This is a genomic window from Micrococcus sp. PSi08 (genome assembly GCF_054960655.1).
This window is the reverse complement of the sequence record NZ_JBHNYP010000010.1, coordinates 1-56,112: the sequence shown is the minus strand read 5'-3', so window position 1 is coordinate 56,112 and position 56,112 is coordinate 1. Positions and strand designations below refer to the sequence as shown.

The window sequence follows — 56,112 nt, the reverse complement described above, 5'->3', positions numbered from 1 at the left end:
GCAGGGGTCTCGGGCTCCGCCGGCGAGGTGGGAGTGTCGGGATCGGCCGGCTGGCCCGGAGCGTCGTCGAACGGGCCGGCCACGGGGAAGGTCACGAACCCCGGGATCCGCCCGTTCTCCCAGTCGTAGAGGTCCACGCGGGGATCGCCGAACCGCACGGTCACCGTCCGCGTCGTCGTCACGCCGTCCCTCGTGGCCCGCAGGGTGACGGTGTCGGATCCGGTGAAGCCCTCGGGCGCCTGGTACACGTAGCCGCGCGGCCCGCCGGTCTCCTCCTCCGTCACCTCGACGACCCGACCCTCGGCCGGGCCCGCGACGAGCGTCAGCGGCGCCGCCTCATCGCCCGTGTACGAGGAGATGAACACGTGTCGCTCCCCCGGCGCCGCGAGCAGGGTGGTGTCCCAGGCGGTGGGGAGCATGTGGAAGCCGAGCTCATGACGCTGGTCGGCGCGCAGCGGCTCGCCCGGGTCAGCGTCGGTGAGGTCGGCGTCCGGACCGTAGGTGAGGGCGGCCACCTCGCCGCCCAGGACGTAGAGGGTGTAGACGACGGGACCGGTCCCCGACTCGCCCAGGCTCCGCCGGGCCGCGGCGACGTCGAAGTCACCGCGCTCCAACTCGTCGTCGTACGTGAACGGGACCTCGGTCTCGGCGCCGCGGGCCTCCCCCTCCAGCACCGGAGCCACCGTCAGGCGGACGTCGGACTCGTCCACCTCGAACTCGGTGCCGAAGGAGGCACCGGTCTCACCCTCCGCGCTGGCCACGAGGAAGGATCCGCCGGGCAGGCCGTGCTCGGCGGTCCATCCAGCGGGGTGGGCGGGTGAGGCGAGGGCAGGGGTCGCCCCCAGGCCGGTGAGAAGGACGCCGGCGCCCAGGGCGGCGGCAAGGCGGGTCGGTCGGGCGGTGCGCATCGTGCTCCTCCAGGGGTGCGGTGCTGCGACGGGCTGAAGGGTTCTCCGGCTCGGACGCCCGAGGTCGACCGGATGCCGCACTCGCCGCGTCGGCACGAATCTACGCCGCACGGACGTGAGGCGGGTCACCATCCGGTGACGAAGCGCTATCGACTCGGTCACGGCGACGCGCGATGCGGATCGGGCCGGCCGGCGCCGCGCGTCAGCGGGATGCGCTGGGCGAGGGGCTTGCCCCGGAGGAGGGGCGCGGGGTGGCCTGCGCCGTGTCGGCCGGGCTGGGCGACGGGCTCGCCGATGCGGCGTCCCGCCCCCGCTGGTCCTCGGCGTCCCGGCCGGACGCGCTGGCGGAGCCCGACGCGCTGGAGGAACTGGGCGAGCTCGACGACGGCAGCACCGGCTTCTGGGTGGCGCGGAAGCTGCGCACCCGCTGCAGCGGCTCCGGGACGAAGTCCGAGGGGACGGAGCCGCCGTCCGCGCCGGTGCCCTCGATCTTGATGGGGCCGGTGAACCCGGACGGTTCCGCCGTGCGCGCCCCGCTCGACCCGATCACGCCCATCTCCCCGAGCGTCGCGGCCAAACTCTCCAGCTCCTTGCGATGGCCCTCGACCACGCTGGAGGCCAGCTCCTTCGCCGCGTCGTCCGAGCCGTCCTCCGCCTCCGTGGCGGAGATCGTCAGCGCGCCCTGATAGAGGCGGCGCATCTGGAGCAGGTAGATCCGTCCTGCCTCCTCCGGCTCGGCGGCGGCCAGCACGTTCTTCTCCCGGTCGGACAGGAGTCCGGCGCGCAGCTCGTCGCCCACGATCTGGGTCGGCTCCGCGTCCTCCGTGGACTCGGGCTGCGCAGACGGGGTCGACTCGGCACCCGCACCGCGCACGTCATCCGAGGGGACGCCCCAGCCCTCGAGCATCGACTCGAGCCGGCCCGCCCGCTCCTCGTGCTCGGACTTCATCCGTTCGGCGGTGGCCCGGATCTCCTGGTCCACGCCGTCCTTGCCCAGCACCTGATCGGACTGCTGGATCGCGTCGCGGTGGTTGCGCAGCAGCAGACCCGCGAACTGGATGTCCGCCGCGAGCGGGTCGGCGGACGTCTGGCTGGGGCTGGCCAGCACGCCCTCCAGGTAGGTGTTCCCCGCCTCCGTGCCACCGGTCTGTCCGGGCTCCTCGGCGACGCTGCAGCCGCCGGTGGCCAGGGTGATGCTCAGGAGCGCCCCTCCGACGGCCACGCTCCAGCGGCGGGGGCGCACGCGGGCGGGGGCGATGTCGGCTCGGCTCATGGGCGCAGGTCCTCTCGGCGGTCGTCACCCGGTCACGGGGTCAATGGCGGTCCGACGCGGTCGGCCGCCCCGGCCTCCCCAGGGTACCCCTCCGGCCTCCCTGCCCCGGGGTCACCGCGGCCTCAGGCGACGCGGGTGGCCTGCACCACCCAGTTGTTGAAGGCGTTCCCGGCCATCCCGGTGCCCGGCACGAGGTCGCACGTGATCAGCGTGACCTTCGCGTCGTCGCCCCCGGGCTCCCAGGCCCAGCGGTTCGCCGGATCCTGGGTGAGCGCCTCCTTCTCCACCGAGACCGCGTCCGAGTCCGCCTCGAAGGCGGCCTGCGTGCCGTCGTCGTACGTCACCACGACGACGGCGCCCGCCCGCACGTCGCCCAGGTTCCAGAACACGTCCCGCACGCCGTAGTAGACGACGTGCCCGGCCAGGACCCCCGCGTACCGGGACCGCTCCCCCGGCGTGGTGCCCCACTGCGGCGGGCCGTACCAGCCGACCGTCTGTGGCTCCGGGTCCAGTTCGCCGCCCTCGTCCAACTGCGTGAGGTCGATCCCCGCTCCGACGATCTGCTCGCCGTCCTGGTGGACGTCCACGTGCACGGGCGTCGCCGTGATCTCGTCCCACGGGGCGGCGGGGCCGGAGAGGTGGGCGGCCGCGGCGGGGGCTGGCTCCTCGGTGGGGGTCGGCTCCTCGGACGGCGTGGGTGCGCCGGCGGGTTCCTGGGTCTCGATGGGAACCGCCGCCTCCCGCGTGGTTGCCGCAGAGGACGGGCTCACGGACGCCGTGGCGCTGAGGGTGGGGGCAGCGCTGATCGGCACGGCGCCGACCGCCAGCACCCCGCGCAGCGCGAGGAACACGAGGCTCAGGCACAGCAGCAACAGGACCACCCACAGGGCGCGTCGGACGGTGGTGTTCATCCGGGTTCTCCCCTCGTGTGCATCGACGCGGCCCGCCCGGGGCCGCGTCCGACGACGGCATGGTCTCACGCGCTCCGGCCTCAGCGCGGCGCGTCATCCCCGGGCTCGGCATAGCGGTCCCGGACGAAGGCCTGCAGCCGACGGGCGATCTTCTCCAGCGTCGCGGTGGCGAAGTGGTCCTCCCGCCACGCCGCGTGCAGTCGCACCGCGAGCGCCCGCCCCTGCGCGATGACCCGCACCGGCGTCAACCCGAAGGCCGGGTCCTCGGTGACGACGGCGACGCCCGCCCCCGTCGCGACCAGGGCCTGGGCCACCCGCCCGGAGTTCGCCTCGACGAGGGCCGGCGGCGTGAGGCCCGCCACGGCCACGGCGCCGTCGAGGACGCGCCGCGCCATGAAGGTGCGGGCGGGTGCGACGACCGGCTGGGCCACGAGGTCGTCGAGGGACACCCGCGTCCGGCCCGCCCAGGGGTGGCCCGGGGCGACGTACGCCCAGACCGGCAGGTCCATCAGCGGCAGCGACGCGACGGAGGGCGGCGGCACCGTCGGCATCACCACGAGGTCGTGCCGCGCGACGGCGTCGAGCAGCGAGTCGTCCAGCTGGGTCTCCGCGACGCGCGGGCGCGGGTCCTCCTCCCCGAAGGTGGCCACGAACGGCAGCGCGACGTCGATGAGGGTGGTGCCCGGTGCGGCCACGGCCACGTCCGTGAGCCGACCGGAGGCGAGCGTGCGGGCCGCCTGCTCCGCCCGGCGATGGGCGACGAGGACCTCGCGCGCCACCGGGAGGAACGCCTCGCCGGCCGTCGTCAGCTCGAGCCGGCCGCCGACCCGGGCGAACAGTGGCAGGCGCAGCTCACGCTGAAGCCGCTGCAGCTGCCGACTGAGCGCGGACTGCACGAGATCCAGGCGGATCGCGGCCCCCGAGACCGTGCCGACCTCGGCCACCGTGACGAAGGCCCTGAGCAGTTTCTCCTCCATGCCGGATGAGCATAGCCGCCATGCCAGATCATCACTGGACGGCATGGACCCGACGCCCCACCATGGGAGGACGCGGCCCGACGCGTCGTCGTCGTGCCCACCCGTCGTCCCCGCTCCCCGTGAGCCGTTCCCAGGAGGCATCCCCATGACCGCCACCCCCGACCTCGAGCAGACCCGCCACCTGGCCACCGAGCTGCCCGGCCCTCGCTCCCGTGAGCTCGCCGAGCGCCAGAAGGGCGCCGTCCCAGCCGGCGTGGCCACCACGATGCCGGTGTACGCGGCCCGCGCCGCGGGCGGCATCCTTGAGGACGTGGACGGCAACCGCCTGATCGATCTGGCCTCCGGCATCGCCGTCACCTCCGTGGGCGCCTCCCACCCGCGCGTCGTGGCCGCCGTCCAGGAGCAGGTCGCGCAGTTCACCCACACCTCGTTCATGATCACCCCCTACGAGGGCTACGTGGCCGTGGCCGAGCAGCTGGACCGCACCTGCCCGATCCCCGGCGAGACCCGCACCGCCCTGTTCAACTCCGGCGCCGAGGCCGTGGAGAACGCCGTCAAGGTGGCCCGCGCCTACACCGGCAGGCAGGCCGTGGCCGCGTTCGACCACGCCTATCACGGCCGCACCACCCTGACGATGGCGCTGACCGCCAAGTCCATGCCCTACAAGCACAGCTTCGGACCGTTCGCCCCCGAGGTCTACCGCGTGCCCGGCTCCTACCCGCTGCGGGACGGCCTGTCCGGCGCCGAGGCCGCGCAGCGCGCCATCTCCGCGCTGGAGAAGCAGATCGGTGCCGACAACCTGGCCGCCGTGATCATGGAGCCGATCCAGGGCGAGGGCGGCTTCATCGTCCCGGCCGAGGGCTTCCTGCCGGCCGTGGTCGAGTGGTGCAAGGCCAACGACGTCCTGTTCATCGCGGACGAGGTCCAGTCCGGCATCGCCCGCACCGGCGCCTGGTTCGCCTCCGAGACCGAGGGCATCGAGCCGGACCTGATGGCGACCGCCAAGGGCATCGCCGGCGGCATGCCGCTCTCCGGCGTCACCGGCCGCGCCGAGGTGATGGACTCCGTGCACCCGGGCGGCCTCGGGGGCACCTACGGCGGCAACCCCGTCGCCACGGCGGCGGCGCTCGCCGTGTTCGAGGCCGTCGAGGAGGACGGTCTCCTGGAGAAGGCCCGCCGGATCGAGCAGGTCATCCGCGAGCACTTCGAGCAGAACGCCGACGACCGCATCGCCGAGGTCCGCGGCCGCGGCGCGATGATGGCGATCGAGTTCGTGGGCCCCGCCACCGGCGAGCCGGACGCGACGCTGACCGCCACCGTGGCCGCGGCCGTGCGCGCCACCGGCGTCATCCTGCTCACCTGCGGCACCTACGGCAACGTCGTACGCTTCCTGCCGCCGCTGACCATCGGTGAAGACCTCCTCAAGGAGGGCCTGAGCGAGGTCACGAAGGCGCTGCAGTCCGCCTGAGCCCCCGCCACCGGCGGACCGACGACGACGGCCCCGCATCCCTGCCCGGGATGCGGGGCCGTCCGCCTGTCGGCGGAGGACTCAGATGTCGTCCTCGTACGCGGGGCCGCCTTCGTTCTCCATGGCCTCGAGGCGCCGGGACTTCTCGGCGGTGAAGATCCGGCGGACCCCCGTGCCGCCGAACTCGTCCTCCGGGACCAGCCCGACGCCGTACTTCAGCAGGGCCTTCTCCAGACGCAGACGCTCGTCCACCCGCAGGTCGGCCAGCCCCTTCTCGAAGCGGCGCAGCTGCTCCTTCTCGAGACCGGCCGCGGTGGCCAGGGTGCGGACACTGACCTGGGCGAGAGCGCGGCCGGCGCGCGCCACGTCGAAGGTAATCGGGGTGGGGTACATCAGACATTCTCGATTCTGCAGTTCTCGACGGGGATCCGGTCCATGATGGCCACGCCCCGGATGAAGGGACAAGGGCGCGCCAGCCTAGAACCCGCTGTGTGACAGGCGCGTCACTGACGGAGACGGCCCCGGCCGACGATCGGGGAGAATATGGCGGTCATCACTTCCCCACCCCCCGAGAAAGGGGGCTCCATGAGCCACGTGACCTCCTCCCCGCCCGCGACAGGGCCGGGTCTCAAGAAGACCCTCTCGTCGCTCGACGCCTACGCCATGGGCTTCGGCGCCATGATCGGCTTCGGCTGGGTCGTCCTCGTGGGCGGCTGGCTCAAGGACGCCGGCACCATGGGCTCGATCATCGCGATCGTCTCCGGCGGCCTGATCATGACCGTCGTCGCGCTGGTGTACGCCGAGCTCGTCGCAGCGATCCCGAAGGCCGGCGGCGAGCATCACTACCTGCTGCGTGGCATGGGCGCGCGGTGGAGCTTCCTCGGTTCGTGGGGCATCACGGGCGGCTACATCTCGATCGTCGCGTTCGAGGCCGTCGCCCTCCCCCGCACCGCCGCGTACATCTGGCCCGAGATCGAGTCGATCCCGCTGTGGAACGCCTTCGGCTCGGACGTCTACCTCGTCTGGGCGCTGGTCGGCGCCGGGGCCGCCGTGGTCATCACCTGGATCAACTACATCGGCGTCAAACTGGCCGGCATCGTGCAGACGATCGTCGTCGCCACGCTGCTCGTCATCGGCGCTCTCCTGGTGTTCGGGGCCGGAACGGGTGGCTCCGTCGCGAACTTCGAGCCCCTCTTCACGGACGCCCGGGGCCTCTTCACGGTGATGGTCGTCGTGCCGTTCCTCTTCGTGGGCTTCGACGTCATCCCGCAGTCGGCCGAGGAGCTCAACATGCCCCCTCGCCGCATGGGCGTGATGATCATCGTCTCGGTGGCCGCCGCGACCCTCTGGTACATCATGGTGATCCTGACGAACGCGTCCTCGATGCCCCGTGAGCAGCTCGTGAACTCCGACCTCGTGACGGCTGACGCCATGGCGGCCCTGTTCCACAGCCCGGCCATGGCCAACGTGCTGCTCGTGGGCGGCATGGCCGGCATCCTCACCTCCTGGATCGCCCTGCTCATGGGCGCGGCTCGCCTGCTCTACGCGATGGGCGTCTCGGGCATGCTGCCCCGCTGGTTCGGACACATCCACCCGAAGTACCGGACCCCGTCGAACGCGGTGCTGTTCATCGGCGTGCTCTCCATCGCGGCGCCGTTCTTCGGCGCGGGCGCCCTGGGCTGGTTCGTCGACTCCGGATCCCCGTCCATCGTGTTCACCTACATGATGGTCTGCGTCGTGTTCCTGCTCCTGCGCCGCCGCGAGCCGGAGATGGACCGCCCCTTCCGCGCGGGCGGCGCGACCGCCGGGCGAGTGCTGGGCGTGACCGGTGTGATCCTCACTGCGGGGCTGCTCAGCCTCTACATTCCGGGGATGCCCGCCTCCATCGCCCCGATGGCCTATGCCTTCTTCGGCCTGTGGTGGCTGCTCGGCTTCGTTTTCCTGTTCCGCATCCCGCGCGGGATCACCCCGGGCGAGGACGCAGAGGAGCGTCTGCTGGAACGTCTGGCGCGTCGCTGACCCACTGCTCCCGCCTCGCCGGGGGACGCGGACGGGCCCGCCTCCGGTCACCGGAGGCGGGCCCGTCGTCGTCGTGGGGTGTCAGTCCTGGACGAAGTACGTCTGCTTGTTGACGAACTCGTCCATGCCGAGCGGGCCGAGCTCGCGGCCGAAGCCGGAGCGCTTGACGCCGCCGAAGGGGATCTCCGTCCCCTCGCCCGCCGGCGTGTTGACGTTGGCCATGCCGACCTCGAGCTGCCGGGCGATCCGCTCGGCCTGGGCCTCGTCCTGGGAGAACACGGCGCCGCCCAGGCCGTACTGGGAGTCGTTGGCGAGGGCGAGCGCCTCGTCCGCGGACTCCACCTTGTAGACGACTGCGACGGGGCCGAAGAGCTCCTCGCGGTAGGCGTCCATCTCGGAGGTGACGCCCGTGATCACGGCCGGGGCGAAGCGGGCGCCCGCCTCGTCCGTGACGGTCCCACCGACATGGACGGTCGCCCCCTGCTGCCGGGCCCGCTCCACCTGCTCGGCCAGGCGCTCGGCGGCACCGCGCGAGGACAGCGGGGTGAACACCGTCGGGTCCTCGTCGGCGGCCTCCCCGGGCTTCATGGCCTCGGCCAGGGACACCAGCTCGGCCACGAAGGCGTCGTGGATGTCCGCCGTGACGATCATGCGCTTGTTGGAGTTGCAGGCCTGGCCCATGTTGTACATGCGGGTCGCCCACGCGGTGCGGGCGGCCTCGGCCGGGTCCTCGGCGTCGAGCACGATGTACGGGTCCGACCCGCCGAGCTCGAGGACGGCCTTCTTGAGGTGCTGGCCCGCGAGCGCGCCGATCACGGAGCCGGCCCGCTCGGAGCCGGTCAGGGACACGCCGGCCACGCGCGGGTCGGCGATGAACTCGGCGATCTGGTCGTGCGTGGCGAAGACGTTGGTGTACACGCCGGCCGGCACGCCGGCGTCGTCCATGATCTGCTGCACGGCCAGGGCCGAGCGGGGGCAGATCTCGGCGTGCTTGAGCACGATCGCGTTGCCGAGCATGAGGTTCGGCGCGGCGAAACGGGCGATCTGGTAGTACGGGAAGTTCCAGGGCATGACCCCCAGCAGCACACCCAGGGGCAGGTGGCGGATCATGGCGCGGCCGCCCCCGTAGGTCTCGATGGGGCGGTCCGCGGCGAGGGTGGGGCCCTTGTCCGCGAAGTAGCCGAAGATGGCCGAGCTGAACTCCGCCTCCTCGACGCCCTCGGTCACGCGCTTGCCCATCTCGGTGGCGATGATCTGCGCGAGCTCGTCCTTGCGCTCCTCGAAGAGGTCCGCGACCTTCTGCACGATGGTGGCGCGCTCCTCGATGGGGCGGGCGGCCCACGCACGCTGGGCGGTCTCGGCGGCGGCCAGCAGCTGGTCGACCTCACCGTCGGCGAGGGTCGGGAAGGTCTCCACGACCTGGTCGGTGCTGGGGTCCTGCACGCGATAGCCGGTGGGGGTGCTCATGAGTGGGTCCTCTCGTTCGGGTCCCGGACCACGGCAGTGCCGTCGTCGTCCGGACGGATGATCGGGATGGGTCGGGTCGAGTCCGTCTGCGGCAGGGTCTCGCCACGGAAGTAGGCCGGGTGGCGCAGCCGCGTCCACATCATCAGTACCACGCCGATAGCCAGCACGCCCATGCCCAGGATGAACACGGTGCCGACACCGAACACGGACGAGCCGGAGCCGTAGTCGGGGTCGGTGGAGTCCAGCGCGGTCACGCAGAACATCACCAGCAGCACGAGGCCGCCGATCAGCGGGAACAGGAAGGTGGTGAGGGCGTTGCCCACCGAGGTGAACCACTCGCGGCGGAAGTACCAGACGCAGGCCAGGGCGGTGATGCCGTAGTAGAAGCAGATCATCAGGCCCAGGGCGGTGATGGTGTCCCACAGGGCGTTCTCGGAGAGCAGCCGCGTGACGACGTAGAAGAGGCCGGCGAAGCCCGCGCACACCCAGGTCGCGAAGGCCGGGCTGTTGAACCGGGGGCTCAGCTCGGCGAAGCGCGCGGGCACGGCCCGGTAGAAGCCCATCGCCAACAGGGTGCGGGCCGGGGAGACCATGGTGGACTGCAGGGAGGCCAGGGAGCTGACGAGGATCGCGCTGGACATGATCACGGCGAAGGGGCCCAGGATCGGACCGGCGAGGACCGCGAAGATCGACTCCTGGTTCTCCGGATTGCCCGCGCCCAGGCCCTCGGAGCCGATGCCCGCCCAGGAGATCACGGCCAGGGCGGACAGGATGTAGACGGCGATGATGACGAACACGGTGACGGCGGCGGCCCGGCCGGGGGTGCGCTCGGGGTCCTTGGTCTCCTCGTTCATCGTGAGGGTCACGTCCCAGCCCCAGAACAGGAAGATGGACAGGGAGACGCCGGCCGCGACCACACTGAAGTCGCCCGCGGTGAACGGGTTGAACCAGTCCAGCTGCACCGGGGTGGGGTCGAAGCCCGCGCCACGGGAGGACTGCGTCAGGGCGGCGACCGCGAACGCACCGAGGGCCAGGATCTGGAAGGCCACCAGGATGTACTGCAGGTGCTTGGTGGTCTCCATGCCGCGGTGCGAGATCCATCCGGCCAGGGCCAGGTACACCAGGGTCAGGGGGATGTTGACCCACAGGTTGCCGGCCAGGTCCGCGATGGCCTGGCTCCCGGTGATCTGGGCGAGCAGCAGGAACGTGAAGTCGACGGCGACGGCCGCCAGGTTGGACAGCACGATCACGGAGGCGGCGATGAGCCCCCAGCCGCCCATCCACCCGACATACGGCCCGAAGGCGTGCGTGGCCCAGGTGAACGACGTGCCGGAGTCCGGCACCCGCGTGTTCAGCGCCCGGTAGCCGAGGGCCACCAGGAGCATCGGGATGAAGCCGAGCAGCAGGATCGCGGGCACGTGGGTGCCGACGGTGCTGATGGTCGGCCCGAGGCCCGAGGTCAACGTGTAGGCGGGGGCGACGACGGAGACGCCGATCACCACCGCCCCGAGCAGGCCGACCTTGCCGGCCTGGAGCCCCTTGTTGCTCACCCCGCCCGGGTTGAGCAGGTTGACCTGCTCGATGGCGGAGGTGGTCGGGTACACGTGCTCGTGTCCCTCATTGTCGACGACGCGGCGTCGTGGGGTGGATGCGCTCATGAGGATGTCCTTGTCCGTCGGGCCGGTCAGCCGGTGGGCTGCCCCGCGTCGGTGGCTTCCCGCTCGGCGATGGCCAGGGCGGCGGCCTCGCCCATGCGGATCGCGCCGTCCACGTGCTGGTAGCCCTCGGCTGCGATGTCCGAGCACGCGTAGTGGATGGGACCGGTCGGGCGGTTCTGGAGGTGGCCCCAGCGGGAGAGCCCGCCGAGGTCGTAGCTGGTGGCGTAGGCGCCTCGGGTCCACTCCTCGGCGGCCATGTCCGAGAGGAAGAACGCGATCGGCTCGAGGGTCCGGGGGCCGAGGTACTCGGCCATGGCGCCGAGGATCGCGGCCTTGCGCTCCTCCTCCGGCAGGGCCCACATCTGCTCCGCGTACACGTCGGACACGAAGCCGACGAGGGTGCCGTGCGGGTCCTCCTTGCCCGGGGCGCCACCGGCCAGGTTCTCGCCGCGGTTGGTGTTGTCATAGATCTCCTGGACGAGACGGCCCCCACCGAAGCACGTGCCGGACAGGCCCTCCTCGCGCCAGAACGGGGTCTCGTACACGGCGTGCACCTTGATGACCAGGCCCATGGAGATGTGCTGGTGCGCGATCTGCTGCTCGCGCGGCATCGGCGGCTCGAAGGAGATGCGGCTGTAGAGGTTCGGCGGGACGGCCAGGACCGCGTAGCGGGCGTGCACCTCGTAGTCGTCAGTGAGCGCCACGACGTCGCCGGCGGCGCCGTCGTGCGCCACGCCGTTGCGCACGTCTGCGGCCACACCGTTCTTCTCGTCCGCGGTGGACGGGTCCGGCTCGGCCCAGCGCAGGGTGCGCACCGGCTGGCCGAGGACGACGTCGTCGCCCAGCTCGGCGGCCATGGCCAGGGACACGGACTGCATGCCGCCCTCGACGCGCTTGTCCAGGATGAAGTCCTCGTCCACCAGGTTGCGGAACGACCCCGCCGAGGCGGACATGAGCAGCGCCTGGAGCAGGGAGAAGGTGTGGGAGGGCTTGGTCAGCATGCCGGAGGCGATGTAGATGGAGACGTTGTCGATGGCCTCCGGGTCGTCGGACTGCTGCTCCAGCCAGTGCCGGAAGGAGATCTTGTCCAGCTCGGCGGCCCGCGGGTGCTCCCACGGGGCGGCGGCGTCGATCTCGGCGGTCAGTTCGTCGATCTTGGCGATCAGGCGATCCATCTCCCGGTCCGTCTTCTCGGCCACCGGGAAGTCGAGGCCGTCGTAGACGTGGCGTTCTCCGCGCGGGTCCACGTAGACGTTGCGACCGTCGCGGAAGCGGGAGAACGTCGGCAGGCCGAGCTCCTCCACCAGGGAGATGAGGCGGGTCTGGTCCGGGGAGATCCACTGGCCGCCGATCTCGATGAAGTGGTCCTTGCCGTCGGCGCCCTCGACCAGGCCGTTCCAGGTGCGGCCGCCGACGCGCCGGCGAGCCTCCAGGACGGTGACGGACAGGCCCTGGGCCTTCGCGGTGCGGGCGGCCATGAGGCCGGCCGGGCCGGCGCCGATCACGACGACGTCGCTCGTCCGGCGCTCGCGGCCGGCGGTGGCGGGGGCGGTGGTCATGGGGTGCTCCTCTGGCGGGGACGGGGCATCGGGCGGGGCCCGGGTGAATGCCGTTCATTTAGAGTGTCGGCGCTCACTGTACGGGCCGCGCGCCGGGAAGGGAAGGCTGGTCCGTAGCCGGCCTGACACCTCCTGCCCGTCCGACGGGTCAGAATGGCCGGATGGACGAGACCACTGAACCGCCCCGGGCGCGCCGCCGCCGCGGACGACCTCTCTCCCCCGCTCTGAGCCGCGAAGCGATCGCGGACGCGGCGCTCGCGGTCGCCCGCACCGAGGGATACGAAGGGCTCACCATGGCGGCGGTCGGCCGTCGCCTGGGCGTGGCGCCGAGCGCGCTCTACAACCACATCAGCGGCAAGCATGAGCTGCTCGTCCTGCTGCAGGACGCCGTGATGGGCGAGGTCTCGCTCGTCGAGCTGGAGGCCGCGATCCGGGGCGAGGTGCCCGTCGTCGCCGCCCTGCGGGCGTGGGCGCGCTCCTACCGCGACGTCTTCGCGGCCCATCCGCCGCTGATCCCGCTCATCGCGACCCTGCCGATCGAGGGAGCCCCGTCGACGCAGCGGGTCTACGAGACGGTGTGCGCGGTGCTGGCCCGGACCGGTCTGGCGCCGGAGCAGGTGCTGGCCCGGGTGATCGCGCTCGAGTCGTTCATCTACGGGTCTGCGTACGACGTCGACGCTCCGGCCGACATCTTCGAGGTGGCGGGGGCGCAGGAGCGCCTGCCCGCGCTTGGCGCGGCCGCCGAGGCCTTCCGGGCGGGCGGGGGCACGCGCGCGACGGGGGCGCGGAACCCCTATGCGGACGCACCCTTCGAGGAGGGACTGGACCTGCTGCTCGCGGGCCTCGGCGACTGACCCGCGGACTGCCGGCCGCGTGTCAGGCCGGCACGGACGCGCCGCCCCTGTGTGTGAGAGGGGCGGCGCGTCGACGGGGCCGTGTGCGGCGGGCCGTCAGCGGGTCAGGCCGAGACGACGGCGGGCCGCGACCAGCACCCCCGCGGCGGCGGCGCCGAGGCCGGCCAGCCACCAGCCGGTGGACTGCCCCGTCTCGACGGTGTCCGGGGTCGTGTGCTGCTCGTCGGCGTCGTCCTCGACCGGAGCGGGCTGCTCCTCCTCGTCCTCCGGAGCCGGGGCGGCCTCGTCGCCCCGGAACGCGGCGAGCGCCGCGGCGGTGTCCGGGTCGGTCAGGTCGAGCGGCTTCCCGTTGAGAACGCCCTCCTCGGCATCGAGGAAGCCGTCGTACGCGGCGGGGATCTCCTCGCCGACATGCACGGTGACGGTCTGGACATGGGCGACGTGCTCGCTGTGGAAGTCGACGGTGAAGGTGTCTGTGCCGACGAAGCCCTCCTCGGGGATGTACCAGGCACGGAGCTGGGAGTGCTCCGAGTCACGGAACGCGAAGACCTCACCGTGGGCCGGCTCGGCCACGACCGCCGCGTAGGTGTTCTCCATCGTCGGCGCGGCGACCAGGTGGACGATCTCGGCGCCCTCCACCCCGGGTGCCAACTGCATGGCCGAGTCCCAGGCCAGGGGCCGGTCCCCGAGGTGGGCCATCTGCGGGCCGTCGACGGAGTGCACGGCCGCCCCCTGATCGTCGGCGAGGTCGGCGTCCGCCTGGAGCGTGATGCCCATGTTCAGCATCTGCCCGTCCACCTCCACGTCGTACCGCACGAGGCCTTCACCGGCCGCGCCGAGCGCGCGGCGGGTCTCCAGGACGTCCACCGCGCCGCCGTCGATGACGTCCAGGGCGGTGAACTCCACCTCCTGGCCGCCCTCCAGGCGGGTGCCGTCCTCGGCCACCGGGGTGAGCGTGAGCGTGAGGTCCTCCGGGTCGTAGCCGTCGTAGGTCTGGAAGAAGGCGGCGGTGACGTTCTCGTGGTCGACGGCCTGCAAGTAGCCGGCCTGGGGGCCATGGGCGTCGTCCCAGGCCGCGGCGGGGCCGGCGAGGGCGACGGTGGTGATGAGGCCGGCGGCGGCGACGGCGGCGGGCAGGTGACGGAGGGAGGGACGACGGGTACGGATGACGGACATGGCAGATCCTCACTGAGTCGGCCGGACAGGGGTGGCGGTCCCCGCCTCTGCAGCACCGGTGGTCCGGGCTCCACGGGTGGAGACGCCTCGAGTCTGTCCGCCGAGAGCCTGCCGTGAAAGGGCTGTGCGACGTCGATGCGTGATCGACGCTGGACCGCAACCCGGTCGTGACCGGCAGGGGTGGCCGTGCGGGGGGTGCCGTGCGGGGGGTGCCGTGCGGGGGGCGGAGCGCAGAGGGGTCACGACGGGGCCGCCACAACGACGAAGGCCCGGTCCGTGCGGACCGGGCCTTCTGACGGGTGGAGGTAAGGGGATTCGAACCCCTGACCTTCTGCATGCCATGCAGACGCGCTACCAACTGCGCCATACCCCCAGGTGGGTGGTGACTCCGTTTCCGGCGGACCGGCTGGAGCACCTGGATAGGATACCCGGCCCGCGGCAACCGCGCAAACCGGCCGAGCGGCGTCGATGGACCGCCGCGGCCCCACGGCCTAGCGTGCAGGGGACGCCCCCATGCCCGCCGCCAGACCAGGAGGTCCTGCATGCCCCCCACCGACGCACCGATCCGCACCGCCCTGATCGGCTACGGGTTCGCCGGGAAGACGTTCCACGTCCCCCTGCTCCACGCCACGGAGGGACTCGCTCTCACCCATGTCGTCTCGAGCCGCCCGGACGCGGTGCACGCGGACCTGCCGGACGTCGTCGTGGTGCCTGACGTGGACAAGCTCCTGGCTCGCCACGACGTGGACCTCGTGGTGATCGCCGCCCCGAACGACCAACACGCGCCGCTCGCGCGCACGGCCCTGAGGGCGGGTAGGCACGTGGTGGTGGACAAGCCCTTCACGCTGAGTCTCGCCGAGGCGCGGGAGCTTCGCGACCTCGCGGTCGAGACCGGGCGGGTGCTGCGGGTGTTCCAGAACCGCCGCTTCGACAGCGACTTCCTGGGCATCGCCGAGCTGGTCCGCTCCGGCCGGCTCGGGGACGTCGTCCACCTCGAGTCCCGGATCGACCGCTTCCGCCCGACCGTCCGGGACCGCTGGCGGGAAGCCGCGGTGCCCGGGGGCGGCATCTGGTTCGACCTCGGACCGCACCTGGTCGACCAGGCGCTCCTGCTCTTCGGTGTCCCCGAACGCGTAGACGCCGACCTCGCGGCCCTGCGTCCGGGCGCCCCGGTCGAGGACTGGGCGCACTGCGTGCTGCAGTACCCGGGCCGGCGCGTGGTCCTGCAGGCGTCGATGCTCGTGGCCGGCGGCAGCCCGCGCTTCGCGGTCCACGGCACGCGTGGCTCCGCGGTGAAGGAACTGCCGGATCGGCAGGAGGTTCAGCTGCGCGCTGGTCTGCTCCCCGGCGCCGAGGGCTGGGGCGTCGATCCGGACCCGATCCTCCTGCACGACGGGGAGGGGAACACCGAGCGCGTCCCCGCGCCGATCGGAGCCCAGCAGCGGTCCTACGCGGGCGTGCGCGACGCGATCCTGGGCCGCGCGAGCAGCGACGCCGCCACCCCCGACCAGGCCGTCGCCGTGATGGCGGTGCTCGAGGCCGCCGTCGCCTCGGCGCGGGAGGGCCGTGCGGTGGAACCCGCACTCACGGCGGCGGAGCGCGCAGCGTACCCCGGCGTGTCCCCCGCACCGACCGCGGCGGAGCGACATCACCGCAGTGCAGAACCGCGGTGATGTCGCGGGGCGGCGGTCGCCTCCCGGCCCCGCACGGGAGTCCGACGACGACGAAGGCCCGGTCCGTACGGACCGGGCCTTCTGACTGGTGGAGGTAAGGGGATTCGAACCCCTGACCTTCTGCATGCCATGCAGACGCGCTACCAACTGCGCCATACCCCCAGATGTGGGCGCCACCCGCGATCTTCACGCGCCGTTTCCGGCCCGTTCGCCTCGCTGGCAACTCGACCAGCGTACACGGTCCCTGCGCGGGCGCCAAATCGGCGTCCGGGCCGGGGTGCCCTCAAATGCCGTAGCCCTCGAGGGTCCAGTCGCCCCAGCCCTCGGCCCCGGTGTCGGCAGTGAACGCGCCCTGCAGCACGGCGGCACGGGCGTTGCCGATCCGCTCCATCGCCGCGAAGGCCTCGCCCTCGTGACGGAGGAGCAGCCCCGTGGCCGCGCGGATCAGCGCACCGTGGGCCACGGCGAGCAGGGTCTGGGCGCCCCCGTCGCGCGGGGTGTCCGCCCAGTGCGGGGGCACGTGGCCGCGCAGTGCGCGCAGGGCCCGTTCGCCGCCCCTGCGCAGGGTCTCCCCGCCGACGGGGCCGGCGTCGAGCGCCGGCTCGGCCCGCCAAAGGCGGTGCTCGTCCGGCCAGCGTTCCGCGATGGCACTGAGCTCCAGGCCCTCCCACTCTCCCCCGGCCAGCTCCATCAGCTCCGGGTCGACGGCCACGGACGCCGCGCCCACCCGGGCCTGGAGGACGATCTCGGCCGTGCGCCGCGCCCGGGCCAGCGGGGAGCAGACGGCCACGAGCTCCTCCGCGACCTCGATCAGGTCGCCCACGGGGCCGCCGGCGGCGCGGCGCGCCTGGCGCTCCCCCTCGGCGTTCAGCTCGATGTCCGTGTGCCCCTGGTAGCGGTCCAGGGCGTTCCAGTCGGTCTCGCCGTGACGCAGCAGGATCAGGCGCATCTCGCGACCGCGCTCAGGAGGCGTGCGAGGCGGAGGCGCCGTCGTCCTGGGCGGCCGCGTCCGGTCGGGTGCTCTCCTCCGGCAGGCCGAGGTCGATCGCCGGGGTGTCCTTCCACAGGCGGTCCAGCGCGTAGAACTCGCGGTCCTCGCGATGCTGGACGTGCACCACGAAGTGCCCGTAGTCGAGCAGCACCCAGTGGCCGTCAGACCGGCCCTCGCGACGCAGCGGCTTGAGCTGCTCGTCCTTCAGCAGCGCCTCCTCGACACCGTCGACGATCGCGTTGACCTGACGCTCCGAGGCGCCGGAGGCGATCAGGAAGGCGTCGGTCAGGCCGAGCCGCTCGGCGACGTCGAACGCGACGATGTGCGTGCCGAGCTTGTCCGCGGCGGCGGCCGCGGCGGTGGTGAGGGCGTCCAGGGTGGTCTGGGGAACGGTCACGAGGTCTCCTCTTCCGAGACGTAGAGGTGGTGCTTGGCGATGTACTGGACGACGCCGTCCGGGACGAGATACCAGACGGGCCGGCCCCGGCGGACGCGCTCCCGGCAGTCCGTGGAGGAGATCGCCATGGCGGGGATCTCCATCAGGGACACGTCATCCCCCAGGCCCATGTCCGAGAGGTCGTGGCCGGGACGGGTGACACCGACGAAGTGCGCCAGGCCCCAGAGTTCGTCCACGTCCTTCCACGTGAGGATCTGGCCCATGGCGTCCGCGCCGGTGATGAAGAACAGCTCGGCGTCCGGGTGCAGGCGGCGCAGGTCCCGCAGCGTGTCCACGGTGTAGGTGGCGCCGGGGCGGTCGATGTCCACGCGGGAGACGGTGAACCGGGGGTTGGAGGCGGTGGCCACCACGGTCATGAGGTAGCGGTCCTCGGCCGGGGAGACCTGCCGGTCCGACTTCTGCCACGGCTGGCCCGTGGGGACGAAGACGACCTCGTCCAGCTCGAACTCGGCGGCCACCTCGGAGGCGGCCACGAGGTGCCCGTGGTGGATCGGGTCGAAGGTGCCGCCCATGATGCCGAGGCGACGACGGCGCGCGCCCCCGGCGGTGGGCGCGGGGACGGGGGTGCGGGAGGCGACGGTCATGCGCTCAGGAGACGAACGGACGGCCCGCCGCGTCGCCCCCGGCGGAGGCGGCGACGCGGCGGGCCGGTGAGACGTCAGTGACCGGAGGTGTGCGAGCCGCGGCCGGTGCCGTGGTGCTGGACGGCGGTGGTGGGCTCGGGCAGGCGCAGCGCGCGGGAGCGCATGGACATGGTGGCGGCCAGGGCGGCCATCAGCAGCGCGAAGACGAGCAGGTCGTACCAGATGGGGTCCATCGGCAGCTCGTTGACGACGTGGTGGCCCTCGGCGGCGGCCAGGATCAGGGAGGTGTTCAGCATGGATGCTCCTCGGTGCAGCGGGTCAGACGGCCGGGCCGGGGCCGGGCCGAAGGGGTCCTGGTGTCCATCGTAGCCCGGCTCAGCGGCGGATCTGCCCGTCGCCGCGCAGGATCCACTTGGTGGTCGTGAGCTCCTCCAGGCCCATGGGCCCGCGGGCGTGCATCTTCTGGGTGGAGATGCCCACTTCGGCGCCGAGGCCGAGCTCGCCGCCGTCGGTGAAGCGCGTGGACGCGTTCACGATGACGGCCGCGGCGTCCACCTCGGTGATGAACCGCTCGGCCGCGGCCAGGTCGTTCGTGACGATGGCCTCGGTGTGGCCCGTGGACCACCGGCCGATGTGCTCGATCGCCTGGTCGAGGGAGTCCACGACGCGCACGGCCATCTCCATGTCCAGGTACTCGGTGCCCCAGTCCTCCTCCGTGGCGTCCACGGCGTCCCGGGCGTGGTCGCCGCGGTCGGCGAGCGTGGGCAGCCAGGCCCGCGCGGCCTCGTCCACGTGCAGCAGCACGCCGGCACGGGTGAGGGCGCGCAGCACTTCTCGGCCCACCTCCTCCGCGTCCCGGTGGAGCAGCAGGGTCTCGGCCGCATTGCACACGGAGGTGCGGTGGGTCTTCGAGTTGAGCGCGATGTCCACCGCCATCTGCTTGGGTGCGGAGGCGTCCACGTACAGATGCACGTTGCCCTCACCCGTCTCGATCACGGGCACCCGGGCCTCGCGGACCACGCGCTGGATCAGCTCACGGCCGCCGCGCGGGACGAGGACGTCCACCGCGCCACGGGCGGCCATCAGGGCGGCGACGCCGGGACGTCCGAGATCGTCGATGCCCTGGATGATGTTGGCGTCGAAGCCCTGGTCCACGAGCGCCTCGCGCAGCACCTGGATCAGGACCGCGTTGGTGGACTCCGCGGCCGAGCCGCCGCGCAGGATCACGCCGTTGCCCGACTTCAGGGCGATGCCGGCGATGTCCACCGTGACGTTCGGACGGGCCTCGTACACGGCGCCCACGACGCCCAGGGGCACCCGCACCTGGCTCATCCGCACGCCGTTGGGCAGCGGGCCGCCGCGGACCACGGTGCCCACGGGGTCCGGCAGGCCGGCCAGGGTCTCCAGGGCGAGGGCCAGCGCCTCGACGCGCGCCTCGTCCAGCTTGAGGCGGTCCAGCATGGCCGCCGAGGTGCCGGTCTCGCGGCCGCGGCTGCGGTCCTCGCGGTTGGCCGTGATGATCGCGGCCGTGTTGGCGCGCAGCGCCTCGGCCATGTGGCGCAGGACGGCGTCCTTGCGGGCGCGGCCGGCGACGGCCAGCTCGGGCACGGCCTGACGCGCCCACTCGGCCCGCTGGCGGACGGCCTCCTCGACCTCGGGCGTCGGCGCCTCGGCGTCCTGGCGGCCGGACTGATCCTGGGGTGCGGTGCTCTCGGTGGTCTGCATGCCCCCAGCCTATCGAGCGCCCCGGACGAGGCACGAGGCCCCGGTCCGTCGCCGCGGCCGGAGCCCGTGCCGGTCAGCGCTGCGGCGGAGCCAGGCGCACCCAGTCGTCGGCGTGCACGACGACGCCGTCGTAGCCCGCGCCCAGGTCCTCGCGGAGGTCGGCGGTCGTCCGCCCGAGCATGGCGGGCAGCTGCGACGAGGAGTACTGCACGAGGCCGCGCGCCCGCACCCGGCCGTGCGCGTCCACGATCTCGACGACGTCGCCCGGCGTGAAGTCGCCCGTGCAGCCGGTGATGCCCGCGGCCAGCAGGGAGCGGCCGCGGTCGATCGCCCCGGCCACCGCGCCGTCGTCGATGACGAGCCGGCCCCGGACCTCCGCCGTGAGGCCGAGCCACGCCGCGCGCGCGGACCGGCGGCGGCCGGTGGCGGAGAACCACGTGCCCACGTCCTCCCCCGCGAACGCGGCGCCCGCGTTCGCGGCCGAGGTGAGCAGGGTCGGGATGCCGGTGGTGGCCGCGATGCCGGCCGCGTCCACCTTGGTCACCATGCCGCCCGTGCCCACGCCCGCGGAACCGGGCACGCGCACGTCGACGCCGGCCAGATCGTCGTCCGAGGTGACCTCCGGGATGCGCCGTGCGTCCGGGTTCGAGGGGTGGCCCGTGTAGAGGGCGTCCACGTCCGAGAGCAGGACCAGCAGGTCCGCCTTGCAGAGGTTGGCGGTGAGGGCCGCGAGGCGGTCGTTGTCGCCGAAGCGGATCTCGCGCGTGGCCACGGCGTCGTTCTCGTTCACGATCGGCATCACGTCGAGCGTGAGCAGCCGCGACAGGGCGCGGTGCGCGTTCGTGTACTGGGTGCGCCGCATGAGCTCCTCGGCGGTGAGGAGCACCTGCGCCACCTCCGTGTCGTGCCGGCCGAAGCTCGTGGTGTAGTGCGCCATGAGCTTGCTCTGGCCGACCGCCGCCGAGGCCTGCTGGGTGGCGGTGTCCTTGGGGCGTCGGCCCAGCCCGAGGTGGGGGAAGCCGGCCGCGATGGCGCCGGAGGACACGAGCACCACCTGGGTGCCCTTCTGCCGCTCGGCGGCGAGGACGTCCACGAGCCGGTCGATGGCCTCCACGTCCAGGCCGTCCGGGGTGGTCAGCGAGGACGAGCCGATCTTCACGACCACCCGGCGTGCGGCCTGCATCGTCTCCCGCGAGGTCACGGGGTTGGCCCGCGGGTCCTCGGAGCCGCGCGTGGCGGGGGTCGGATAGCGGGTGACGACGGTGCGCCGCACGGACATGGATCATCCCTCTCGATCGTCGGTGTCGTTCCACAGGCCGGAGCGTCGCTCGGCCTCCATCTCGGCCCGGGTCGCCGCACGGGCGGCCCGGCGGGCATCCTGCTCGGCGCGCTTCTCCGCGCGGGTCGCGCGGGTGCGCTCGTCGAGCCGCAGGTCGGTGCCACGGGGCCCGGCGAGCAGCTCGGCTCCCGCGGACAGCGTGGGCTCCCAGTCGAAGACCACGCCCGTGACGTCGTCGCCGATCACCACGGCGTCGCCCGGCCTCGCGCCCGCCTTGAACAGGCCGTCCTCGACGCCGGCCCGCTGGAGCCGGTCCGCCAGGTAGCCGATCGCCTCGTCGTTCTGGAAGTCCGTCTGGGCCACCCACCGCTCGGGCTTCTCGCCGCGCACGCGGAACAGAGGCTCGAGGTTGCGCTCCTCGCGGCGGATCGTGAATTCGGCCCGCTCGCCGCGGCGGCGATGCCGGCGCGGCACCTCGACGGGCGCGGCCGGCACGGGCTCGACCACCCGGGAACGGGCCTCCGCCACGAGCTCGGCCATGGCGTACTTGAGGGCGTCCAGGCCCTCGCGGGCCAGCGCGGAGATGTCGAAGACCCGCAGGCCGCGGCCCTCGAGCTCGTCGCGGACCATGTCCGCCATCGCGGCGCCGTCGGGCAGGTCGGTCTTGTTCAGGGCGATGAGGCGGGGCCGCTCGTTCAGCGGCACGACGCCCTCCCCGCCCTGGGAGAAGACGGGCTCCACCGCGTAGGCCTCGAGCTCGGCCTCGATGGCCTCGAAGTCGGCGATCGGGTCGCGGTCGGACTCGAGGCTGCCGCAGTCGAGGACGTGCACGAGCGCGGCGCAGCGCTCGACGTGGCGCAGGAACTCCAGGCCGAGGCCGCGGCCCTCCGAGGCACCGGGGATCAGGCCCGGGACGTCGGCCACGGTGAAGCGCACGTCGCCGGCCTGCACGACCCCGAGGTTGGGCACGAGCGTGGTGAACGGGTAGTCCGCGATCTTGGGACGGGCCGCAGACAGGGCCGCGATGAGGGAGGACTTGCCGGCCGAGGGGAAGCCCACGAGCGCGACGTCCGCCACGGTCTTGATCTCGAGCGTCAGGTCCCGGCTCTCCCCCGGCAGGCCGAGCAGCGCGAAGCCGGGCGCCTTGCGCTTCATGGAGGCCAGAGCCGCGTTGCCGAGGCCGCCCTGACCGCCGGCGGCGGCGACGTAGGTCGCACCCTCCCCCACGAGATCGGCCACGATGTTGCCCTGTTCGTCCTTGACCACCGTGCCGTCCGGCACGGGGAGCACGAGCGACTGGCCGTTCTTGCCCTCGCGATGGTCGCCCATGCCCGGCTGGCCGTTCTCGGCGGACCGGTGCGGAGCGTGGTGGTAGTCCAGCAGCGTGGTGGTCTGCGAGTCCACCACGAGGGTGATGTCGCCGCCGTCGCCGCCGTCGCCGCCGTCGGGGCCACCCAGGGGCTTGAACTTCTCGCGATGCACGGAGACGCACCCGTGCCCGCCGTTGCCGGCGGTGAGGTGGAGGACCACGCGGTCCACGAAGGCTGCCATGGGAGTGCTCCTAGGGGCTGGAGGGATCGGACTCAGACGGCCCAGGGGCCGGAGACGCCGACGGCGGGGGCGGGTCCGGTGGATGCCGGGCCCGCCCCCGCCGGGGCGTCAGGGGGTGCGGGTGTCCTCGCCGGGCGAGGGTCCGCACGCAGACCGCACGAGTGTCAGATCACTCCGCGGCGGGGACGATGTCCACGACCTTGCGGCCGCGGCGCTGGCCGAAGGCCACGGAGCCCGCGGACAGCGCGAAGAGGGTGTCGTCCTTGCCGCGGCCGACGTTGCGGCCCGGGTGGAACTTGGTGCCACGCTGGCGGACGATGATCTCGCCGGCGTTGACGTCCTCGCCGCCGTAGCGCTTGACGCCGAGGTACTGCGGGTTCGAATCGCGGCCGTTCTTCGAGGAACTGCCGGCCTTCTTATGTGCCATTGCTGTTGCCTAACCTCTCGGATGCTCGGTTTCGCTGGTGCCGGTGACGGCTCAGGCGATCCCGGTGATCTTGACCGTGGACAGCTCAGAGCGGTGGCCCTGGCGCTTCTTGTAGCCGGTCTTGTTCTTGTACTTCATGATGACGACCTTCTTGCCACGGGAGTGGGAGACGACCTCGGCGGTCACCTTCACACCGGCGGCATCGGCGCCAGCCTTGACCTCGTCCCCGTCCACCAGCATCAGAGCGGGCAGCTCGACGGAGCCACCGGTCTCAGCGGGAACGCGGTCAAGGGTAACGAGGTCTCCGACGGAAACCTTCTCCTGGCGGCCGCCAGCGCGGACAATCGCGTACACCACTTGGGACTCACTTCTCTCGACGTTTCAATGGATCAGATCGGGTTCTGCTCGCCCGCACCTCGACCGCAGCTGCGTCCGGGTCCGGCGGTCCCTCACCGGGACATGCGGGAGCGTGCGGGCGGTGAACACCGATGGTCCAGCATACTCGCTGCCGGGCGTCCGGACCAAACAGAGGCGTGTCGGCGCGTCGCCGCCGCCCGGGGCGGGCCCGGGGCGGCGGCACCGACGACGGTCAGCGGCCGCGCCGGGCCAGGTCGGCGGCCTTCACCCCGACGCCGAGCATCACCGGGGCGGCACCCTGCGGCTCGGCGGGGGTGGACGCCTCGGCCACGGCCGCCGTGAAGCGGCCGCCCTGGGCGCCGCCGGGCGCGGCCTGGACCTGGACGTGGACGCCGTCGGACGACACGGCGCGACGCGGGCGCCGGCGCGGCGATCCGGGCGCCGGGGCGGTCGGGGCCGCCTGGGCCTCGGCCGCCGCGGGCTCCGCCGTCGGCTCGGTCGCCGCAGGCTCCACCATCACGGCCTCCTCGACAGCGGCCGGGGCGGCGGGCTGCTCGTGGACCTCGGTGGCGTCCGTGGACTCCTCGGGCGAGGGCTCGGTGGTCTCCACCGGAGCCGCGTCCGTGCGGTCGGCCGCCCGCTCGGTGGACGCGTCCGCACCGGCGGCCGGACGGACGACGCCGTCGCTCGAGGCCCGGCGGGACCGGCGGCGCCGGGGCGCCGGGGCATCCTCGGCGGGCACGGGCGCCGGGGCATCCTCGGCAGGCACGGGCTCCGATGCGTCCTCGGCGGTCACGGCCGCCGAAGACTCAGCGTCCGCGGCGACGTGCCGCGACGACGCCGCGCGCTCGGCGCCCTGGTCCTCGGCGTCGGCCTCGGTCGAGGCCGCCTCGCCACCTCGGCGGGACCGCCCACGGCCACCCCGGCGACGCCGGGAGCGGCGGGGACGGTCGTCCTGCGCGTCCGCGTCCTCCGGGGACTCGGCCTCCTCGGCCTGCGCGACCGGGTCCTGGTGCTCGGGGGCCTCGGCGGCGGCCGGCTCGGCCTCCTCCTCCGTCTGACGGGGCTGATCGGCGGACTCGGCGGGGCCGTCGTCGTGTGACCGCGCGGCATCCTCAGAGCCCGCGACCTCGGCGCCGGTGTCCCCCGACTCCTCGGTGCGGCCCCGGCCGCGGCGGCGGCCCCGACGGCGCCGGCGACGCGGCGTCTCCTCCTCGTCCGCCCCGGCCGGCTGCCCGGCCTTCGCGGGCCCGGCCGACGCAGCCTCGACGGCCTCGGCCACTGAGTCCTCGGCGGCGTCCGCCGCCTGCTCGGCGGGGGCGGGCTCCTGCGCGGGGGTCTCGTCCTCGGCCACCTTGCCGGAGGCCTTCGCGATCGAGTGCAGGGCGACCCGGGCGGCCTCGGCCCGCTCACGGCGCTGCCGCTCGTCCTCGGAGTCGACGTGCTCGGCGCCCGTCGTCGTGGCCGCGGCGGCGTGGGCGTGCTCGCCCTCGCCGTTGCCCCGGCGCCGGCGACGACGGCGGCCCTCCGCTTCGCCGCGCTGCTCACCGCCGGAGCGGCCCCGCTCGACGGGGGTGTCCTTGATGATGATGCCGCGGCCGGCGCAGTGCTCGCAGGTCTCCGAGAACACCTCCACGAGCCCGGTGCCCATGCGCTTGCGCGTCATCTGGACCAGGCCGAGCGAGGTCACCTCGGCGACCTGGTGCTTCGTGCGGTCCCGGCCCAGGCACTCCACGAGACGGCGCAGCACGAGGTCGCGGTTGGCCTCGAGCACCATGTCGATGAAGTCGATGACGATGATGCCGCCGATGTCCCGCAGGCGCAGCTGCCGGACGATCTCCTCGGCGGCCTCGAGGTTGTTCTTGGTGACGGTCTCCTCGAGGTTGCCGCCGGAGCCCGTGAACTTGCCGGTGTTCACGTCCACCACGGTCATGGCCTCGGTGCGGTCGATCACGAGCGAGCCGCCGGAGGGCAGGTACACCTTGCGCTCGAGCGCCTTGTGGAGCTGCTCGTCCACGCGGTGGGTGGCGTACAGGTCCTCGCCGTCGTGGTCCTCCGGCACCCAGTGGTGCAACCGGTCCAGCAGGTGCGGGGCCACGTAGGTCACGTAGGCCTCGATGTTGTCCCACGTGGCCTCGCCCTGCACGAGCATGGCGGAGAAGTCCTCGTTGAAGACGTCGCGGACCGTCTTGATGGTCAGGTCCGGCTCGGCGTAGAGCAGCTCGGGGGCGAGCACCTTGGTGCCGGACGCCTTCTCCTGGATGCCCTCCCACTGGGCGCGCAGACGGTTGATGTCGTTCTGCAGCTCCTGCTCGGAGGTGCCCTCGGCCGCGGTGCGCACGATCACGCCGGCGTCCTGCGGCAGGTGGTCCTTGAGGATCTTCTTCAGACGCGAGCGCTCCACGTCCGGCAGCTTGCGGGAGATGCCGGTCATCGAGCCTCCCGGCACGTACACGAGGTAGCGGCCGGGCAGGGAGACCTGGCTGGTCAGACGGGCGCCCTTGTGGCCCACCGGGTCCTTGGTGACCTGGACGAGCACGGTGTCGCCGGACTTGAGCGCGTTCTCGATCTTCCTCGGCTTGCCGTCCAGCTGGGCGGCGTCCCAGTTGACCTCGCCCGCGTAGAGCACGGCGTTGCGTCCGCGGCCGATGTCCACGAACGCGGCCTCCATGGACGGCAGCACGTTCTGGACCTTGCCCAGGTACACGTTGCCGATCATCGAGTCCTGCGTGGTGTGCGAGACGAAGTGCTCGGCCAGCACGCCGTCCTCGAGCACGGCGATCTGGATGCGCTGGTCGCGCTGGCGCACCAGCATCTTGCGGTCCACGGCCTCGCGGCGGGCCAGGAACTCGGCCTCGGTGATCACGGTGCGGCGACGCCCGCCCGAGCGGGAGTCGCGGCGGCGCTGGCGCTTCGCCTCGAGCCGGGTGGAGCCCTTGACGCTCTGGACGGTGTCCGAGGCGGTGCCGACGGCCTGGCGCGGCGCGCGCACGCGGGTGACGGTGTGCTCGGGATCGCCGGCCTCGCCGCCGTCGAGCTCCATGTCCACCTCGCCGCGGCGGCGTCGGCGGCGCCGCCGGGAGACCACGGCGCCCTCGGCCCGGTCCTCGGCGTCCGACGACGCGGCTGCGGCACCCTCCTCCGCGTGGCCGCCCTCGCGGGAGGGGCGACGACGGCGCGGACGCCCGGAGGTCCCCGGGTCGTCCTCGTCCTCGGAGCGCTGCCGGGACGTGGTCTCGGTGCGCAGGACCTCGATCAGGTTCGCCGGCACGGCGAACGGGTCGGTCGGGTCGACCTGCAGCGTCGGCGCGCTCGGCTCCTCGGCCGGGTCCGCGGCGGCGGTGTCCGCCGCGGTCTGCGTCACGGCCTGCCCGGCCGTCTCCTCCGCGCGTTCGTCTGCGCGGGTCGTGTCCTCGTTGTTGGCCGCCATGGCAGCACCTCCCGCCGACCGACGACGCCACACTCGCCGCCGCCCGGCGTGTCCGCGTCCGCCGCCGGCCGCGTTGCCCCGGGCGCCGTGCGCCACGGGTGCGCCGGGAGGCGGACTCCGAGAAGTCATCGGGTGGACCGCGTCGACCGTCAGGGGCCGGCGCGGAACCGCTGCGCCCTCGAGATCGGGGCCTGGGCGTCACGTGCCGTCCGCCGGCCGGCGCACGGACGCACACGGGCGGGGCCCGGCGTCCACCTCCCGCACGATGCTCGACGCGGGGGCGCCTCGGCGGCGGCCCGACGTCGGGCGCGCAGCGGGCTGCCCCGCGGTGTGGCCACGGGACGGCCAGGGCCGATTGTCTCACATCCGCCCCGGGCGCGCGCCTAGAATCGTGTCCATGCCTGCGACCCCGCTGACGGACGACGTCCGCCTCTCCCCTGCCGACGACGTCCCCGCCGAGGAGGCCCGGCTCACCTGGTACGCCCGGCCCGCGGGCACGGCGGCGCTGCTCCTGATCACCTCGCTCGTGGCGCTGACGGCCACGATCATCATCATCGTCGAGCGCGCCCTCCTCACCGCTGACCCGACGCACCGCACGTCCTGCGACCTCAACCCGTGGGTGTCCTGCGGCCAGGTGATGCAGTCGTGGCAGGCCCACACCTTCGGCTTCCCGAACACGTACATCGGCGTGGTCGCGTTCTCCGTGCTCATCACCGTGGCGGTGTCCCTGCTCGCCGGCGCCCGCTTCGCCCGCTGGTACTGGCTGCTGATGAACGCGGGGATCCTGGCGGGCTTCGCATTCTGCGTGTGGCTCTGGTACTCGGCCGTCTACAGCATCGGCACGCTCTGCCTCTACTGCATGATCGTGTGGGCCATGGTCATCGCCCAGCTCGTGCTCGTGACGTCCCGGAACCTGCAGACCGGCACGCTGCCGGCCCCGGCCGGCCTCGTCCGACTCGCCCGGGAGCTGGCCTGGCCCGTGATCGTGCTCCTCTACGTCCTGGTGTTCGCCTCGATCCTGCTGGAACTGGGCCTCGGGGTCATCGGGATCGACTGAGCCCGCGCTCCCCCACCGGACGCGACGACGGCGGCCGGTCACCCCACCAGGGTGACCGGCCGCCGTCGTGCGGGCCCGGAACGGGCTCAGCCGAACCAGATCGCGAGCTCGCGCTCGGCCGAGAGGGTCGAGTCCGAACCGTGGACGAGGTTCTTCTGGACGGCCTCGCCCCAGTCCCGGCCCAGGTCGCCGCGGATGGTGCCCGGGGCGGCCACGGTGGGATCGGTCTTGCCGGCCAGCGAGCGGAAGCCCTCGATCACCGAATCGCCCGTGACGCGCGCGGCCACCACGGGGCCGGAGGCCATGAACGCGACCAGCGGCTCGAAGAACGGCTTGCCCTGGTGCTCCTCGTAGTGGCGCTCCAGCATGGCGCGGGTGGGCGTGAGCATCTTCAGATCGGCGATCACGTAGCCCTTGCGCTCGATGCGCGCGAGGATCTCGCCGACCAGGTTGCGGGCCACCCCGTCCGGCTTGATGAGGACGAGGGTCTCTTCGGTGTGGTGCGTCATGGGGTGTGCTCCTAGCGTCGTCGGACGGCCGCGAGCGCGGTCCGGTTCCCGCCCCACCCTAGTTGTAGGAGGGCATGACGTTGTTGACTCGGGTCGGTGCCAGTGAGGCCGGAGGAGCGTCTCCGCAGGAGGTATGAGGCCGATGGTAGTTGTAGTGGTTCACCCACGCAGGTGAACGGTGCGGCCGGCTGGGCAGGTCCTGAAGGCCGGCTTCTCCCTGGGCGCGGTAGCGGGCGACCCAGGTGGCCACCGTGGGCCGGCTCACCCGGAACTCGGCGGCCACGTGTGCCTGCGGGATCCCGTCGTGCAGGTGGCGGTGGACCATCCTGAGTCGGCCGGTGGGGGTCAGGGGTGCGTTAGCGTGAGTCATGAGCGGGTCTTTTCGGGCAGGTGGGTTGTTGAGGAACTTCCATCCTGTGGGAGAGGCCCGCTCGTCTTATCTCAGCCCGGTGCCCATGTCAAGAACCTCATGACCCACAACAGCTAGTGGCAGAAATGAGCGGCAGAGCCATGGGAGGTCCTCGAAGAGTGTTCGGGTACGTCAAAGAGAGCGGGCGAAGCCGGGAAGATGAGGAAAAGGAGGAAGCTGCGGTGACGATGCCCTGCGGTGGGGCCGTCAGGACATTCGTGACGAGCTACAACAATGCATCGAGTCGACGAACATGGCTTGACCGTACGACCCGGCCACCACACCTCCAAGACTTTCGTAACATTTGACATTTGCGTCGCCGGGAGTCCGGCTTGTGTCTCTGTGTGTCCGGGTCTTCTCGAGGCAGGGCGGGAAGCTCTAGCGTGAGCGGTGTGCCGCCGACCGCACCAGGGCCGGCCATCCCGCGACAACGGCGGTGTGGCGGCACGGCACAGCTTTTCTCTCCCGACCGGAAGGCCCCGCACGATGACATCCTCTTCCGTACCGGCTCCTCCCCGGAGCGCCCCGTTATCGGTGGTCGCCGTCGTGGGCAGCACCCACCGGCCGTCGAAGACCGCCGTACTCGTCGGAAGCCGGTGATCACCGCGACGGTCGCGGCCCAGAACTCCCGCTGAGACGCAACCACCCCGGCAGTGCGCGCGCATGATGCGCTCTTCCGCTGCCGATATCCACGGCCCTGACATGGGCCGTCACCGAAGTACTCCACCCGTCGCATCCTGCGCGGTCGGTCACCTCCGCCCTAGCCTGGGCCCACTCGGCCCGGCACGGGCGTAGCAATCTTCGTCATTCTTGTCCCTCTTCAGAAAGGCGCACCGTGCGTGCTCTCATCGTCCTGGCCGTGATCGGCTTCTTCGCCCAGCTCGTCGACGGTTCCCTGGGCATGGCCTACGGGGTGACCTCCACCTCCCTGCTGCTGCTGGCCGGGATCGCCCCAGCCTCGGCCTCGGCCATCGTGCATCTGTCCGAGGTCGGCACCACCCTGGCCTCGGGAGCCGCGCACTGGAAGTTCGGCAACGTCGACTGGCGGGTGGTCGGGATCATGGCCGTGCCCGGCGGGATCACCGCGTTCTTCGGCGCCCACGTCCTCGTCGGCCTGGACGGCGACGCCGCCAAACCGATCGTCTCCACCATCCTGCTGGGACTGGGCATCTACGTCCTCTACCGGTTCCTGCGCCTGCCCACCTCCCGGCCGGTGTTCACCGGCACCCTGCGCAAGCGCCTGCTCGTGCCCCTAGCCGTGGTCGCCGGGGCGCTGGACGCCATCGGCGGCGGCGGGTGGGGCGCGGTGGGCACCCCGACCCTGCTGGCCTCGAGCAAGATCGCCCCGCGCAAGGTCGTCGGCTCCATCGACACCTCCGAGTTCGTCGTCGCCCTGGGCGCCTCCCTGGGCTTCCTCACCGGGCTCGGGGCCGCCGGCATCGACTTCGCCTGGGTCCTGGCACTGCTGGTCGGCGGAGTGATCGCCGCCCCGATCGCCGCCTGGCTGGTGCGCCACCTGGCCCCGCGCATCCTGGCTGTGGCCGCCGGCGGGCTGATCATCTGGACCAACTCCCGCACCCTCGTCAACACCGACACCGGCCAGGCGCTGTTCGGCTCCGCCGGGACCGTGCTGTTGACCGGCATCTTCCTCGCCTGGATCGCCCTGATCGTGTGGGCGGTGCGCCGCGAGCTGCAGGTGCGGGCCGCCGAGCGGAGCCAGGCGCACACCCAACCGGTCGAGGCCTGACAGGCCACGACGACAGACCAACACCATCCACGGATCCGGTGCACCCTGCGGGGTGCACCGGATCCGTGCTGTCCGAGAGGTCACGGTGTCGCTACTGGCACGCGGGGACGACGTGCGGACGCCGCGACACAAATACCAGATGTCACGTCACAGTTTGACAAGTGTGTCGCTGGGTGTCGGCGACCTTGGTGGGCCTCTGAAAAAGTTCTAGCGTGGCTAGGTGTAGGAGGGCATGACGTTGTTGACTCGGGTCGGTGCCAGTGAGGCCGGAGGAGCTGTCCCGCGTCAAGTAGTTGGCAGGATTTCCTTGGTTTTGAATGTCGGGGTGGTGGGGTCGGCCAGGCCCAGGTGCACCTCCTTGGGCCGGTTCCATGAGATGGCCTCGTGGGGCCGGAGCTCGTTGTACTCGATCCGGTAGTCTTCGGCCCGCTCGGCGAGCACGATCGCGTCGTCAATCTCGTCCAGGTAGAGCCGTTCGTACTTCAGCGTGCCGAAGCCGCGTTCACGGGACCCGTTCTGCCCCGGGGTCTTCACTCGGGTGCGCACGTGGTGTAGCTCGGGGTGGGCGGCGATGAAGGACTCGAAGCGGAAGGACCGGAACGGCCCGCCGTTGTCCGTCACGATGGTCACCACGGGCAACAGCTCACCGGTCTCGGGATCGACCGGGCAGGCCTCGACCAGCGGGTGACCGAACATGGCCTCGTAGTCGGCCAGGGCCAACTCGATCGCGTCGATCGCGTCGTGCTGGTTCCCGGTGGGCGAAACGTGGAAGGGGTGCTCGTACTTGGACCAGTAGTCCCGGCACCCGGCCAGCCGCCAGGTCCCTCCGGTGGTGGTCTCGAACTCGCTGAAGTCCAGCTGCCAGACTTGGTTCGGGCCTGAGGGCTCGGTGGCGAACGCGGCCTTGCGCCGCTCGGCCAGCTTCCGTCGCTCCCGTTGGTACTGCGCGGGCAGAATCAGCCCCTCGTCGCGCAGGATCCGCAGCACGGTCGCCTCGGAAACCACATGCCCGTCGTGGCGGACCATTGCCCAGATCTTCCGATGCCCCCACGCCGGATGGGCCAGCGCGTGCTTGACCACCAGTTCCCTGGCGGCCTGCCGTCCCGGTTGCGGCCACGGTCCCTTCACCGCCGTCCCGGTGCGGGCCTTGGCCTGCCAGCGGCGCCAGGTCCGCTCGGGCATGTCGAAGAGCTGGCAGAACCTCGCGGTCGACATGCCCGCTTCCACGCGGATCACCTCGAGGTCCTCGAAGGGCCCAGCCGGCCCTCCGCGGACTTCTTCCACACCCTGGCTTCCAGGTGTGCCTCGCCCAAGGCCTGGGTCAGCTCGGCGACCTCGGCCTCCAGCTGTTCCTCTCGGGAGGATGGTCCGGACCTGCCGGCCACCAGGGCGGTCTTGCCGGCTTCCAGGAACTCGGCCTTCCACCGTCCGATGGACTGCTCACTGACCTTCTCCTTGCGTGCCGCTTCGGCGATGGACATCTCGCCGGCCAGCACGCTCAGCACTATCCGGGTCTTCTTCTCCGCCGGAATCGAGGGTGGTCTACCCATGACTGACTCTCCTTCAGGACCTACATAACGGCCCTGCCACTAAGTCTGACGCGCGACAGAGCGTCTCCGCAGGAGGTATGAGGCCGATGGTAGTTGTAGTGGTTCACCCACACCGCCAGGGCCTCACGCCGAGCTTGCTCTGAGGTGTAGGGGCGGGCGTAGAGGACCTCGTCCACCATCAGCCGGTTGTACCGCTCCACCTTCCCGTTGTGACGCGGGGTGTAGGGTCGGATCCGGTGGTGCCGGCCTCCGAGCGAGACCACCTTCGCGGTGAAGTCCGCGGCCCGGTAGTTGTTGCCGTTGTCCGTGATCACCCTGTCGATCCGGATGCCGTGGGCGGCGAAGAACGCCCTCGCCCGGCAGTAGAAGCTCACGGTCGTGGCCGCCCGCTCGTCCTCCAACGCTTCGGTGTAGGCCAGCCGGGTGAACCCGTCTATCGCCGAGTGCAGGTAGGTGTACCCGACCCGTCGGCCAGGCCCGCGCTTGGCTGCTCGCGCGTTCTCGGAGTCCCGGCCGTGAGCACGCCAGCCGCCCCCCTCGGGGATGCGCCCGATCTTCTTCACGTCCAGGTGCACCATGTGCCCCGGCCCTCTCGCGGTGATCTTCTGGGGTCGTTGGCGCAGGTCCTCACCCGTGGGCGCGAGGTCTGGCAACCGGGAGATGCCCAGCCGGTGCAGCCACCTCCCCACCGTTCGGAGGCACAGCTGGTGGCCTTCAGAGACGAGGTGGTGATGGATGCGCCGTGCGGACCACTTGCGCTCCCGCCGCAGGGCGTGGATCTGGGCGACCAGGACCGGATCGAGCTGGGCAGGTGAACGGTGCGGCCGGCTGGGCAGGTCCTGAAGGCCGGCTTCTCCCTGGGCGCGGTAGCGGGCGACCCAGGTGGCCACCGTGGGCCGGCTCACCCGGAACTCGGCGGCCACGTGCGCCTGTGGGATCCCGTCGTGCAGGTGGCGGTGGACCATCCTGAGTCGGCCGGTGGGGGTCAGGGGTGCGTTAGCGTGAGTCATGAGTGGGTCTTTTCGGGCAGGTCGGTGGTGTAGGAACTTCCATCCTGCGGGAGAGGCCCGCTCGTCTCATCTCAGCCCGGTGCCCATGTCAAGAACCTCATGACCCACAACACCTAGTGGGGCCCGGGTCTCAGCGTCCGTGCTCGGCCTCCCAGGCGGCCTCGAGGCGGTCCCGGTGGGCGTTCTCGACGTCCATGGCACCGCCCTTGATCACGGCGTACGCCCACGTCAGCGCGAAGAGGGCCCCCACCACGAACATCGAGTACTCCCAGAAGCCGGAGGCCAGCAGGACGGCCTGGATCGCCCAGCCGATCGCGATGCCGACGGGCTTGCGCACCAGGGCGCAGGTCAGCACCGCGACGACGGCCAGCGCGGAGTAGCCCGCCACGAACCACCAGGCGCCCGGCTCGTCCCGGTGCATGCCGAACAGCATGAGCCCGAGGAAGAAGATGAGCACCGCCTCGAGCATGAGGATCGTGGAGGTGAACAGGGCGCGCACGGAGCGGCGGCGCCGACGAGTGCCGGGGCGCCACTGCCGCTGGGCTCGCGTCTCACGCGCGGGGCGCCAGGACTCGTCGCCGAAGCGCCCCTGCTCCGTGGCGCCTCCGGTCTCCGGCTGGTCGGGGGTCATCGGTCCTCCTCCGGCCGGCGGCGGGCGCCGGCGTCGTCGCGGTCCTCGAGCAGCTCGAGGATCTCCGGGTCCAGGTCGTCCTCGTCGGCGTCCGCCAGCCCGACGGCGTCGAGCAGGTCGGCGGGGTCGAGGCCGCGGGCGGCCACGGTGACGGGGCCGGCGTGGCGGGGCTCGCCCACGAGGGTGCGGACCTCCGCGGCCAGGGTGATCGAGCCGAGCACGAGCACGCCGCCGCCGGTGCCGGAGGCCAGTTCGTCCGCGCTCGTCTCCAGGGCCTCCGCGCGGCCGACCGCCCACTCCAGGGCGTCCGGCACGGACTCGGTGGCGTACACGTCATCCTCGGGCCAGCCGGCGTCGACGGCCATGCGGGCCAGCTCCCCGGCCGGGATGGCGCGGGCCGAGGAGGACTGCGTCACCGCGAGGTCCTCCACGTCGTCGCCGAACGCCCGGTAGAGCGCCGCGAGCATGCCCGGCGCGTCCTTCTCCTGGAGGATCCCGACGACCAGCGAGAGGCGGGTGAAGCCGAACGCCTCCTGCACCGCGCGGGCCGTGGCCCGCACGCCGTCCGGGTTGTGGGCGGCGTCCACGATGAGCGTGGGGGCGGTGCGCAGCACCTCGAGCCGGCCGGGCGAGGTGACCTGGGACAGCCCCTCGCGCAGCAGCTCCTCGTCCAGCGGTCGCTCGCCGCCGCCCAGGAACATCTCCAGGGCCGCCACGGCCACCGCGAGGTTCTGCGCCTGGTGCTCCCCGAGCAGCGGCAGGAACAGGTCCCGGTACTCGGCCGCGAGGCCACGCACGGACACCTGCTGGCCGCCCACGGCCAGGGAGCGCTCGAGCACGCCGAACTCGACGCCCTCGAAGCGGAACGGCACGTCGGCCGCTCGGGCCGCCTCGAGCAGCACCTGGGCGGCGTCGCGCTCCTGGGCGGCGGAGACGAGGGCGCCGCCGGGCTTGATGATGCCGGCCTTCTCCTCGGCGATCTCGGCCTCGGTCTCCCCCAGCAGGTCCGTGTGGTCCAGGGAGATGGGGGTGACCACGGAGACGACGGCGTCCGCGACGTTGGTCGCGTCCGTCACGCCCCCGAGGCCCACCTCGAGGACGACGACCTCGACGGGCTCGTCCGCGAACACCGCGAAGCCCAGCGTGGTGACCGCCTCGAAGTACGTCAGCGGGACCTCGCCCGCCGCCTCGAGCTCCGCGTCCACGGTCTGCACGATCGGGAGGATCTCCCCCCACACGCGCACGAAGGTCTCGTCGGCGACGGGGGCGCCGTCGATGCTGATCCGCTCCGTGACGCGCTGCAGGTGCGGCGAGGTGTAGCGCCCGGTGCGCAGCCCGTAGGCGCGCAGGACGGCCTCGACCATCCGCGCCGTGGACGTCTTGCCGTTGGTGCCGGTCAGGTGGATCACCGGGGCCGCGTGCTGCGGGTCGCCGAGCAGCGCGAGCACGCGCCGCATCGGCTCGAGCCGCGGCTGCATCTTGTTCTCCGGAGCGCGGGCGAGCAGGTCCCGGTAGACCTCCTCGACCGTGCCCGGGACGTCCCCGCGCATCACGCGTCCGCCTTCGCGACGGTGACGGCCACGGTCTTCATGGCGTCGTCGGCCGGGTCCTTGCGCGGGTCGGCCGCGCCGGAGTCCACGAGCTCCAGGTCCACCGTGAGGGTCTCCTCCGCCACGAGGCCGCGGTGGGCCTCGAGCGCCGCCACCACGGCGGTGGGGCCCTCGATCCGCGTGCGCACGCGGTCGGAGACGTCCAGGCCGGCGTCCTTGCGGGCCGCCTGGACGGCGCGGACCACGTCCCGGGCGGTGCCCTCGGCGGCCAGCTCCGCGGTGACCTGCGTGTCCAGGACGAGGAAGCCGGCGGTGCCGGGCAGCACGCCCACCGTGGTCCCCTCGGGGGCACCGGTGGAGACGGTGCGCAGCTCGTAGAGCGCGGGGGCCAGGGTCACGGTCTCGCCGTCGGCGAGCGTGACCGCCAGGCCCTCGGCCGTCTCCTCGTAGGCGCCGGCGTCGACCGCCTGCTTCACGAGCGGCACCTGCCTGCCGAACGCCTTGCCGAGCTCGCGGAAGTTCAGCTTCAGCTCCGTGCCGATGCCGTAGCGGGCGATCGCCTCCTCCGAGAGCTCGGTGAGCTCGACGTCCTTGAGGTTCAGCTCGTCCGCCACGATGCGGGCGTAGGTGCCCTCGAGGCCCGCCGCGTCCGGGACGACGACGGACAGGCGGGGCAGTGGCAGGCGCACCCGGCGCCCGGCCCCCTTGCGCAGGGCCGAGCCGGCCGAGCTGATGCGGCGCACGGCATCCATGCGGGCCACGAGGGAGTCCGCCTCGGGCCCGTGGGGGAACAGGTCGGCGTCCGGGTAGTCGGTCAGGTGGACCGAGCGGCCGCCGGTGAGGCCGCGCCAGATCTCCTCGGCGATCAGCGGCATCAGTGGTGCGGCGGCCCGGGTGAAGGCCTCCAGGACGGTGTAGAGGACGTCGAAGGCGACGGTGTCCTCGTCGAAGAACCGCTCACGGGACCGGCGGATGTACCAGTTGGTCAGGGTGTCCATGAAGCCGCGCAGCGCGTCCGTGGCGTCCGAGACCTCGTAGGCGTCCAGGCCGGCCTTGACCTCCCGCAGCATGCGGCCCGTGGCGGCCAGGATGTACTGGTCCAGGGGGTCCTCGGCGGTGTGCCGCTCCTGCGCGCGGTACCCCTCGGGGCGGGCGCCGCCGTCGTGCGCGGTGTTCGCGTACAGGGTGAAGAAGTGGTAGGCGTTCCACGCCGGCAGCAGCACCTGGCGGACGCCCTCGCGGATGCCGTCCTCGGTGACGATCAGGTTGCCGCCGCGCAGGATGGGGCTGGCCATGAGGAACCAGCGCATGGCGTCCGCGCCGTCGCGGTCCAGGACCTCCGTGACGTCTGGGTAGTTGCGCAGCGACTTGGACATCTTCTGTCCGTCCGAGCCGAGCACGATGCCGTGCGAGATCACGTGGGAGAAGGCCGGCCGGTCGAACAGGGCGGTCGCCAGGATGTGCATGGTGTAGAACCAGCCGCGCGTCTGGCCGATGTACTCCACGATGAAGTCCGCCGGGTTGTGCGTGGGGAACCAGTCCGCGCGCTCGAACGGGTAGTGCACCTGGGCGTACGGCATGGAGCCGGAGTCGAACCAGACGTCCAGCACGTCCTCGACCCGGCGCATGACCGCACCGGCCGCGGCGGCCTCGGGGTCCGGGTGGGGGCGGGTGAGGTCGTCCACCCACGGGCGGTGCAGGTCCACCTCGCCCTGGGCGTTGCGCGGCAGGCGGCCGAAGGCCTCCTCGATCTCCGCGAGCGAGCCGTAGACCTCCTGGCGGGGGAAGTCGGGGTGGTCGGACTCCCACACCGGGATGGGCGAGCCCCAGTACCGGTTGCGGGAGATGGACCAGTCGCGCGCGTTGGCGACCCACGTGCCGAACTGCCCGTGCTTCACGTTGCCGGGGATCCAGGTGATCTCCTCGTTCAGCTCGAGCATGCGCTCCTTGATCTGGGTGACCTTGACGTACCAGGACGTCACCGCGCGGTAGATCAGGGGCGTGCGGCACCGCCAGCAGTGCGGGTAGGAGTGCTCGTAGGAGGCTTCGCGGGCCACGCGGCCCAGGGCGCGCAGGGCGCGGATGATCGTGCGGTTGGCCTCGAAGACCTGCACGCCGGCGATCTCGCGCAGGTCGCCGCGCCCGACGTCCTCGCGGGCGAACAGCGGCAGGAACCGGGCACCGGAGTCCACGGAGAGCAGCACGGGGATGCCGTTGGCCTCGCACACGCGCTGATCGTCCTCACCGTAGGCCGGCGCCTGGTGGACCACGCCGGTGCCGTCCTCGGTGGAGACGTAGTCGTCCACGAGGATGCGGTGGGCGCCCTCGACGCCGAGGTCACGGCCGTTGACGGTGAAGGTCTCCCCGCGGTGGGCGTCGAACACGTCCGTGAACAGCGGCGCGTAGGCCAGGCCGCCGAGGCGGGCGCCGGGGATCGTCTCGGTGACCGCGGCGCGGGCGGCGTCGGCATCGGCGTAGCCGAGCTCCCTGGCGTGGGCGCCCACCAGGTCCACGGCCAGGAGGAAGCGGTCCCCGTCCGCGGTCGCGCCCTCGGGGCCGGCCGGCACCACGGCGTACTGGATCTGGGGGCCGACGGCGAGGGCCGCGTTGGTCGGCAGCGTCCAGGGCGTGGTGGTCCAGGCCAGGACGTGGACGCCGGCCAGGTGCGCGGCGAGCGCCGCGTCGGCGCCGCCGTCGGGCACGAGGGCGGGGTCCGCCGGGAGGCCGGTGATCGGGAACGTGACGGTGACCGAGGGGTCCTGGCGCATCTTGTAGACGTCGTCGTCCATGCGCAGCTCGTGGTTGGACAGCGGGGTCTCGTCGTTCCAGCAGTAGGGCAGGACGCGGAAGCCGCGGTAGGTCAGGCCCTTGCGGTGCAGCTCGGAGAAGGCCCAGATCACGGACTCCATGAAGTCCGGGGTGAGGGTCTTGTAGTCGTTCTCGAAGTCGACCCAGCGGGCCTGGCGGGTCACGTAGTCCTGCCACTGGTCCGTGTACTTCAGGACCGAGGAGCGGCAGGCGTCGTTGAACTTGTCGATGCCCATGGCCTCGATCTCGGACTTGTCCGTCATGCCCAGCTGCTTCATCGCCTCGAGCTCGGCGGGCAGGCCGTGGGTGTCCCAGCCGAAGCGGCGCTCCACGCGGCGGCCCTGCTGCGTCTGGTAGCGGGCCACGAGGTCCTTGACGTACCCGGTGAGCAGGTGGCCGTAGTGCGGCAGGCCGTTGGCGAAGGGCGGGCCGTCGTAGAAGACGAACTCGTTCTGCGAGCCGTCCTCGTTGAAGGCGGGACGCTGGTCGATCGAGGCCTGGAAGGTGCCGTCCTCGTCCCAGTACGCCAGGATGCGGCGCTCGATCTCCGGGAAGCGCGGGGAGGCGGGGGTGCGGCCGTCAGGGGCGGAGGAGGCGAGGGGGTACACGGGGGTCCTTTGCGTCCGGGGCGTCGGTTCCGTGCAAGGACGCCCGAGGGCCCGACCCTCCGGCCGGCCGCGGACGCGGTACCACCTTGCTTGCCGGCGTCGGGAGGTCCCCGGGGTGCCGGCCGCTTGATGACTGCTGTGACGGGCTTACCCGTCCGGTTCTACTGGGGCCGTGCGGCCCGTTCTTCCGGAGGCTCGCCGGTGATGGCCGGGTCGACGCCTGTGCCCGCCAGTGTAGTGGACGATGCGCCGGCCCGTGGCCGCGGGCCGGAGCGCATCAGAGGGCGGTGCGCACGGCCGCCGACGCGTCGCCGTCGAGCTCCACGTGGACGGCGTCCCGGCCCGAGGCCCAGAGGAGGAGCTCCCCGACCTCGCCGGTCACCGTGACGGGCGCCCGCAGCGCCACGGCCCCACGGGTGACGGTGACCGGGGCGCGACCCGGGCCCTGGAGGACCACCGGCGCCGCGGACTTACGCAGGAACAGCGGGGCCATGCGGCGCAGCGAGCGGTAGAGGGCGTCCTCCTCGTCCGGGGAGAACGAGCGCGGGGCGGGCAGCGAGCCGCCGGCCGACGACTCGCCGCGCCGGACGTCCTCGAGGTGGATGAAGTGCTCGGCCGCGTTCACGTGCCTGTCCGCCGCCCGCATGGGGTTCAGCGCCGACGGGCCCGCGGCCCACTCCCGCACGACCTCGGCGTAGTCGCGGCGCTTGGTCTCCGCGGTCAGGCGGTCGAGGTGGCGGGACAGCGGCGGGATGAACAGGGCGGCGAAGGCGTCGGGCCGGCGCTCCCGCAGCCAGAGGTGGGCGGCGAGGTCGCGGGTGCTCCAGCCGCCGCACAGGGTGGGCGCGTCGGGGCCCTTCTCAAGCAGGAGGTCAGCGAGGCGGGCGCGTTCGGCTGCGGCGAAGGTGGTCATGGGCACCACGGTAGGGAGCGGGCCGCGGCGCGGGCGAGGGGTGGGCCGCGCCCGGCCGCGAATCCACCCGACGGGAGGGCTCAGCCTCCGGCGCCGAGGAGGACGCTCTCCCGGGAGATGCGGGTCATCTCCTCCCGGTCCACGACCTTCACCCGCTCCCGCGCCACCGGACCGGTCTGCGTCGCCTGCGCACCCAGGGACTTCTCATGCTCATCCAGAGCATGCCACCCAGCCCACGTCGTGTACGGCACCTCACGGGACTCGAGCAGCTCGATCACCGACTCCTCCGAGGGCTCCTGAGCCCTCCACAGCCCCGGCTCGTCCTCGATCAGATGCTTGATCGTCTCCAGAGAGTCACCCTTGGTGTGCCCGATCAACCCCACCGGGCCCCGCTTGATCCACCCCGAGGCATACAGGCCCGGCACCGGGGCACCGTCCGCGTCCAGCACCCGGCCTTCCGCATTCGGGATCACCCCACGCACCTCATCGAACTCCACCCCCTCCACCGGGGACCCGAAGTACCCCACGGCCCGGTAGACCGCCTGCACCGGGTAGTCCACGGTCTCGTCGGTCGGGCGGACCCCACCGGAGCCGTCGAGCTCCATGCGGCGCATCCGCAGACCGTCCACCCGGCCGTCCCCGTCCTCGTCCAGGAACTCCTCCGGAGCCTGCAGGAAATGCAGGTGCAGCCGGCGCGAGGCGCTCTGCTGACGATCCTCCTGCTCCATGAGCCAGTTCGTCAGCGTCCCGACCATGGTGCGGACCTGGTTGTTCTCCTCGATCGCCTTCTCCGAGGCCTCATCGAAGTCGAAGTCCTCCTCGTACAACACGATGTCCACATCCCGGGAATGCGCCAGCTCCCGCAGCTCCAACGGGGTGAACTTCACCTGCGCGGGTCCGCGCCGGCCGAACACGTGCACGTCCGTGACCGGGGACGCGGCCAGGTCCCGGTACACGTTGTCCGGGATCTCGGTGGGCAGCAGGTCCTCGGCATGCTTGGACAGGATCCGGGCCACATCCAGGGCCACGTTCCCGTTGCCGATCACCGCGACCTGCGTGGCCTCCAACGGCCAGTGCCGCGGCACGTCCGGGTGCCCGTCGTACCAGGCGGCGAAGTCCGCGCCACCGAATGAGCCGGCCAGCTCGACGCCGGGCACGTCCAGGGCCGCGTCGCGCACAGCCCCGGTGGAGAACACGATCGCGTCGTAGTGCCGACGCAGGTCCGCCAGGCTCAGGTCCGTGCCGTAGTCCACGTTCCCGAGGAAACGGATGTCCCCGCGGTCCATGACCTTGTGCAGGGCGGTGACGATGCCCTTGATGCGCGGGTGGTCCGGGGCCACCCCGTAGCGGATGAGGCCGAACGGGGCCGGGTACCGGTCGAACAGGTCGATGCTGACGCGGAAGTCCCGTTCCTCCTTGGTCAGGATGTCCGCCGTGTACACCCCGGCGGGTCCGGCACCGATGATGGCGATGCGCAACGGGCGGTCAGGCCTCGAGGACGAGGGGGTCAGGGTCATGCTCGTGCTCCTTCGGAGGTCGGGTTCAGGGTCAAGATCGGGGCAGGGATGCCGGCCGCAGGCGCGCCGGTGGCGTAGGGGCTCAGGCGCACGACGTCGCCTACGACGATCACGGCGGGGTTCTCCACACCGACGGCGGCCGCCTGCGCGGCGATGGTCTCCACCGTGCCCACGGTGACCCGCTGGTCCGGCATCCAGCCGCGCTCGATGATCGCCACGGGCGTCGCGCCGTCGAGGCCGCGCTCCGTCAGTCGGCGCGCGGTGTCCGCGAGCCGGCGCACGCCCATCAGCAGGACGAGCGTGTGGTCGGCCCGGGTGGGCACTTCGGACAGCTCTTCGTGGCCGGTCACCAGCGTGAAGCCGGTGGCGACGCCGCGATGGGTGACCGGGATCCCCGCGGCGGCGGGCACCGAGACGGCGCTCGTGACACCGGGCACCACCTCGACGTCGACGCCGTGGGCGCGACAGTGCGCTGCCTCCTCGCCGCCGCGGCCGAGCACGTACGGGTCGCCGCCCTTGAGCCGGACGACGAGGCGGCCGGCCCGGGCCTCCCGGACCAGGACGGCGTTGATCTCGTCCTGCGTGGCCAGGTGGTTCCCGGGGGCCTTGCCGACCTCGATCACGGGCACCGCCGGGTCCAGCTCGGCCAGGAGGGCGCGCGGGCCCAGCCGGTCGGCGACCACCACGTCGGCCTCCGCGAGCAGCTGTCGGCCGCGCACGGTGATGAGCCCGGAGTCGCCGGGGCCGCCGCCGACGAGGGCCACGCGGCCGGGCTCGGAGGACGCGCGCCGCCGGCGCAGCGGCAGCCGCCCCGTGGACAGGGCGAGGGTGATCGCGTCCTTCAGGGCGCGGGCGCGGCGAGGGTCTCCCCCGGCGTTGACGGCCACGGTCACGTCCCCGGCCCGGACGACGGCGGGCGTCCAGGCGGCGGAGGACTCGGCATCGGAGGCGTCGACGCACCAGACGCGGCGGGCCTCGGCGTCGGAGGCCACGGCCCCGTCCACGGCCCGGTCGCCGGTGGCGGTCTGGGCGAACCAGACCCCGTCGAGGTCGGACGGGCGGTAGGGGCGGCGATGCAGGGTGAGCAGGCCGGCCGCCGCGAGCCGCTCCACCTCCTCCCCCGGCTTCGGGGCCACCACGGTGACGAGCGCGCCGGCGTCGAGGAGGGAACCCACGCGGCGGCCGGCCACGCGCCCGCCGCCCACGATCAGGACGGGCCGGCCGAGCAGACGCAGGGAGGTGGGGTACAGATCGGACGCGGTCATCGCGTGCTCCCTTCCAGCAGCCCGCGGCGGCGCAGCATGCGCCGCTCGACGGGGCCGAATGCGGCCAGTTCGAAGAGGACGCCGACGGCCAGGATGGTCAGGACGGCGCAGAGGACGACGGCGAGGTCGGACGCGGCACGTCCCTCGTGGAGCAGGGTCCCGAGTCCCACGCCCATGGGCCCGCCGACGGCGATGATCTCGGCGGCCATGAGGCCTCGCCACGCGAAGGCCCAGCCCTGGCGCAGGCCGGAGACGAAGGCGGGCAGGGCGGCCGGGAGGACCACCAGCAGGGCGGTCTCGAGACGCGAGGCGCCCAGCACCCGGGCCGCGCGACGCAGCTGCGGCGGCACCTGGTCCGTGCCGGTGGTGAGGCCGGCGACCACGGCGGGGACGGCGCCGGTGAGCATCACGAAGTACGCGGTGGCGTCGCTGAGGCCGAACCACAGCACCGCGAGCGGCACCCAGGCCACGTTGGGCAGCACCATCAGGGCCGTGAGCAGCGGGCCGAACGCCCGCCGCAGGACGCTGACCTGTCCGAGCAGCAGGCCCAGCCCGACGCCGACGACCACGGCGAGTGCGAAGCCGACGACGGCGCGGCCCACCGACGTCGCCACTGCCTGCTGGACGAGACCCTGGGCCCACAGCGTCCCGAAGGCCCCGAGGACGTCGCCGGGACCGGTGATCGGCTCGCCGCGCGCACCGGCCAGCCACGCGAAGGCCTGCCAGATCGCCACGAGCAGGACGACGGCGGCCACCGGGAGCAGGACCCGGCTCCAGTCCCACCCGGCCAGACCCGTCCGACGGGTCGAGTCGACGGCCTGGAGCGCGTCGAGGCCGCTGTCGAGCTCGCGCAGCTCGTCGTCGGTGGCGGCCCCCGGCGCGCGGCCGGGGGCGTCGAGGGTGGGGGTGTCAGTGCGCATGGCGACGGATCTCCTGACCGAGTCGGGCGGTGATGGCGGCCGTGAGGGCGGCCGCGGCGGGCGCGTCGTGGCGGGCGGCTGCGGGCACGTCCCATTCGGCGACGACGCGACCCGGACGTGAGGACAGCAGCAGCACCCGCTGGCCGAGGCGGACGGCCTCGGCCACGTTGTGGGTGACGAACACGACCGTCCGGCCGGTCTGCCGCCACACGCGCTCGAGCTCCCCATGCAGCAGGTCGCGGGTGATCGCGTCCAAGGCCGCGAACGGCTCGTCCATGAGCAGCAGGGGGCGGTCCTGGGCGAGGGCCCGGGCCAGGGCGACGCGCTGGCGCATGCCGCCGGAGAGCTGGTGGGGTCGCAGGTCGGCGGCGTCGTCCAGGTGGACGAGGCGCAGCAGCTCCCCGGCACGCTCCCGACGCTCCCCCGCGGCCACACCGGCGAAGCGGAGGGCGAGCTCGATGTTGCCGCGGGCGGTGAGCCACGGGAAGAGGGCGGCGTCCTGGAACATGAACGCGGCCCCCTCCCGGGGGGTCTTGACGACGCCCGCGGTGGGCGCCTCGAGCCGGGCGATGATGTTCAGCAGGGTGGACTTGCCGCATCCGGACGCGCCGAGCAGGCAGACGAACTCGCCCGGCTCGATCCGCACGGAGACGTCCTCCAGCACGGGCGTGGGCCCGCCGAAGCTCTTGCCCACGTCCTCCATCACCACTGTCATGACCGCTCCCGTCGCCCCGTCGTCATCCGGATCAGGCCTCGTCGCCGCCGCGCACCATGCCGGCGGCGAGCGTGGCCCCGTCCTGGGGGTCGATCACGAGGAACGCCCCGGTGCGCCGATGCACGGCGTAGGGCTCCACGGGCAGCGGCGCGGCCAGGTGCAGGCGCACCTGTCCGATGTCGTTGAGCCCGAGGGTCTCGGCCGGGTCGAGCCGCAGGGTGTCGAGGTCGAGCCGACCGGCCACCTCCTGGACGAGCGCCCGGACGACGGCGGTGCCGTGCTTGACGAGGACCTGCTGCCCGACGCGCAGCGGTGCGGCGGAGAGCCAACACAGCGCGGCGGCCACCTCCGTGGTGGGGCGCGGGGCGGTGTCCGCGGCGGCGATCGTGTCCCCGCGGGCCACGTCCACCTCGTCGGCCAGGCGCAGGACCACCGACTGTGGGGAGGAGGCCTCCTCAAGGGATTCCCCGGCGGCGTCCACGCCCACCACGGTCGTGGTGCGCGCCGGCTGCCCCGGGCTGAGGACGGCGACGGCGTCCCCGGGCCGGACGGTGCCCGCCACGACCTGCCCGGCGTAGCCGCGGTAGTCGCGGAACACCTCGGGGTCGAGGCCGGGGGCCAGGGCGCCCTGGGGGCGCACCACGAGCTGCACCGGGAAGCGGAAGGAGGCGGCGGCGTCGTCCTCGGCGTCCGCCCCGGGCAGGGACTCGAGCAGCTCCATGAGCGTGGGGCCGGTGTACCAGTCCGTCCGCTCGGAGCGGGTGACCACGTTGTCGCCCTGGAGGGCGGACACCGGGACGCTCACCGCGTCGGAGAGGCCGAGCTCCCGGGCCACGCGCCGGACGTCCTCGGCGATCGCGGTGAAGACCTCCTCGGCGTAGTCCACGAGATCGATCTTGTTGACGGCGACGATCACGTGCGGCACCCGCAGCAGGGCCACCACGCTGAGGTGGCGTCGGGTCTGCTCCACCACGCCCTTGCGGGCGTCCACGAGCAGCACGACGGCGTCGGCCGTCGAGGCGCCCGTGACGGTGTTGCGGGTGTACTGCACGTGCCCGGGGCAGTCGGCCAGCACGAAGGTGCGCCGGTCCGTGGCGAAGTACCGGTACGCGACGTCGATCGTGATCCCCTGCTCCCGCTCGGCGCGCAGGCCGTCGGTCAGCAGCGCCAGGTCCAGCCCGCCCTCGGCGCCGCCGAAGCCGCGCTCGGCGGAGGTGCGGGCCACGGCCTCGAGCTGGTCGGCCAGGACGGCCTTGGAGTCGTGCAGGAGGCGGCCCACGAGGGTGGACTTGCCGTCGTCGACCGAGCCGGCCGTGGCCAGGCGGAACAGGGTCCCGGCGGGGGCGTGCCGGTCCAGCAGTGCGGTGCTCATCAGAAGTACCCGTCCTTCTTGCGATCTTCCATGGCCGCCTCGGAGATGCGGTCGTCGGCGCGGGTGGCCCCGCGTTCGGTCAGGGTGGAGGCGGCGACCTCGAGCACGACGTCCTCGACGGTGGCGGCGTCCGAGAGGACGGCGCCGGTGCAGGACATGTCGCCCACCGTGCGGTAGCGCACCGTCCGCGTGGTGACCTCCTCGCCCTCGGTCGGGCGGGAGTGCTCCCCCACGGCGCGCCACATGCCGTCGCGGCGGAAGACCTCCCGCTCGTGCGCGTAGTAGATGGGGGGCAGCTCGATGCCCTCGCGGGCGATGTACCGCCACACGTCCAGTTCGGTCCAGTTGCTGATGGGGAACGCGCGGACGTGCTGGCCGGGGGTGTGACGGCCGTTGTAGAGGTTCCACAGCTCGGGGCGCTGGTTGCGCGGGTCCCACTGCCCGAACGCGTCGCGCAGGCTGATGATCCGCTCCTTGGACCGCGCCTTGTCCTCGTCACGGCGGCCTCCCCCGAAGACGGCGTCGAACCGGTTGGTCCGGATCGTGTCCAGCAGGGGGGTGGTCTGCAGGGTGTTGCGGGTGCCGTCGGCGCGCTCACGCAGCTCGCCGCGGTCGATGTACTCCTGCACGGAGCCCACCACGAGCCGCAGGCCGAGCCGCTCCACCGTGCGGTCGCGGAACTCGAGGACCTCGGGGAAGTTGTGGCCGGTGTCCACGTGGACCACCGGGAAGGGGATCCTGCCCGGCCAGAAGGCCTTCGCGGCCAGGTGGAGCATCACCACCGAGTCCTTGCCGCCCGAGAAGAGCATGGCGGGGCGCTCGAACTCGGCCACCACCTCGCGGATGATGTGGATCGCCTCGGCCTCCAGGGCGTCCTGGACGTCGGGCCCGGCGGGGCTCACGGTCCCCGGGTCGGGGGCATGGGTGAGGGTCATCGTGTCTCCTTGGTCTGTCTCGGGTGCGGCGCTCAGACGTGGATGCCGCACTCGGTCTTCGCGGTCCCGGCCCAGCGCCCGGCTCGGGGGTCCTCCCCGGGGGCGACGGGGCGGGTGCAGGGACGGCAGCCGATCGACGGGTAGCCGTTCTGCAGGAGCAGGTTCACGGGCACGTCGTGGTCCGTGGCGTAGCCGACCAGGTCGTCGAAGCTCCACGGGGCGACGGGGTTGACCTTGACCATGCCGTGGGCCTCGTCCCAGCCCACCAGCGGGGTGTTCGTGCGCGTCGGCGCCTCGTCCCGGCGGACGCCGGTGAACCACAGGTCGTATCCGGCCAGCGCCCGGTTGAGGGGCTCGACCTTGCGCATCGCGCAGCACAGCCCCGGGTCACGGGCGAACAGGTCCTTGCCGTGGCGCTCGTCCTGCTCGGCCACGGTCAGCTCCGGGAGCACGTCCACCACGGTGACGTCGAGGCGGCGGGCCACCTCGTCGCGCGTCGCGAGGGTCTCGGTGAAGTGATAGCCGGTCTCCAGGAAGAGGACGTCCACGCCGGGCATCCGCTGCGCCACCAGGTGCGGCAGGACGGCGTCGGCCATGGAGCAGGCGACGGCGGCCCGGCGGAGGTCCACATGGCGGGCGGCCCAGTCGACCACCGCCGCGGCGGGGGCGTCCCAGCCGAGCTCGGCGGCGCCGGACTCCGCGAGTGCCTGCAGGCGCTCGAGGTCCTCGGTCGGACGGGTGGGGGGAACGGTGCTCATCGGAGGGCCTCCTCGTCGACTCGGTGCGCCCACCGGGCGAAGGTCTCGCCCGGCTCGCGCTGCTCGTCGTACCGGCGGACGAGGCGCTCGACGTAGTCGACCAGCCCGTCCGCGCGGACCTTCAGGCCGCGGACGCTGCGTCCGAGGCCGGCCTCGGCGCGGTCCACGGAGGCCAGCCCGCCGCCCAGGTGCACCTGGAAGCCGGGCGTCTGGCCGCCGTCGTCGTCCGGGAGCAGCTGCCCCTTCAGACCGATGTCCGCGGTCTGGATGCGGGCGCAGGAGTTGGGGCAGCCGTTCACATGCAGGCTCAGCCGCTCGGGGAGGCGGTCGGCGAGGTCGGCCAGGCGCTCCTCCAGCTGGGCGATCGCGGCGGTGGCGGTGTCCTTCGTGTCCACGATGGCGAGCTTGCAGAACTCCAGGCCCGTGCAGGCGATGGTGGAGCGGCGGAACACGGACGGCTCCGGGTCCAGTCCCAGCTCCTTCAAGCCGGCCACGACGGCGTCCACCCGGTCCCGCTCCACGTCCAGCACCACGATCTTCTGGTGGGGGGTGGTCCGCAGCCGCGTGGAGCCGTGGGCCTCGAGCAGGTCCGCGAGGGCGGTGAGGGTGGTGCCGCTGGAGCGGCCGACGACGGGGGCGGCACCGATGTAGAAGCGGCCGCCCTTCTGCTCGTGGACCCCCACGTGGTCGCCGGGGCGGGTGGGCGGGGCCGGGGCGGGGCCGTCGGGCAGGGCGTAGCCGAGGTACTCCTCCTCCAGCACGGTGCGGAACCTCGCCGGCCCCCAGTCCTCGAGCAGGTACTTCATGCGGGCCTTGTTGCGCAGGCGCCGGTAGCCGTAGTCGCGGAAGATGCTCACGACGGCGTGCCACACCTCGGGGGCGCGCTCGGCCGAGACGAACGCACCGATCCGGTCGGCCAGGCGGGCCTTCGTGGACAGGCCGCCACCGACCCACAGGTCGTAGCCGGGGCCCAGCTCGGGGTGCACCACGCCGATCAGGGAGACGTCGTTGATCTCGTGGACCACGTCCTGGGAGGGATGGCCGGTGATGGCGGTCTTGAACTTGCGGGGCAGGTTGGAGACCTCGAGGTCGCCGATCCAGCGGTCCGCGATCTCCCGGATCACGGGCGTGGGGTCGATGATCTCGTCCGCGGCGATCCCGGCCACCGGTGAGCCGAGGATCACGCGCGGCACGTCGCCGCAGGCCTCGGTGGTGGACAGGCCCACGGACTCCAGGCGCCGCCAGATCTCGGGGACGTCCTCGACGCGGATCCAGTGCAGCTGGACGTTCTGCCGGTCGGTGATGTCCGCGGTGTCACGGCCGAAGTCGGTGGAGATCCCGCCGATCACGCGCAGCTGCTCGGTGGTGAGGTCACCGCCGTCGATGCGCACGCGCAGCATGAAGTAGCGGTCCTCGAGTTCGTGGGGCTCCAGGGTGGCGGTCTTGCCGCCGTCGATCCCCTGCCGGCGCTGGGTGTACAGGCCCCACCAGCGGAAGCGGCCGTGCAGGTCGTCCGAGGGGATCGAGTCGAAGCCCTCGTGGGCGTAGACCTGCTCGATGCGCTCGCGGACGTTCAGGCCGTCGTCCTGCTGCTTGAACTCCTCGTTGTGGTTCAGGGGGGCGGTCCCGTCCACCTTCCACTGGCCGTGCGGCTTGGCGGAGGGACGGCGCGGAGTGCGCGCCGGCCTCGACGTCTCGTTCACCTGGGTCATGGCCGCCACGCTAGGAACCCGGCATGCCAGCCCCCAAGATCGTCGACGCGGTTCGTCACGTTCCCGGGGCCGGGCCGCGGTCGGTGCCCGGCCCGGCCCCGGTCGTGTGACGAACGGCTCAGCGGCCTCCGGCGGCTCCCCTCGGGGCCTCAGCGAGGGCGGACCGCAGCCGGTCCAGGGCGATCCGCGCCACCAGCGGATGCGGCAGCAGGGGGTCGGTGACCGCGTCCGCGCCGGCCTCGCCGAGTCGGTCGTGGAAGTACCCGGGGGCCAGCAGGTGGGCGGCCACCACGGCGCGACGGCCGGCGGCGCGCACCCGGGAGACGGCGTCGGGCACCCGGGGGGTGGCCGCCGCCCCGAACGCCGCGGTCACGGGCAGTCCCGTGGCCCGGGCCAGGGCCCCGGCCAGGGCGTGCACCTGGGCCTGGCCGTCCGCGGCGCGAGTGCCGGCCGCCGCCAGGATGATGTCCGATGTCGCGGCCTCACCGGCCGGCACCGCCTGGGCCACCCGTTCGGCCAGAACGGTCACCAGGCGCGGCTCGACGTCGTCCCCGACCCCGGCCAGCGGTGCGGCGGCGATCGTGTCGGGCCGGGCGGCCGCGGCGTGGTGGATGTCGTGGTGGACGTGATGGCCCAGGGACAGCAGCAGCGGCACGATCACGGCCGACTCCCCCGGGGGCAGGTCCGCCACGACCTCGTCAAGGGAGGGGCTCTGCACGTCCACGTAGGCCTCGTGGACCTGGGCGCCCGGCCCCTCGGCGTCCAGGAGGGCCGCCAGGTCGGCACGGAGGCCGTCGATCACGACGCGGCCGGCCGCGTCGTGCGTGCCGTGGGCGCAGGCGATCACGTGCAGCACGGGCGCGCTCATGCCGAGCCCACCGCGTCGGCCCACACGTTCTGCGGCCCGCCGCTCACCGGCGGATCACCTTGTGCTGGGCGGCCTGGGCGACCGGCCGCATCACGATCTGATCCAGGTTCACGTGGTGGGGCAGCTCGACGGCGTGGACGCACACCTCGGCGACGTCCTCGGCGGTGAGCGGCTTCTCCACGCCCGCATACACGGCGTCCGCGGCGGACTGGTCGCCGCCCAGGCGGTTGCGGGAGAACTCCTCGGTGTGGACCATGCCCGGGAGCACCTCGATCACCCGCACGTTGTGCTCGGCCTCCTCCAGGCGCAGCGCGCCGGTGAGCCCGTGCTGGCCCATCTTCGCGGCGTTGTAGCCGGCGCCGCCCTCGTAGGCGGTGACGGCGGCGGTCGAGGTCAGGTTGAGCACGGTGCCCTCGCCGTGGGCGCGGAGCATGGGCAGGAACGCCTGGCACATCGTCAGGGTGCCGAGCACGTTGACGCGGTACATCCACTCCCAGTCGGCGCGGTCGCCCACGCCCACCGCGTCCGTGCCGAGCGCGCCGCCGGCGATGTTGACGAGGGTGTCGGCGCCGCCGTCGGCCTCGACGCGCGAGGCCAGCGCGGCGACGGCGGCCTCGTCCGTGACGTCCAGGGCGGCGGGGACGACGTCGCCGCTCACGCCCTCGGCCCGGGCGTCGGCAGCGAGGGTCTCGAGGCGCTCGGCCCGGCGGCCGACGGCGTACACGCGCCAGCCGCGGCGGGCGAGCTCGAGGGCCGTGGCGCGGCCGATGCCGCTCGTGGCCCCCGTCACGACGGCGGCGCGGGCGGGGTTCTTCGCAGGTTCATGGGTGTGGCTCACGCCTCCGACCGTAGCCGAGCCGTGCCGTTCGGAGCACCGCCCGGATCACCTCCGCCAGGTCGAGCGGCTGAAAGGGCGGGACGTCCCGGGCGTCGTCGCAGGCCCGGCCCGCCGCCCCGGTCATGGGAGGATGGCGGGCATGGCTGAGAACACGCAGGGCACAGACACGCCCATCGACGCATCGACCCCGTCCACCCCCGCCGCCGGCGCCGTGGCCGTGCCGGACAAGCCGGCCCTCGAGGGCCTCGAGGAGAAGCTGACCGCCCGCTGGGCCGACGAGCGCACGTACGCGTTCGACACGCAGACCACCCGCGAGCAGGTCTACTCGATCGACACTCCCCCGCCGACCGCCTCCGGCTCCCTGCATGTGGGCCACGTCTTCTCCTACACGCAGACCGACGTGCTCGCCCGGTACCAGCGCATGAACGGCAAGAACGTGTTCTACCCGATGGGCTGGGACGACAACGGCCTGCCCACCGAGCGCCGTGTGCAGAACTACTACGGCGTCCGCTGCGACCCCGCCAAGCCGTACGTGGAGGGCTACCGCCCGCCGGAGAAGCCGGCGAAGAACCAGCGCGACTGGGACGTGATCTCCCGCAAGAACTTCATCGAGCTCTGCGAGGAGCTCGCCGTCGAGGACGAGAAGGTCTTCGAGGACCTCTTCACCCGCCTCGGCCTGTCCGTCGACTGGGACATGACCTACCGGACCATCGACGACGTCTCCCGCGCCGTCTCCCAGCGCGCCTTCCTGGCCGGCATCGCCTCGGGCGACGCCTACCTGGCCGAGGCCCCCACCATGTGGGACGTGACCTTCCGCACCGCCGTGGCCCAGGCCGAGCTCGAGGACCGCGAGGTCCCCGGCGCCTACCACCGCTACGCCTTCACCGCTGCGGACGGCGAGCAGGTCTTCATCGAGACCACCCGCCCCGAGCTGCTGGCCTCCTGCTCCGGCCTGGTCGCCCACCCGGACGACGAGCGCTACCAGCACCTGTTCGGCACGACCGTCACCTCCCCGCTGTACGGCGTGGAGGTCGAGGTCTTCCCGCACCCGCTGGCCAAGCCGGACAAGGGCTCCGGCATCGCCATGGTCTGCACCTTCGGCGACCTCAACGACGTCACCTGGTGGCGCGAGCTGCAGCTGCCGACCCGCACCCTGATCGGCCGTGACGGCCGCTTCGCCGCCGACACCCCCGAGTGGATCACCACGGACGCCGGCCGACAGGCCTATGCGGACACCGTGGCCGGCAAGACCGTGTTCTCCGCCAAGCAGGGTGTGGTGGACGCCCTCACCGCGGCCGGCCTGCTGGACGGAGAGCCGAAGAAGATCATGCACGCCGTGAACTTCTACGAGAAGGGCGACAAGCCGCTCGAGGTCGTCACCTCCCGCCAGTGGTACATCCGCAACGGCGGCCGCGACGCCGACCGCCGCGCGGAGCTGATCGAGCGCGGCCGCGAGCTCTCCTGGCACCCGGAGCACATGCGCCACCGCTACGAGAACTGGGTCGAGGGCCTCAACGGTGACTGGCTCGTCTCCCGCCAGCGCTTCTTCGGGGTGCCGATCCCGGTCTGGTACCCGCTGGACGCGGAGGGTGAGCCCGACTATGAGAACCCGATCCTCCCGGCCGACGAGCAGCTCCCCGTGGACCCGGCCGCCGAGGCCGCCCCGGGCTACTCCGAGGACCAGCGCGACGTCCCCGGCGGCTTCACCGGCGACCCGGACGTCCTGGACACCTGGGCCACCTCCTCGCTGACCCCGCAGATCGTGGGCCGCTGGTCCCGTGACGAGGCGTTCTTCAACAACGTCTTCCCGTTCGATCTGCGCCCGCAGGGCCACGACATCATCCGCACCTGGCTGTTCTCCACCGTGGTGCGCGCCCACGCCCTCAACGGCTCCGTGCCGTGGACGGACACCGCGCTCTCCGGCTGGATCCTCGACCCGGACCGCAAGAAGATGTCCAAGTCCAAGGGCAACGTGGTGGTCCCGACCGACATCCTGGACCAGTTCGGCTCGGACGCCGTCCGCTACTGGGCCGCCTCGGCCCGCCTCGGCGCGGACACCGCCTACGAGGTGGCGCAGATGAAGATCGGCCGCCGCCTGGCCATCAAGCTGCTCAACGCCGCCAAGTTCGTGCTGAACCTGGGCGCCACGCAGGACGCCGTCATCCGTACGGCCGACGACGCCGCGGCCGTCACCAACCCGCTGGACGCCTCCCTGCTGACGCGCCTCGCGGCCACCGTGGAGCAGGCGACCCGCGCGTTCGAGGCCTACGACTACGCACGTGCCCTCAACGTGACCGAGCAGTTCTTCTGGGCCTTCACGGACGACTACGTGGAGCTCGTGAAGGACCGTGCCTACGGTGGCCACGGCGAGGCCGAGCAGGCCTCGGTGGTGACCACGCTGGCCACCACCCTGGACGCCCTGCTGCGTCTGCTGGCCCCGTTCCAGCCGTTCGCCACCGAGGAGGTGTGGAGCTGGTGGCGCGCCGGCTCCGTGCACACCGCCGCGTGGCCGGGCGCCGCGGACGAGGTGGCGGCCCTGTCCTTCGCCGCCTCCGCCGGTGACGCCGAGGTCCTGCCCACCGTGGCGCAGGTCCTCGGCGGCGTCCGCAAGGCGAAGTCCGAGGCCAAGGTGAAGCAGCGGACCCAGGTGCGCTCCGCCGTGGTGACCGGGCCGGCCGAGTGGCTCGAGAAGCTGCGCGGCGGCCTGGCGGACCTCAAGGCGGCCGGCAACATCGCGGACCTGTCCCTCACGCGGGGCGATGCCGGCGAGTCCGCGCCCCTGACCGTCTCCGACGTGCAGCTGGCACCGGTCGAGGACGACTGATCCCCGCCGCACGTTCCCCGAAGGTGTCTCGGGAGCGCACGCGGCACGACGACGGCCCCGTCGCCCGTCACGGGCGGCGGGGCCGTCGTCACGCTCGTGCTGCGAACCCGAGTCTGCCCTCAGCGTGGGATGTTCGTGGCCCGGATCCGGTAGGGCACAGCACGCGTCGGACAGTCCGCCGCCGGATCGGAGTTCGTCGGGAGGCGGCCCTCCCGGGGGTGTCGTGGTGCACCTCCTGGTCGTGCTCCTGCCGCATGTCGCAGTGCGGTCACCGCGGCGGGGGTGGACACTGAGAGGATGAGACCCACACCCGATCCCGCCCCGGCCGGCCGCCGCGCCTCCGACGCCTCCGCCCGGCGGATGTCCGCCGCCCTCGCCGCCATGGGCGTGCTCCACTTCGTCCGACCCGAATCCTTCGACGGGCTGATCCCGCCGTTCCTGCCCGGCTCGGCCCGCGCGTGGACCCACGGCTCCGGCGTGGCCGAGCTGGCCGTGGCGGGTCTGCTGGCCGTCCCGCGCACCCGGCGCGCGGGCGGACGCGCCGCGCAGGCGCTCTTCCTCGGCGTGTGGCCCGGCAATGCGTGGATGGCCTGGCAGTGGCGACGCCGGCCCTGGCCGGCGCAACTGGTCTCCCTCGGGCGGCTGCCCCTGCAGGTCCCCCTGATCCGCGCGGCCGGCCGGGTGGCGCGCAGCTGACCACTGCCGGCCCGCACCCCGACGACGCCGTCCCCACACCTTCGCGCTGAAGGTGTGGGGCCGGTCTCGTGCGAGCCGGGAGGGCTCAGTCGAACTGCGGATCCGTGGTGCGGGCCCGCTTGATCTCGTAGAAGTACGGGAAGTCGGCCAGGGCGACGGCGCCGTCGAAGATGCGGCCCGCCTCCTCGCCGCGCGGGATGCGGGTCATCACGGGACCGAAGAAGGCCGTGCCGTTGAACGCCACGACGGGCGTGCCGACGTCGTTGCCCACGAGGTCCTCCGCCTCCTTCTGGCTGGCGCGCAGCTGCTCGTCGGCCACGTCGGTGCGGGCGGCGTCCAGGATGTCCGCGTCGTGGCCGAGCTCCTCGAGGGCCTCGGCCACCACGGCCTCGTAGTCCGTGCGGCCCTGCTCGTGGATGCGGGTGCCGACCGCGGTGTACCACGGGCCGAGCGCCTCGGCACCGTGCCGCTCGCGCACCTGCACGGCGGCGCGGGCCGGCAGCCAGGCCTTCTCGAGGCGGGCCAGGTAGCCGGGGTCCAGGTCGCGGCCCTCGTTCAGGACGGCGAGCGACATGATCTTGAAGACCACCCGCACGTCGCGCACCTTCTGGACCTCCAGGATCCACCGGGAGGTGATCCAGGCGAACGGGCACGTGGCATCGAAATAGAAGTCGACGGTGGGCTGCTGCGTGGTGTCGGTCATGCTGTGCTCCTTGCGGTCAGGGAGCCGTCTCGGCTCCGGTCGGTCCTGCTGGGCGACGGCGGTCAGGCGCTCCGGCCGCGTCGACGTCGTTCCACCTCGGCCGGGATGAGCGTGGGCTCGGCCTCGCCGCGCACCACGTCCCCGGAGATGACGACCGTGCCCACGTCCGAGCGGGAGGGCAGCTCGAACATCACGGGCTTGAGGACGTTCTCCATGATGGAACGCAGGCCGCGGGCGCCGGTGCCGCGGGCCTCGGCCTGGGCGACGACGGCGTCCAGGGCGTCCTGCTCGAACTCGAGCTCCACGCCGTCCATGAGGAACATCTTCTGGTACTGCTTGAGCAGGGCGTTCTTCGGTTCGGTCAGCACCCGCACGAGCTGTTCGTGCGTGAGGTCCTCGACGGTGGTGATCACGGGCAGGCGGCCGATGAACTCGGGGATGAGGCCGAACTTCAACAGGTCCTCCGGCCGCACGTCCGCGTAGGTGACGTCCCCCGCGCCCAGGTGGTTCAGGGGCGCGCCGAACCCGATGCCCTTGCGGCCGGCGCGGGAACCGATGATCTCGTCCAGGCCCGCGAACGCGCCCGCCACGATGAACAGCACGTTGGACGTGTCGATCTGCAGAAACTCCTGGTGGGGGTGCTTGCGTCCGCCCTGCGGCGGCACCGACGCCACCGTTCCCTCGAGGATCTTCAGCAGGGCCTGCTGCACGCCCTCGCCGGAGACGTCCCGGGTGATGGAGGGGTTCTCGGACTTCCGCGAGATCTTGTCGATCTCGTCGATGTAGATGATGCCCTGCTCGGCCTTCTTCACGTCGTAGTCCGCGGCCTGGATGAGCTTGAGGAGGATGTTCTCCACGTCCTCGCCCACATAGCCGGCCTCGGTGAGGCTGGTGGCGTCCGCGACCGCGAACGGGACGTTGAGCCGCCGGGCGAGGGTCTGCGCGAGATACGTCTTGCCGGAGCCGGTGGGGCCGACCATGAGGATGTTCGACTTGCCGACCTCGACGTCCGCCAGGTCGTCCCGCTCGGTGAGGCGGTCGGCCAGGTCACCGCTCCGCGCCTGCGGCCCACGCACGCGCTTGTAGTGGTTGTACACGGCGACGGCGAGGGAACGCTTGGCCGCCTCCTGGCCGATCACGAAGCTCTCGAGGTGGTCGAAGATCTCCTGCGGGGTGGGCAGGACGGTCTCGTCCGCCTCCGCCGCCTCGCCGAGCTCCTCCTCGATGATCTCGTTGCACAGCTCGATGCACTCGTCGCAGATGTAGACACCCGGGCCGGCGATGAGCTTGCGCACCTGCTTCTGGCTCTTCCCGCAGAACGAGCATTTCAGCAGGTCAGCGCTCTCTCCGATACGCGCCATGGTGGTACTCCTCGGGGGCCGGGCGGAGACGTCCGCCCCGCGCGGGCGGCGTCGCTGTCAGATTCCGTCCAGCATACGGCCGTGGACGGACA

General features: G+C 72.6%; 47 protein-coding genes, 2 tRNA genes and 2 pseudogenes (1 of these 51 only partly in view). 8 read left to right on the top strand and 43 right to left on the bottom strand.

What is annotated here, in order from left to right:
- The 4 genes from ACFI33_RS04945 to ACFI33_RS04930 all read right to left on the bottom strand — a co-directional run.
- Positions 1-908 carry the 5' portion of a hypothetical protein gene (locus ACFI33_RS04945; protein WP_127445755.1) on the bottom strand. 136 nt of this gene lie to the left of the window's left edge, so the window shows 908 of its 1,044 coding nt (coding positions 1-908); it begins with the start codon at positions 906-908; the stop codon falls past the left edge of the window.
- Between the two features lie 202 nt (positions 909-1,110).
- Positions 1,111-2,181 carry a DUF305 domain-containing protein gene (locus tag ACFI33_RS04940; RefSeq protein WP_036313160.1) on the bottom strand — a complete coding sequence of 357 codons (1,071 nt, stop codon included), beginning with the start codon at positions 2,179-2,181 and terminating at the stop codon, positions 1,111-1,113.
- Positions 2,182-2,303: 122 nt separating this feature from the next.
- Positions 2,304-3,092 (bottom strand): class F sortase, encoded by a 789-nt coding sequence (locus ACFI33_RS04935; RefSeq protein ID WP_095354179.1) that lies wholly within the window; start codon positions 3,090-3,092, stop codon positions 2,304-2,306.
- An 80-nt stretch (positions 3,093-3,172) separates the two neighbouring features.
- The gene (locus tag ACFI33_RS04930; protein ID WP_095354177.1) at positions 3,173-4,069 is read right to left on the bottom strand and encodes a LysR family transcriptional regulator; all 897 of its coding nucleotides are present in this window, start codon (positions 4,067-4,069) and stop codon (positions 3,173-3,175) included.
- A 145-nt stretch (positions 4,070-4,214) separates the two neighbouring features.
- Between ACFI33_RS04930 and gabT the strand changes: the two genes are divergently transcribed.
- Positions 4,215-5,537, top strand: coding sequence for a 4-aminobutyrate--2-oxoglutarate transaminase (gene gabT, locus ACFI33_RS04925; RefSeq protein ID WP_095354175.1), 1,323 nt, complete (start codon positions 4,215-4,217; stop codon positions 5,535-5,537).
- An 81-nt stretch (positions 5,538-5,618) separates the two neighbouring features.
- On the opposite strand, the gene ACFI33_RS04920 is transcribed toward gabT, so the two are convergent.
- Positions 5,619-5,930 (bottom strand): hypothetical protein, encoded by a 312-nt coding sequence (locus ACFI33_RS04920; protein WP_036316962.1) that lies wholly within the window; start codon positions 5,928-5,930, stop codon positions 5,619-5,621.
- Positions 5,931-6,122: 192 nt separating this feature from the next.
- Here ACFI33_RS04920 and ACFI33_RS04915 point away from each other — a divergent pair, with 192 nt between their 5' ends.
- The gene (locus tag ACFI33_RS04915; RefSeq protein ID WP_073115388.1) at positions 6,123-7,556 is read left to right on the top strand and encodes an APC family permease; all 1,434 of its coding nucleotides are present in this window, start codon (positions 6,123-6,125) and stop codon (positions 7,554-7,556) included.
- A gap of 81 nt (positions 7,557-7,637) precedes the next feature.
- On the opposite strand, the gene ACFI33_RS04910 is transcribed toward ACFI33_RS04915, so the two are convergent.
- From ACFI33_RS04910 to ACFI33_RS04900, 3 genes are read right to left on the bottom strand one after another with little or no spacing between them, the layout of a single operon-like run.
- Complete coding sequence (locus ACFI33_RS04910; RefSeq protein WP_462623786.1) at positions 7,638-9,023, bottom strand: NAD-dependent succinate-semialdehyde dehydrogenase; 1,386 nt, start codon at positions 9,021-9,023, stop codon at positions 7,638-7,640.
- Positions 9,020-10,681 (bottom strand): APC family permease, encoded by a 1,662-nt coding sequence (locus ACFI33_RS04905; RefSeq protein WP_462623785.1) that lies wholly within the window; start codon positions 10,679-10,681, stop codon positions 9,020-9,022. Before ACFI33_RS04905 ends, ACFI33_RS04910 begins: the two co-directional genes overlap by 4 nt.
- A gap of 26 nt (positions 10,682-10,707) precedes the next feature.
- The gene (locus ACFI33_RS04900; protein WP_041103003.1) at positions 10,708-12,240 is read right to left on the bottom strand and encodes a flavin monoamine oxidase family protein; all 1,533 of its coding nucleotides are present in this window, start codon (positions 12,238-12,240) and stop codon (positions 10,708-10,710) included.
- 161 nt (positions 12,241-12,401) lie between these two features.
- Here ACFI33_RS04900 and ACFI33_RS04895 point away from each other — a divergent pair, with 161 nt between their 5' ends.
- Positions 12,402-13,094 carry a TetR/AcrR family transcriptional regulator gene (locus tag ACFI33_RS04895; protein ID WP_036381598.1) on the top strand — a complete coding sequence of 231 codons (693 nt, stop codon included), beginning with the start codon at positions 12,402-12,404 and terminating at the stop codon, positions 13,092-13,094.
- Positions 13,095-13,190: 96 nt separating this feature from the next.
- Here the strand turns inward: ACFI33_RS04895 and ACFI33_RS04890 are convergent, their stop codons facing one another.
- Both ACFI33_RS04890 and ACFI33_RS04885 read right to left on the bottom strand, forming a co-directional pair.
- Positions 13,191-14,270, bottom strand: a complete 1,080-nt coding sequence (locus tag ACFI33_RS04890) for a hypothetical protein (RefSeq protein ID WP_049145450.1) — start codon at positions 14,268-14,270, stop codon at positions 13,191-13,193.
- A 300-nt stretch (positions 14,271-14,570) separates the two neighbouring features.
- A tRNA-Ala gene (locus ACFI33_RS04885) sits at positions 14,571-14,643 on the bottom strand.
- A gap of 169 nt (positions 14,644-14,812) precedes the next feature.
- Here ACFI33_RS04885 and ACFI33_RS04880 point away from each other — a divergent pair.
- Entirely contained in the window at positions 14,813-15,943 is a 1,131-nt protein-coding gene (locus tag ACFI33_RS04880; protein WP_135101373.1) for an oxidoreductase, read from the top strand.
- Between the two features lie 86 nt (positions 15,944-16,029).
- On the opposite strand, the gene ACFI33_RS04875 is transcribed toward ACFI33_RS04880, so the two are convergent.
- The 11 genes from ACFI33_RS04875 to ACFI33_RS04825 form a co-directional block, all read right to left on the bottom strand.
- Positions 16,030-16,105 (bottom strand) — tRNA-Ala (locus tag ACFI33_RS04875).
- Between the two features lie 121 nt (positions 16,106-16,226).
- Positions 16,227-16,892 (bottom strand): histidine phosphatase family protein, encoded by a 666-nt coding sequence (locus ACFI33_RS04870; protein WP_336575087.1) that lies wholly within the window; start codon positions 16,890-16,892, stop codon positions 16,227-16,229.
- Between the two features lie 13 nt (positions 16,893-16,905).
- Entirely contained in the window at positions 16,906-17,331 is a 426-nt protein-coding gene (rsfS, locus tag ACFI33_RS04865) for a ribosome silencing factor (protein WP_002853902.1), read from the bottom strand.
- Positions 17,328-17,975 (bottom strand): nicotinate-nucleotide adenylyltransferase, encoded by a 648-nt coding sequence (gene nadD / locus ACFI33_RS04860; RefSeq protein ID WP_207476295.1) that lies wholly within the window; start codon positions 17,973-17,975, stop codon positions 17,328-17,330. The genes rsfS and nadD overlap by 4 nt, the downstream gene beginning before the upstream one ends.
- Positions 17,976-18,049: 74 nt before the next feature.
- The gene (locus ACFI33_RS04855) at positions 18,050-18,271 is read right to left on the bottom strand and encodes a hypothetical protein (protein WP_462623784.1); all 222 of its coding nucleotides are present in this window, start codon (positions 18,269-18,271) and stop codon (positions 18,050-18,052) included.
- Between the two features lie 79 nt (positions 18,272-18,350).
- Entirely contained in the window at positions 18,351-19,700 is a 1,350-nt protein-coding gene (locus ACFI33_RS04850; RefSeq protein ID WP_336575083.1) for a glutamate-5-semialdehyde dehydrogenase, read from the bottom strand.
- Between the two features lie 73 nt (positions 19,701-19,773).
- Positions 19,774-20,979 (bottom strand): glutamate 5-kinase, encoded by a 1,206-nt coding sequence (proB, locus tag ACFI33_RS04845; protein WP_049145121.1) that lies wholly within the window; start codon positions 20,977-20,979, stop codon positions 19,774-19,776.
- Positions 20,980-20,982: 3 nt separating this feature from the next.
- On the bottom strand, positions 20,983-22,530 hold the full coding sequence (gene obgE / locus ACFI33_RS04840; protein ID WP_462623783.1) for a GTPase ObgE: 1,548 nt from the start codon (positions 22,528-22,530) through the stop codon (positions 20,983-20,985).
- 169 nt (positions 22,531-22,699) lie between these two features.
- The gene (gene rpmA, locus ACFI33_RS04835) at positions 22,700-22,957 is read right to left on the bottom strand and encodes a 50S ribosomal protein L27 (protein ID WP_002853915.1); all 258 of its coding nucleotides are present in this window, start codon (positions 22,955-22,957) and stop codon (positions 22,700-22,702) included.
- 51 nt (positions 22,958-23,008) lie between these two features.
- The gene (rplU, locus tag ACFI33_RS04830; RefSeq protein WP_002853919.1) at positions 23,009-23,314 is read right to left on the bottom strand and encodes a 50S ribosomal protein L21; all 306 of its coding nucleotides are present in this window, start codon (positions 23,312-23,314) and stop codon (positions 23,009-23,011) included.
- A gap of 232 nt (positions 23,315-23,546) precedes the next feature.
- Positions 23,547-26,744 carry an Rne/Rng family ribonuclease gene (locus tag ACFI33_RS04825; protein ID WP_462623782.1) on the bottom strand — a complete coding sequence of 1,066 codons (3,198 nt, stop codon included), beginning with the start codon at positions 26,742-26,744 and terminating at the stop codon, positions 23,547-23,549.
- A 397-nt stretch (positions 26,745-27,141) separates the two neighbouring features.
- Between ACFI33_RS04825 and ACFI33_RS04820 the strand changes: the two genes are divergently transcribed.
- On the top strand, positions 27,142-27,801 hold the full coding sequence (locus ACFI33_RS04820) for a vitamin K epoxide reductase family protein (protein WP_002853923.1): 660 nt from the start codon (positions 27,142-27,144) through the stop codon (positions 27,799-27,801).
- An 86-nt stretch (positions 27,802-27,887) separates the two neighbouring features.
- Here the strand turns inward: ACFI33_RS04820 and ndk are convergent, their stop codons facing one another.
- The 3 genes and pseudogenes from ndk to ACFI33_RS04805 form a co-directional block, all read right to left on the bottom strand.
- The gene (gene ndk, locus ACFI33_RS04815) at positions 27,888-28,310 is read right to left on the bottom strand and encodes a nucleoside-diphosphate kinase (protein ID WP_012750845.1); all 423 of its coding nucleotides are present in this window, start codon (positions 28,308-28,310) and stop codon (positions 27,888-27,890) included.
- 58 nt (positions 28,311-28,368) lie between these two features.
- A pseudogene (locus ACFI33_RS04810) lies at positions 28,369-28,476 on the bottom strand (IS481 family transposase); the annotation flags it as partial.
- Positions 28,468-28,680, bottom strand: a pseudogene (locus tag ACFI33_RS04805) (helix-turn-helix domain-containing protein); the annotation flags it as partial. The pseudogenes ACFI33_RS04810 and ACFI33_RS04805, both read right to left, overlap by 9 nt.
- An 874-nt stretch (positions 28,681-29,554) precedes the next feature.
- On the opposite strand from ACFI33_RS04805, the gene ACFI33_RS04800 reads away from it, so the two are divergent.
- Positions 29,555-30,466 (top strand): sulfite exporter TauE/SafE family protein, encoded by a 912-nt coding sequence (locus ACFI33_RS04800; protein ID WP_216886189.1) that lies wholly within the window; start codon positions 29,555-29,557, stop codon positions 30,464-30,466.
- A 285-nt stretch (positions 30,467-30,751) separates the two neighbouring features.
- Here ACFI33_RS04800 and ACFI33_RS04795 read toward each other — a convergent pair whose 3' ends face one another.
- From ACFI33_RS04795 to ACFI33_RS04715, 17 genes are all read right to left on the bottom strand, one after another.
- A complete protein-coding gene (locus ACFI33_RS04795; protein WP_152744531.1) occupies positions 30,752-31,681 on the bottom strand; it encodes an IS3 family transposase in 930 nt (309 codons plus the stop codon).
- Positions 31,682-31,698: 17 nt separating this feature from the next.
- Complete coding sequence (locus ACFI33_RS04790) at positions 31,699-32,016, bottom strand: helix-turn-helix domain-containing protein (RefSeq protein WP_010080477.1); 318 nt, start codon at positions 32,014-32,016, stop codon at positions 31,699-31,701.
- Positions 32,017-32,036: 20 nt separating this feature from the next.
- Positions 32,037-33,026: an IS481 family transposase gene (locus ACFI33_RS04785; protein ID WP_152743813.1), complete on the bottom strand. Its 990-nt coding sequence runs from the start codon at positions 33,024-33,026 to the stop codon at positions 32,037-32,039.
- 130 nt (positions 33,027-33,156) lie between these two features.
- Positions 33,157-33,657 carry a DUF4233 domain-containing protein gene (locus tag ACFI33_RS04780; RefSeq protein ID WP_036316917.1) on the bottom strand — a complete coding sequence of 167 codons (501 nt, stop codon included), beginning with the start codon at positions 33,655-33,657 and terminating at the stop codon, positions 33,157-33,159.
- Entirely contained in the window at positions 33,654-35,207 is a 1,554-nt protein-coding gene (locus tag ACFI33_RS04775) for a bifunctional folylpolyglutamate synthase/dihydrofolate synthase (protein ID WP_044659085.1), read from the bottom strand. The genes ACFI33_RS04780 and ACFI33_RS04775 overlap by 4 nt, the downstream gene beginning before the upstream one ends.
- Entirely contained in the window at positions 35,207-38,623 is a 3,417-nt protein-coding gene (ileS, locus tag ACFI33_RS04770; protein ID WP_462623781.1) for an isoleucine--tRNA ligase, read from the bottom strand. The genes ACFI33_RS04775 and ileS overlap by 1 nt, the downstream gene beginning before the upstream one ends.
- A gap of 277 nt (positions 38,624-38,900) precedes the next feature.
- Positions 38,901-39,536: a TIGR03085 family metal-binding protein gene (locus ACFI33_RS04765; RefSeq protein ID WP_041104913.1), complete on the bottom strand. Its 636-nt coding sequence runs from the start codon at positions 39,534-39,536 to the stop codon at positions 38,901-38,903.
- Positions 39,537-39,616: 80 nt separating this feature from the next.
- Positions 39,617-41,053 carry an FAD-dependent oxidoreductase gene (locus tag ACFI33_RS04760; protein WP_100058508.1) on the bottom strand — a complete coding sequence of 479 codons (1,437 nt, stop codon included), beginning with the start codon at positions 41,051-41,053 and terminating at the stop codon, positions 39,617-39,619.
- Positions 41,050-42,318: a uroporphyrinogen-III C-methyltransferase gene (gene cobA, locus ACFI33_RS04755; RefSeq protein ID WP_049146130.1), complete on the bottom strand. Its 1,269-nt coding sequence runs from the start codon at positions 42,316-42,318 to the stop codon at positions 41,050-41,052. Before cobA ends, ACFI33_RS04760 begins: the two co-directional genes overlap by 4 nt.
- Positions 42,315-43,238 (bottom strand): ABC transporter permease, encoded by a 924-nt coding sequence (locus ACFI33_RS04750; RefSeq protein ID WP_070709663.1) that lies wholly within the window; start codon positions 43,236-43,238, stop codon positions 42,315-42,317. The genes cobA and ACFI33_RS04750 overlap by 4 nt, the downstream gene beginning before the upstream one ends.
- On the bottom strand, positions 43,228-43,953 hold the full coding sequence (locus ACFI33_RS04745; protein ID WP_010078844.1) for an ABC transporter ATP-binding protein: 726 nt from the start codon (positions 43,951-43,953) through the stop codon (positions 43,228-43,230). Before ACFI33_RS04745 ends, ACFI33_RS04750 begins: the two co-directional genes overlap by 11 nt.
- Positions 43,954-43,984: 31 nt before the next feature.
- Positions 43,985-45,325: a sulfate adenylyltransferase subunit 1 gene (locus tag ACFI33_RS04740; protein ID WP_462623780.1), complete on the bottom strand. Its 1,341-nt coding sequence runs from the start codon at positions 45,323-45,325 to the stop codon at positions 43,985-43,987.
- Positions 45,325-46,260: a sulfate adenylyltransferase subunit CysD gene (gene cysD, locus ACFI33_RS04735; RefSeq protein ID WP_070709669.1), complete on the bottom strand. Its 936-nt coding sequence runs from the start codon at positions 46,258-46,260 to the stop codon at positions 45,325-45,327. Before cysD ends, ACFI33_RS04740 begins: the two co-directional genes overlap by 1 nt.
- Positions 46,261-46,292: 32 nt before the next feature.
- Positions 46,293-47,018: a phosphoadenylyl-sulfate reductase gene (locus tag ACFI33_RS04730; protein WP_041104785.1), complete on the bottom strand. Its 726-nt coding sequence runs from the start codon at positions 47,016-47,018 to the stop codon at positions 46,293-46,295.
- Complete coding sequence (locus ACFI33_RS04725; RefSeq protein WP_462623779.1) at positions 47,015-48,730, bottom strand: nitrite/sulfite reductase; 1,716 nt, start codon at positions 48,728-48,730, stop codon at positions 47,015-47,017. Before ACFI33_RS04725 ends, ACFI33_RS04730 begins: the two co-directional genes overlap by 4 nt.
- 118 nt (positions 48,731-48,848) lie before the next feature.
- Entirely contained in the window at positions 48,849-49,598 is a 750-nt protein-coding gene (locus ACFI33_RS04720) for a sirohydrochlorin chelatase (protein ID WP_036338855.1), read from the bottom strand.
- Between the two features lie 43 nt (positions 49,599-49,641).
- Positions 49,642-50,436, bottom strand: a complete 795-nt coding sequence (locus tag ACFI33_RS04715; RefSeq protein WP_044659094.1) for an SDR family oxidoreductase — start codon at positions 50,434-50,436, stop codon at positions 49,642-49,644.
- A gap of 139 nt (positions 50,437-50,575) precedes the next feature.
- Here ACFI33_RS04715 and valS point away from each other — a divergent pair, with 139 nt between their 5' ends.
- Together valS and ACFI33_RS04705 are read left to right on the top strand one after the other, a co-directional pair.
- Complete coding sequence (gene valS, locus ACFI33_RS04710; RefSeq protein ID WP_462623778.1) at positions 50,576-53,260, top strand: valine--tRNA ligase; 2,685 nt, start codon at positions 50,576-50,578, stop codon at positions 53,258-53,260.
- A 360-nt stretch (positions 53,261-53,620) separates the two neighbouring features.
- Complete coding sequence (locus ACFI33_RS04705) at positions 53,621-53,956, top strand: DoxX family protein (protein ID WP_363931751.1); 336 nt, start codon at positions 53,621-53,623, stop codon at positions 53,954-53,956.
- Between the two features lie 85 nt (positions 53,957-54,041).
- Here the strand turns inward: ACFI33_RS04705 and ACFI33_RS04700 are convergent, their stop codons facing one another.
- Both ACFI33_RS04700 and clpX read right to left on the bottom strand, forming a co-directional pair.
- Positions 54,042-54,659 (bottom strand): mycothiol-dependent nitroreductase Rv2466c family protein, encoded by a 618-nt coding sequence (locus tag ACFI33_RS04700; RefSeq protein ID WP_044659096.1) that lies wholly within the window; start codon positions 54,657-54,659, stop codon positions 54,042-54,044.
- A 62-nt stretch (positions 54,660-54,721) separates the two neighbouring features.
- Complete coding sequence (clpX, locus tag ACFI33_RS04695) at positions 54,722-56,020, bottom strand: ATP-dependent Clp protease ATP-binding subunit ClpX (protein ID WP_060775624.1); 1,299 nt, start codon at positions 56,018-56,020, stop codon at positions 54,722-54,724.
- Between the last annotated feature and the right edge of the window lie 92 nt (positions 56,021-56,112).

Coding starts and splice junctions, on each gene's coding strand:
- ACFI33_RS04785 (WP_152743813.1), bottom strand. CDS start 33,026: ATGACTCACGCTAACGCACCCCTGACCCCCACCGGCCGACTCAGGATG.
- ACFI33_RS04890 (WP_049145450.1), bottom strand. CDS start 14,270: ATGTCCGTCATCCGTACCCGTCGTCCCTCCCTCCGTCACCTGCCCGCC.
- ACFI33_RS04870 (WP_336575087.1), bottom strand. CDS start 16,892: ATGCGCCTGATCCTGCTGCGTCACGGCGAGACCGACTGGAACGCCCTG.
- cobA (WP_049146130.1), bottom strand. CDS start 42,318: ATGACCGCGTCCGATCTGTACCCCACCTCCCTGCGTCTGCTCGGCCGG.
- ACFI33_RS04780 (WP_036316917.1), bottom strand. CDS start 33,657: ATGACCCCCGACCAGCCGGAGACCGGAGGCGCCACGGAGCAGGGGCGC.
- ACFI33_RS04765 (WP_041104913.1), bottom strand. CDS start 39,536: ATGACCACCTTCGCCGCAGCCGAACGCGCCCGCCTCGCTGACCTCCTG.
- ACFI33_RS04930 (WP_095354177.1), bottom strand. CDS start 4,069: ATGGAGGAGAAACTGCTCAGGGCCTTCGTCACGGTGGCCGAGGTCGGC.
- ACFI33_RS04820 (WP_002853923.1), top strand. CDS start 27,142: ATGCCTGCGACCCCGCTGACGGACGACGTCCGCCTCTCCCCTGCCGAC.
- ACFI33_RS04910 (WP_462623786.1), bottom strand. CDS start 9,023: ATGAGCACCCCCACCGGCTATCGCGTGCAGGACCCCAGCACCGACCAG.
- nadD (WP_207476295.1), bottom strand. CDS start 17,975: ATGACCGTCGCCTCCCGCACCCCCGTCCCCGCGCCCACCGCCGGGGGC.
- ACFI33_RS04730 (WP_041104785.1), bottom strand. CDS start 47,018: ATGAGCACCGTTCCCCCCACCCGTCCGACCGAGGACCTCGAGCGCCTG.
- gabT (WP_095354175.1), top strand. CDS start 4,215: ATGACCGCCACCCCCGACCTCGAGCAGACCCGCCACCTGGCCACCGAG.
- ACFI33_RS04855 (WP_462623784.1), bottom strand. CDS start 18,271: ATGCTGAACACCTCCCTGATCCTGGCCGCCGCCGAGGGCCACCACGTC.
- ACFI33_RS04775 (WP_044659085.1), bottom strand. CDS start 35,207: ATGCGCGGGGACGTCCCGGGCACGGTCGAGGAGGTCTACCGGGACCTG.
- ACFI33_RS04825 (WP_462623782.1), bottom strand. CDS start 26,744: ATGGCGGCCAACAACGAGGACACGACCCGCGCAGACGAACGCGCGGAG.
- ndk (WP_012750845.1), bottom strand. CDS start 28,310: ATGACGCACCACACCGAAGAGACCCTCGTCCTCATCAAGCCGGACGGG.
- ACFI33_RS04880 (WP_135101373.1), top strand. CDS start 14,813: ATGCCCCCCACCGACGCACCGATCCGCACCGCCCTGATCGGCTACGGG.
- ACFI33_RS04900 (WP_041103003.1), bottom strand. CDS start 12,240: ATGACCACCGCCCCCGCCACCGCCGGCCGCGAGCGCCGGACGAGCGAC.
- ACFI33_RS04895 (WP_036381598.1), top strand. CDS start 12,402: ATGGACGAGACCACTGAACCGCCCCGGGCGCGCCGCCGCCGCGGACGA.
- valS (WP_462623778.1), top strand. CDS start 50,576: ATGGCTGAGAACACGCAGGGCACAGACACGCCCATCGACGCATCGACC.
- ACFI33_RS04915 (WP_073115388.1), top strand. CDS start 6,123: ATGAGCCACGTGACCTCCTCCCCGCCCGCGACAGGGCCGGGTCTCAAG.
- proB (WP_049145121.1), bottom strand. CDS start 20,979: ATGTCCGTGCGGCGCACCGTCGTCACCCGCTATCCGACCCCCGCCACG.
- ACFI33_RS04720 (WP_036338855.1), bottom strand. CDS start 49,598: ATGAGCGCGCCCGTGCTGCACGTGATCGCCTGCGCCCACGGCACGCAC.
- rpmA (WP_002853915.1), bottom strand. CDS start 22,957: ATGGCACATAAGAAGGCCGGCAGTTCCTCGAAGAACGGCCGCGATTCG.
- ACFI33_RS04745 (WP_010078844.1), bottom strand. CDS start 43,953: ATGACAGTGGTGATGGAGGACGTGGGCAAGAGCTTCGGCGGGCCCACG.
- ACFI33_RS04700 (WP_044659096.1), bottom strand. CDS start 54,659: ATGACCGACACCACGCAGCAGCCCACCGTCGACTTCTATTTCGATGCC.
- ACFI33_RS04905 (WP_462623785.1), bottom strand. CDS start 10,681: ATGAGCGCATCCACCCCACGACGCCGCGTCGTCGACAATGAGGGACAC.
- ACFI33_RS04920 (WP_036316962.1), bottom strand. CDS start 5,930: ATGTACCCCACCCCGATTACCTTCGACGTGGCGCGCGCCGGCCGCGCT.
- clpX (WP_060775624.1), bottom strand. CDS start 56,020: ATGGCGCGTATCGGAGAGAGCGCTGACCTGCTGAAATGCTCGTTCTGC.
- ACFI33_RS04940 (WP_036313160.1), bottom strand. CDS start 2,181: ATGAGCCGAGCCGACATCGCCCCCGCCCGCGTGCGCCCCCGCCGCTGG.
- obgE (WP_462623783.1), bottom strand. CDS start 22,530: ATGGCAGCCTTCGTGGACCGCGTGGTCCTCCACCTCACCGCCGGCAAC.
- ACFI33_RS04790 (WP_010080477.1), bottom strand. CDS start 32,016: ATGGGTAGACCACCCTCGATTCCGGCGGAGAAGAAGACCCGGATAGTG.
- ACFI33_RS04705 (WP_363931751.1), top strand. CDS start 53,621: ATGTCCGCCGCCCTCGCCGCCATGGGCGTGCTCCACTTCGTCCGACCC.
- ACFI33_RS04850 (WP_336575083.1), bottom strand. CDS start 19,700: ATGCAGACCACCGAGAGCACCGCACCCCAGGATCAGTCCGGCCGCCAG.
- ACFI33_RS04795 (WP_152744531.1), bottom strand. CDS start 31,681: ATGTCGACCGCGAGGTTCTGCCAGCTCTTCGACATGCCCGAGCGGACC.
- ACFI33_RS04935 (WP_095354179.1), bottom strand. CDS start 3,092: ATGAACACCACCGTCCGACGCGCCCTGTGGGTGGTCCTGTTGCTGCTG.
- ACFI33_RS04740 (WP_462623780.1), bottom strand. CDS start 45,325: ATGAGCACCGCACTGCTGGACCGGCACGCCCCCGCCGGGACCCTGTTC.
- ACFI33_RS04750 (WP_070709663.1), bottom strand. CDS start 43,238: ATGCGCACTGACACCCCCACCCTCGACGCCCCCGGCCGCGCGCCGGGG.
- ACFI33_RS04760 (WP_100058508.1), bottom strand. CDS start 41,053: ATGACCCTGACCCCCTCGTCCTCGAGGCCTGACCGCCCGTTGCGCATC.
- cysD (WP_070709669.1), bottom strand. CDS start 46,260: ATGACCCTCACCCATGCCCCCGACCCGGGGACCGTGAGCCCCGCCGGG.
- ACFI33_RS04725 (WP_462623779.1), bottom strand. CDS start 48,730: ATGACCCAGGTGAACGAGACGTCGAGGCCGGCGCGCACTCCGCGCCGT.